Consider the following 57,671-nt stretch of genomic DNA (forward strand, 5'->3'; position numbering starts at 1 on the left):
GCCGGGGACGCGTTCGACGAAGTTGACCGTGCCGTTGGCCGACACGGTCCCGGTGCTCCGGAAGACGGCGACCGCCTTGTCGGCGTCGCTGCGCGCGGCCTCGACGAACGTGGCGATCTGCGGGTCCAGTCGGTTCTCGGTGGTAGTCACAGCAGGTCCTGTCCGGAAGTGATGGGTGATGTGCGTTGCAGCAGGGGCAGTACTTCTTCGCCGACGCGGTACGCCTCCTCGAGGTGGGGATTTCCGGCGAGGATGAAGGCGTCCACGCCGAGTTCGCGTAGTTCGTCGAGACGTTCGGCGACCTGCTCGTAACTGCCGACCAGGCCGAATGCGGGGCCACCTCGGATCAGGCTGAAGCCGCACCAGACGTTGGGCTGGACTTCGAGGTCCCGGTAGCCGGTGATGTGTTCGGGTACCCAGCCCTTGATGCGAGCCGCCCCGACGGAATCGCCCTGCGCTGCCCGGTTTGCGGCATCCTTGTCGACGAAGGCCCAGCCCTTCTCGATCTCCGCCCAGGCCGCTTCTTCTGTGTGGCGGGCCACGATGTCGATCCGCACAGCAAACTTGGGGGTGCGCCCGAGTTTCGCGGACTGCTCTCGTACGCCGTCGAATTTTTTCCGCAGGTCTGCGTACGGCTCGAGCCAGGACAGGTAGTAGTCCGAGTGCGTGCCCGCGGCGGCGACGGCGGCCGCGGACGAGCCGGAGAAGTACACCTCGGGGAACGGCTGTCCGGCCAGACCAGGAGCCAGAGCGGCACCGTCGGTGCGGAAGAACCGACCGTCGAAGTCGAATGGCTCTCCGTCCCAGACCCCTCGGAGGACGTCGAGGAACTCGGACGTGCGGGCGTAGCGGTCGTCGTGATCGACTTTGTCTCCCCACCACAGCTGAGGGGCACCACCGCCGCCGCTGATGATGTTGTAGACCAGCCGGCCTCCGGTGGCGCGTTGCAGGCTCGCGGACATCCGGGCCGCCTGCACCGGGTGCAGGAACCCGGGCTGGAAGGCGACCATGAATCGGTACGTGGTGGTCTCGGCGGCCAGCGCGGCCGCGGTTGCCCAGGGGTCTTCCGTCATCGGGAAGGACGGCAGCAGACCGCCCAGGAAGCCGGCCGACTCGGACGCCTTCGCCACCGCGGCCATGTGGTCGATGTACCCGTAGCCGTCGAGTTCCCCGCCCCGAATCGCCGGAGCGATATTGCCGGGTCGGTGCCCACCGGCGTCGCCGCGGTTGTAGCGCCGCGGTGTGCGCAACGACGCGTGATCCCCTTCCATCCCGATGCGCCAGTAGAAGTCGATGCTCATCAGTGCGCCTCCTGTGTGGCGAGGGTGCGTCCGGTGGGATCGACCAGATGCAGAAGGTGCTCACCCGTGCGGTGGAGTTCCTCGATGTGCGGGCGTCCGACCAGGACGAAGCCGTCGGCGCCGCGCTGGCGCAGCGACGACAGTTGCCGTGCGACGTCCTCGTAGCTGCCGACGAGTCCGGTGCTCTGCGGGTGGCCGAGGCGGTCGAAGCCCGCCCACCGGGACTCGCCCCGGTCGAGGGCGCGGGGATCGTCGATGCCGGGGCCGGGGTGGACTTCCCGCCACAGGCGCTCGACGCGTGCCCACGCCTCGTCGGATGTCTCCCGCGCGATGACCGGTACCCGCAGCAGCGTTCGCACCGATCGCCCGTGCTCACGTGCCAGGGCTGCCAGGGTCTGCGCGGGACCCTCGAAGCCGGATTCGGTCAGCGCGAACTGATGCACGTCACCGTGGCGGGCCGACAACGCGAGGGCGTCCTCGGAGTCCCCGGTGAGATGAACGACGGGGAACGGCAGTCCGGACAGGATGCCGCGGAAGCCGCCGTCGATCACGTCGTAGTAGTCGCCTGCGAACTCGTACCCGGTGCCTCCGAAGCCGCCGGGAAGGATCTCCTCGTCGTTCCACACCCCGCGGGCGACGGTGAGGAATTCGGCGGCGCGGGCGTAGCGGTCGCGGCCGGTGACCCGATCGCCGCGCGAGCGCGCGTCTGCGGGATCGGTCTCCACCGCGAGGCGCCACTCCAGTCGTCCACCCGACAGCCGTTGCAAAGTGGCCGACATCTTCGACGCGTAGACCGGGGTTCCGAAGCCGGGGTGGAATTCCACGGCGACCCGTGCGTGGCGTGTCTGGCGGAGTGCGGCCGCGGCCACGATCCAGGATTCCTCGCCCGACGGGTCGTATCCCGCGACCACACCGTCGACGCCCGACAGTTCCGCGGCGTGGATCACCTGGGCGAGTTCGTCGAAGGGGCCGAATCTGCCGGGGCGCAGATCGGTGGCGACGCTGTGTGGGGTCCCGACCCCGAAACCACCGCGGGTGCCGAGTTCGGTGGCGACCCTGCGTCCGTCACCGCGGGTCGGTAGTTCCCAGTAGAAGTCGGTCACTGCGCTGCCGCCGTCTCGGCGTCGAGCTGGGCGCGGGCCTGCCGGAGCGGTTCGTGCGCGACCCACGAGGCGAGGTCGAAATCGTGGGCGAGGAAGCCGTGGGCGTAGAGGAACTGCTTCTGCACCCCCAGCAGATCCACCCGTTCGTCGGACAGGCTCAGGTGAAGGCCCGTGTGAAAGTTCTCGCCGTATGCGGCGACGACGCCTTCGGGTCCGGACTGGGTTTCGGTCTGGAACACCGCACGTACCTGTTCTACGTTCGCGGCCGCCCAGTCGGCGGCGCGCAGACTCTCGGCGAGAAGCCCGATCACGATGTCAGGCCGCTGCTCGAGAAGGTCTTGGTGCACGGTGACCGGTCGCGGGGTTCCGTTGTTGACCCGGTCGCGGAGGGTGTCGGTGGAATCGAGGTCCACGGCCACCGCCAGTCCGTGCTCTCGTGCCACCTCCTGCGCCCGGGCGCCCTTGACGTAGATCGCGTCGACGTCACCGGCCAGCAACGGCTCGACGCCCCAGGTGGTGTTGCGATCGGGATTGGCGGTGCGTACCTGCGGGGCCGGCGTCGTCGGGACCTCGACGAGGTGCACGTCGGCGAAGGTGAGACCGCCGAGTCGCAGAGCGGAGGCAAGGCCGTGCAGCGCCATGGCGCGCGGGAAGCTGCGTGCACGATCGGCGGCCCAGGCGGGGATCCCGATGCGGAGTCCTCGCAGTCCGGTGGCGTCGCGGACGTCCGCTTCGCCGCGCACCACGATGGCCTGGGCCTCGTCGATCCAGGTGAGACCGATCAGCCGGGTCGGGGATCCTTCCGCCCGCGCGGCAAGAGCGGGGACGTTGCCGCCTTCACGGATCAGGCCCGGCAGCTGGTGATCGAAATGCCGTACTGCCAGTTCGGGGCCCGCGTCCTGCAGCACACCGAATTGCACCCCGGCCGTCTCCGCGGTGCGCCCCAGCCACCCGAGGTTGTTCGCGAGGCCGCTCGCGGTGGGCACCGGGCAGCGGGTGTACCAGAGCGTGTCGATGGCACTGCCAGTTGTCACCGTCATGAAATGTCCTGTCTGGTAGAGGATGGGCGACCTACGCCCAGCTGGGCGAGGAAGGTCGCTCGGTAGCGCAGCGCCTCGGGGTCGTTGCGGTCCCGCGGGCGCGGGAGGTCGATGTCGACATCCACCGCGAAGCCGCCGTTGTCGAGGATCAGGACCCGGTCGGCCAGCCGGACGGCTTCGTCCACGTCGTGGGTGACGAGCAGAACGGCGGGGCGGTGCCGGGCGACGAGGTCACCGACGAGATCTTGCATCTGCAGCCGCGTGAGGGCGTCCAGCGCCGCGAACGGCTCGTCCAGCAGCAGCAGTTCCGGTTCCCGAACGAGGGCGCGGGCGAGCGCGACCCGCTGCGCTTCGCCACCGGAGAGGGTGGCGGGCCACGCACGGTCCTTGTCCGCGAGGTTCACCTCGGCCAGCGCGCGCCGCGCGTTGTCGCGGGTGCGCTGTGCCCGCTTCTGCCCCACCGACACATTCGCCAGCACCCGCTTGGACGGGATCAGCCTCGGCTCCTGGTACACGACCGTGCGTTGCCTGGGGACCAGGACGTCGCCGCCGTCCGGCGGTTCGAGTCCCGAGAGCAGTCGCAGCAAGGTCGTCTTTCCGGTGCCGCTCGGGCCGAGCAGGACGACGAACTCGCCACGAGTGATCTCGAGGTCGATCCCGGAGAGTACGGTCTTGTCGCCGAACGACTTCCGCACTCCCGACAGCGACACCGCCAGGGGTGATCCGGTGCGTCGTTCCGCCGCGGTCGTCGCGGTGCGTTCGCGCGGCGCCAACGGTGGCAACGGTGCCTCTGCGGCGCTCATCGGGTCACCGACAGCTGCCGCCACGGCATCGCGAATTTCTCGATCACACGAACCACCGCGTCGAAGACCAGGCCGAGGATTGCGTACATGACGATGCACAGGACCATGTAGTCGGTGCGGTTGTACTCCTGCGCGAGCGTCACGAGGTAGCCGATCCCTTCCCGGGTACCCACCTGCTCTGCCGCGATCAGTCCGGTGATGCTCAGCGACAGGCAGATTCGCAGACCCATCAATACCCCCGGTAGTGCGGTCGGCAGGATTGCGCCGAAGACCAGTCGCCAGCCGGTGAGCCCGAACCCGCGGGCGGCCTCGACCATCTTGCGGTCGACCCCGCGCACTCCGAGGTAGGTGTACGCGTACATCGGGGCGAGGGTGGCGACCGTGATGAGGACAACCTTGAACGATTCGTCGATACCGAACCAGGCGATGAACAGCGGAACGAGCGCCAGGAAGGGTACGGCGCGGTTGATCTGCATCGTCGAGTCGATCAACTCCTCCCCGAGTGCGGAGAGGCCGGACAACACCCCGAGGACGAGCCCGATCAGGACACCGCACCCCACACCCAGTGCGGCCCGCTGCAGCGACGCGAGGCCGAAGTCGAGCAACTGACCCGACTGATACAGCTCCACGAACGCCTGCCACACCGCGGGCGGCCCGGCGAGGATCTCCGGGCTCAACAGCCCCGACGACGACCCGATCGACCAGGCGGCGACGAGCAGGGCGGGTACGAGGAAGCGCAGGGGGATCGAGATCCATCGAGGCCGCTCACGGGTTCGGCGATAGCGGGGTGTCTCGAGTTTCGGCGCCGCAGGCGCGTCGCCGCGCACCGAACTCGACAGGGTCACCACCGAAGTCACTTGCCCTCGGCCGAGGTGGTCTCGAGCGCCGCCGGGAGATCGAAGATCACGTCACTGCCCTTCAGGGGCTGTTGGATCACACCGTTCTCGGCGAAGAGCGCCGAGATGGATTCCAGGTCGAGGGCATCGGCTGCGGTCGGGTACCGGAAGTTCGTGATCTGGCCACCGAGCGCAATCGCGTCGTCGAGTCGCTGACCCGACAGGGCTCTGGGGCCGGTCTTCTCGAAGACGTTCTCGAATGCGGCCGGATCCTGCTGCTGCTTCTCCGTCAGCTGCTGCGTCACTTCGAGAAACTTCTCGACCACGTCAGGATGCTCCTCGAGAACCTTCGTCCGGCCGGCGATGATGGTGCTGTCCACCGAACCGATGCTCGCCTCGGTGGCGATCTCGACCGCGCCCTTCGCCTTCGCCTCCTGGTACGGGATCAAAAATGACGCCCAGGCGTCGACCTGACCGGTGGAGAACGCCGACGCGGCATCCGCCTGCTGCAGCGGCACACGCTCGACGGAGTCCACAGAAATTCCGGCCTGAGTCAAGGCCTTCAGGGTGATGTACTCACCCTTACCGGCCGGGTTGACCGCGATCCGCTTGCCGGGCAGATCCGCCACCGACGTGATCCCGGACTCCGGTCTGGCGATGATGCCCGCCTGATCCTTGTTATAGGGGTCGGACGTGGCGAAGATGCGGACACCGACATCCTTGGAGAGGGCACCGACCACGGGACTGTAAGCGCCGGTCTGGATGTCGAGTTCACCGGTGTTGAAGAGTTTCAGGTTGGAACTGAATCCCGGTGTGGTCTTGACCCATTCGATCTTCGCGCCCAGAGGCGCCAACGCCTCGTCATAGGTTCCGTCACGCTTGCCAACGGCGATCGCGCCGGAGTTGCCCGGATCGAAGACCTTCAGCGTGAACTCGGCGCCGGAACTGGCACCTGCCGGCGAATCGGAGGATCCACACGCCACCGCCAACCCGGCGAGCGGGATCAGGGCGAGCGCTGCGGCGGCTCGTGGCAGGCGGCGAATGCGGGACATGTGGGTAGCTCCTTCAACGGACGAATCGTCAGGTGTGACGACCGTTGACGCTATGTTCTCCGCGTCCGAATTCCTCCGGTTTGTTTTCTACAGATCGGAAACCTTGACAACGTACAGAAACGCAGTTCGCCGAGTTTTCCCCGACAATCCCGGTTGAACCGGGCCTTCATTTTCCAGTTAATGGAAAGTAGGGTCTCCAGCATCCGGGTATGAGAACGCCCCCGCATTCGGCCGATCGGCCCCCACAGGAAGGACTGCTCGTGACCGACTCACGTGCCACGGGAGTGCAGACGGTGACACGGGCACTGACGATGCTCACCTGCTTCGGCGGAGGTGAAGAGCTGGGCGTCTCGGAGATCGCCAAGCGTCAGGACCTGGCCGTGAGCACCACCCACCGCCTACTCCAATCGTTGGTCGATGCCGGCTTTCTCGACAAGGACAAGACGTCCAACCGCTACCGGCTCGGCAGCGCGCTGGCCGCTTACGGTCAGATCTCCTACCGCCAGCACCGCATCTATCTATCCGAGCCCTACCTCGAGCAGCTGGCCGCGACGACAGGTGCGTCCGCCTCGCTCGCCATGCGACACGGCCACGACGTCGTCCTCCTGGGATTCAGCCGCTGGAGGGAGACGGACGGACACGTACTGCAAGGGGTGCGGCTGCCGCTGCACGCCAGCGCTCTCGGCAAGGTCTTCCTCGCGTGGTCCGACACCGACGACGAAGACATCGCGTCACTGCCCCGAGTGGCGACCACACCACGCGCCATCACCGACGTGGCAGGTATCCGGGAAGAACTCGTCCGCACCCGCGAACGCGGATACGGGTTCAACGACGAGGAATTGACTCCCGACTTCCGCACGATCGGACTGCCGATCCGCGACTCCGACGGAGTTGTGCGTTTCGCGCTCGGCCTGCGCGGGCCCACCGAACTCATGATCGACGCGCGCATTCCATTCTTCGTCGACCTCGCCCGCGTCACCGCCGACGAGATCGCCGCAGTCCTGCTCTGAAGCGACCGCGCTCAGAGGGCTCGGACACGAGGCCTTCCACGGCGCCCATGGGTGACGCCGAGACTGCATCATGCACACCGACAGCCACCTCGGATTTATCCGAACTCCTCGCAACACTGTGCAGCCTGCGTCCCGAAACCACTGACATCGGAACGGATCTGCGTCGGAGCCGACTGCAGCCGATTACTCTCCCCGGTGTCTGCCGGGCATGCGCAGTTGATGCACCTCTTCATGTCAACGACGTAGTGCGTCGGCACCCCTGGGTCCGAGTACTGGCTTGATACCGGTGAGCTGCTGATTGCGGACCTGCCCCTGTGCCGGCTGTTCCAGGGATGCAGGCGCAGCCAGATCCGCTCGGACACCGACCTGGACCCTGGCCGGTGGCGAGTTCGAGTCGAAGCGCGTTGGCTGCCATCCAGAGACCACCTTGGACAGGCCGAGTGTCTTGTCGACCGCGAACCGGCTGAGAACCGAGCCGATTTTGACCCAAAGGTCCTTTCGCGGCTCGTAAAGCTGGGACGAGGGCGCGGGTGAGGTGGAGAGGCCTGGTGAGGTTGGCCTCGATCGTCTCGGCGATTGCGTCCTATTGAGCGAACAGACGGTCGCCGTATGGGAAAGTCGCCCTCGTTGTTCACGAAGACTGTTGTGTCGCCAACCCCGCCCCTAAGCCTGGATCCGTGGAGACTACGCCGGCCGTAACGGCGTGTGAATAACGAAAGCGCCTCCCGTAGTGAGACAATCAAGATTCTCACGTCACAATTGTCCACATACGGAAGGGCACTTTCAGTGCAATCATCGCACACGTTCACAGCTGGATCCGCGGTGTTCGACGAATACAATCTCGTGTCGGCGGCAGGGTTGGTCCCGGTCCTCGCACTCGCCGAACAGGCCGGCCTGTCGGAGCTGATCGACGCCCATGTCGACCTCACCTCCACGCGGGTGGCCTCGGGTGCGGCGAACCCGGTCGGGAAACTGACCTCGATCATCGCCGGGATGTGCGTCGGAGCGGACGTCATCGACGACATGAACCTGCTCCGGGCCGGTGGGATACCCGCCCTGTTCGACCAGATCTACGCACCGTCGACACTAGGGATAGTCCTGCGCGAGTTCACCTTCAGGCACTCCCTGCAGCTCGGGGCGGTGCTGCGCCGACACCTGATCGCCCTCGCCGCCCGCACACCCCTGCTGCCCGGCATCGAGGAGCGGGCGTTCCTCGACATCGACTCGCTGCTGCGCCCGGTCTATGGACACCAGAAACAAGGAGCGTCCTACGGGCACGCGAAGATCGCCGGCCGCGCCCTGCTCCGCAAGGGACTGTCGCCGCTGGTCACGACCCTGTCCACCGCGCAGGCGGCGCCGGTGATCGCTTCAGATGCGGCTGCGGGCCGGCAAGACAGGCTCCGGGCGTGGCGCCGCATCCCAGCTGCGCTCGGCGATCACCACCGCCCGCGCCTGCGGGGCGACGGGCAAGATCATGGTCCGCGGGGATTCGGCGTTCGGCAACAAGTTCGTCGTCGGTGCCGCGGTCGCCGCCGGTATCGAGTTCTCCCTGGTGATGACCCGGAATCCGCGGATCACCCGGGCGATGGAGAGCATCGACGAGCGGGAGTGGGTGCCGGTGCACTATCCCGGCGCGGTGACCGACCCCGATACCGGGGAGTTGATCTCCGACGCCGAGGTCGCCGAGACCTCGTACACCGCGTTCTCGGGCCGGCATCAGGTCACCGCCCGCCTGATCGTGCGCCGGGTCAAGGACGCGAACTACCCGGATGCGTTGTTCCCGGTCTGGCGGTATCACCCGTTCTTCACCAATTCCGACCTGCCGACTGTCGAGGCTGACATCACGCACCGTAAACACGCGATCGTGGAAACGGTGTTCGCGGACCTGATCGACGGACCGCTCGCTCACATCCCCTCCGGTCGTTTCGGCGCGAACAGCGCCTGGGTGCTCTGCGCCGCGATCACCCACAACCTGCTGCGCGCTGCCGGCACCCTCGCCGGCAGCCGTCACGCCGTGGCCCGCGGGGTCACGCTGCGCCGGCGCCTGGTCAACGTTCCCGCACGATTCGCCCGGCCTGCACGCAAACCCGTGCTCCACCTTCCAGCTCACTGGCCGCGACAAGTCGACTGGACAACCCTCTGGGACAACATCATCGACTACGAACCACCACAAGCGGCCTGACTCCGACACCCCGGCCACACGGCCCCGACCCAGGAACACGAACGTGGATAAGCTGACAACCCGGTCAGCGGATCAGCCACGCCCCGAACACAGTCGCCCATCGGCATCACCAAATAGATCGACCCGACAATCACGGAGATCACCGATCCACGGATTGAGGCTAAGAAGCCGGATACAGATTGGGGATGTCGCTTGGTGCGGAGTGTGGCCCCGTCGAGCTACCAGTGTTGCCCATTGCACCGACCGCTGCTTCAGTCGTACGCCGACGAAGAAGCCCGCGCCCGTAGTCACCCTCCGGCTAAACTATCCGCATACTGTCAGATCCACTGTGCCGCAATAACTGAAGACTCATAGGAGGGGAGATCCCATCTGCGGTGTCCGCGGTAAGTCGCCGATACAGAACTCCTAAAAGTGAGTCCGTCCCAGGAGAACATCAAACCTACGAACCTAGACTCGTATCAGCTTGAGCCTGCATTTGGAGCCGACTTCATTACGTGGTCGAGCACGTCCATGAGGTCCCCGTGCTCATGCAACTGCGTCTGCTTGAAGACCTGACCGATATTGTCGCGGACGGCTTCGGCAGTGATGTCGTGGTTCGTGTAACCCGACACTTCGCCGAGTACCCACTTGGCGACCAGGCCAGCAGTGGAGGTGAGCACTTGGCCGGTAAAATCACACGACTCGTGCGCCATGTAGACGACGGCCGGAGCGACCTTAGCGGGCTGTGCGTACTCTGCCTCGAAATTCATGAATGCTTCGATTTCGGGGCTCCAAGCCTCGTCCTCGTCGGTGTTGAGCTCGCCAGTCATTCGAGTCCAGGCGCCAGGTGCGACTGCGTTCACCGAGATTCCAGCTTCTGCGCCCTCGGCGGCCAGAGACCGGGTCAGCGAGTACACGGCGGCCTTCGCGGCAGCGTAAGCAGCGTTCTGAGCCCAGCCGAACATCGCGCCAGAGCAGACATTCACGATTCGCCCGTAACGGGCTTGGACCATATGATGCCGCGCAGCCTGCAGGACGTTGACAGGGCCGAGGAGATGAACGCCGAGTTCCTCCTGGAACCACTCGGTCGGAGTCTTGGCGAACGGAATCACCGGGTGAAGGATCCCCGCGTTGTTGACGACCACATCCAAGCGGCCGAAGTTGGCGATTGCGTCGCTGACGATGGATGCAGCCCCGTCTCGGCTGGCTACCGATGCGCCGTTGGCTACAGCCGTGCCGCCACGGGCCACAATCTCATCCGCTACCGACTTCGCAAATATGTCTGAGCTGCCAGTGCCGTCGAGTTCGCATCCGACGTCGTTCACGACAACCGATGCGCCTCGCTCAGCCAGACTCAGGGCGTACTCCCGACCAATTCCTCGGCCTGAACCCGTCACGATGGCAACGCGTCCGTCGAATCGAAGTTCGTTTGCTGAGCTCATTTCTCAATCCTTCGCTCTCAAGATCGTTGATAGGGCGTCATTCTTCGGTGCTGGTGCGACCTGAGGTAAGTAACTTGACGGTTAAGTTGCTGACCGCGCCTCTGGAAGATCCGGACACGTCCTACACCGCGCCTTTTGGGAGGACTCGATTAGGTGCTGCACTCGCGACAGCCCGTCGATGCGGCGGGGAGACATGATGCCCTTTTGCGGGCACCTAGCCGGTGGTCGTATTCCCGATATCGAATGAGAAGGCTGCTCCAAACGGCTTTGAGGGAAAATTGAGTAAGTCATTTCCCTCATTGGCTTTTCCACATTTCTTTCTGAGTGAATTTACAATAACTTTCCTCGCCAGTTCCTCGGACCTACCGGACCGTCAGTCCCCTGGCCGCCGGTTCAGTGGTGGTGCGGGGTATGCTCTCGCTAAACTGCGTATCTCGTCTTGGACACAGTTCGATTCGGGGACGACCTGCCACAATCGCTCGATGAATCGGTGCGTCGTCAGTCCGAAGTGTACAAGGATTTCCTCCTCGGTAGCGCCCCCGAAGGGTGCCCACATAATGGCGAATTCGATAATACGCTCCGCCTCGGGATCAGGATGATTGCGTTTGCGGTTGGCTTCGATCCAAGCGGCGTGACGCCTCTGACGCCACTGGCGATACTCACGAGAGTTCATGGGAATTCACACATCTAGTCGGGACTGCAGAAGCCTTGGTCGATTTTGTGGAATCGCCCGAAGCGAGGGAATACGGGGAATGTCAGTCGCGCTCGACCTGACCGTCAATTACTTATGCCACGCCGTGCTAGGCGCAGTCTTCAGCCGCGCCCAATTCAAGTCAACCCGACAACACCGAGGAATCATCCGAGCGAGGCTGAACGGCGGTGGTCCATGCGATCGCCGATATTGATTTCGGTCCGGAGTGGTCCGAGTTGCGCGATCACCTTCTCGCCGCGTCGGAATATGCAAAGACCTTCAGTCACTGGTCCTTGAGTATGCGACACAGCTGTGAGAATGAGCACGCCATCCTCGGGCACCGAGCTAGGACCTAGATCCCGCCGCACTGTCAGAGTTCGCGGCTAGGAGATCGAGTGCGATATCGACGATGAGGTCTTCCTGTCCGCCGACAAGGCCGCGGCGGCCGACCTCGAGAAGGATGGTGCGCACGTCGATGCCGTACCGCTGGGATGCGGCTTCGGCGTGCCGGAGGAAGGACGAGTACACGCCGGCGTAGCCCAGGGTGAGGGTTTCCCTGTCGACGCGAACCGGCCGGTCCTGCAGCGGCCGGACGAGGTCGTCGGCGGCATCCTGCAGAGCGAACAGGTCACTGTTGTGCTTCCAACCCTGCAGGTCCGCGACAGCGATGAACGGTTCGATCGGGCAGTTGCCGGCGCCGGCGCCGTGCCCGGCCAGCGAGGCGTCGACCCGGGTGACGCCCTCTTCTACGGCGACGACGGAATTGGCGACCGACAGCGACAGGTTCTCGTGGGCGTGGATGCCGATCTCGGTGGCCTCGTCGAGCACCTCCCGGTAGGCGCGGACCCGGTCACGGACGCCGTCCATAGTCAACCGACCACCGGAGTCGGTGACGTAGACGCAGTGCGCTCCGTAGGACTCCATGAGCTTGGCCTGGGCGGCGAGCTCGGGTGCGGTGGTCATGTGGCTCATCATGAGGAAGCCGGAGACGTCCATGCCGAGTTCCCGGGCTTTTCCGATGTGCTGGGCGGCGACGTCGGCTTCGGTGCAATGGGTCGCCACCCGCACCGACCGCACGCCGAGGACGTAGGCGTGTTCGAGTTCGGCGATGGTGCCGATGCCGGGCAACAGCAGGGTGGTCAGCCGGGCGTGGGTGAGGTTGGCGGCGGCGGCTTCGATCCATTCCCAGTCCGTGTTGGAGCCGGGGCCGTAGTTCAGCGATCCGCCGGCGAGTCCGTCGCCGTGGGCGACCTCGATGCCGTCGACACCGGCGGCGTCGAGCGCGGCCACGATCTTGCCGACGTCGTCGGGGGTGATGCGGTGGCGGACGGCGTGCATGCCGTCGCGGAGGGTGACGTCTTGGATGAACAGCTGTGTGGTCATCGGGTTGCTCCCTGTGCTGCCGTCGGGGCGGCGATCGTGTCGGCGACGGACTCGGCGTAGCGCACTGCGGCCGAGGTCATGATGTCGAGGTTTCCGGCGTAGGCCGGCAGGTAGTGGGCGGCGCCCTCGACCTCGAGGAACACCGTCACCTGGTGGGTGGGGGCCGCCGTGTCCCCGGCGGCGAGCAGAGTGTGCACGGGTTGGCCGTCCAGGACCGGGGTGATCTGGACCTGTTGCTTGAGCCGGTAACCGGGTACGTACGTCGCGACGTGGTCGACCATCGCCTGGATCGAGTCGCGCACCATGTCGTGAGTGGCCGGGTCGGGGGCGGAGATCAGGCACAGGACGGTATCGCGCATGATCAGCGGCGGGTCGGCCGGGTTGAGGATGATGATGGCCTTGCCGCGGCGGGCGCCGCCGACGGTTTCGATGGCGTGGGAGGTGGTTTCGGTGAACTCGTCGATGTTCGCGCGGGTGCCCGGTCCGGCGGATTTCGAGGCGATAGAGGCGACGATTTCGGCGTAGGCGACCGGTGTCACGCGGGAGACGGCGGCGACGATCGGGATGGTGGCCTGACCGCCGCAGGTGACCATGTTGACGTTGGTGGCGTCCCGGTGTTCGTCGAGGTTGACCGCCGGCACCACGAACGGGCCGAGGGCGGCCGGGGTGAGGTCGATCAGCCGTTTGCCGAGCGGTTCGAGCAGGGCGGCGTGGGCGGCATGTGCCTTGGCGGAGGTGGCGTCGAAGATCACGTCGATCTCGTCGAAGTTCGGCAGCTGAAGCAGGCCCTGGACGCCGTCTGAGGTGGTGGGGACGCCGAGTCGGCGGGCGCGGGCGAGCCCGTCGGAGTCGGGGTCGATGCCCACCATTGCGCCCATTTGCAGGACGTCGGAGTGGCGGATCACCTTGATCATCAGGTCGGTGCCGATGTTGCCGGATCCGATCACTGCGACGGTGACCTTGCGGGTGTTCTCGCTCATGGTTGTTACTCCTGGGTGAAGGTTGCGGTGACCGATCCGAGACCGGTGATGTCGGCGCGGACGGTGCCGGCGGTGTCGATGGCGGCCATCGGTCCGAGGGCGCCGGACAAGATCACGTGGCCGGCGAGCAATGGTTGCCCGAACTCGCGTGCGGTGCGCGCGAGCCAGGCCAGGGCTCGCAGCGGGTCACCGAGGCAGGCGGTGCCGGTTCCGGTCGACACCTCGGTGTCGTCGATGGACATCTGCATCTGCGCGGCGACCGGGTCGAAGGAGTCGAGGGTGCGCCGGTCGGCGGCGAGGACGAACAGTTCGCTGGACCCGTTGTCGGCGACGGTATCGCCGAAGGTGATGTCCCAACCGGCGATTCTGCTGTCGACGATCCAGAGGGCGGCCACCGCGTAGTCGACGGCGGCGCGGATCTGGCGTCGTCGAGCCGGCCGTTACCCAGGTCGTCCGCGAGGACGAACGCGATATCCGCCTCCACCTTCGGCTGCAGCAGACGCGACAACGGGATCGGAGTGGTCTCCTCACACCGCATGTCGTCAAACAGCACACCGAAGTCCGGTTGGTCGACACCGAGCTGCTGCTGGACCGCCGGGATGGTCAGGCCGATCTTGCGGCCGACGACGCTCGCTCCGGCAGCGATCCGGCCGGCAACGATCCGCTCCTTGACGGCGTACGCCGCCGCGACGTCGTCGGCACCGATCAAGTCGCGAACCGGAGCACACGACGTGAAAGTTGAGGCGGCGGTAATCAACCGGGCAGCGGCAACAGCCCCGGTGGCGGCAAGCGTCGGGAAAGGAAGGTCTGTGCCTTGAGGTGTGATCATCTGACTTCCAGGTGTGATCGTGGGTGACGTTGCGGCGTGGTCATGAACTCGCGGATCCGTCCAGGACTCCGCATGGTGTGGGAGCGGACGGTGGTTCCACTGTTGCCGCCGGGTCATCGGGCGCCAAGCATAGCGTTCCGCTGAGTCGAACGCACTCGGTATCGTGGACGACGACACCAGGAACAGCGGAGGTGGAAACGGCATTGTCCGACCAGACTTTCGACCGCACAACGGTGCTGGGCAAGGTCATGATGGTGCTGCACGCATTCACCATCGAAGACTCCGCCGTTTCGCTGGCCGAGTTGGGGCGCCGAACATCCATCCCGAAGGGCACGTTGCATCGCGTCCTCTCCGACATGGTGGCGGTGCGAATACTGGACCGCACCGGCGCCGGCTACCGACTCGGCGGATCCCTGTTCGAACTGGGCATGCGGGCATCGGTCGAGCGCAGCCTCCTCGAGGTAGCAACCCCGTTCATGGAGGATCTGTACGTGCGCACCCACGAGACTGTGCACCTAGGTGTCCTCGACGGGACGGAGGTCCTATACCTGTCGAAGATCGGCGGCCATCGGCAAGCAAGCGCACCATCGAGAGTCGGCGGCCGAATGCCATTGCACTGCACGGCCATAGGAAAAGTTTTGTTGGCATATGCCGACCACACACTGCAGGAGAAGGTGCTGTGCGGTGCACTCCCCCGTCACACCCCTCGCACCATCGTCGTACCCGGCCCACTACGCACTCAACTCGACCGCATCGCTACCGAGGGCATCGGCTTTGAATACGAGGAATCAGCCACCGGGATCGTGTGTGCGGCCGCACCAGTACTCGAAGGCGACGAGACCGTCGCCGCGATCAGCGTCACCGGTCCCTCCCACCGCTTCCGACCCGACGCCCACGCTGCATCTATTCGCGCGGCAGCCGAAGGGATCGGGGTCACCCTGGCTCGACGAAATCGCCTCCTAGAATACTGAATACACCTGATCCGGAGTCAGACTTCACGCCGACGATCAACCCAACTAGCGCCCATACCCACCAGAATGCCGAGCAGCTCCATCGAAGGCTGATTGCCCACGGCAACCCATGCGCAACCCCGCGGTCGTTCTTGGTCGGACCACCAGTGGCGCACCATCCCGGCGGCGAGGCGGCCGTCGATGTTCTACCAAAAATGTCGAAAATATCTTGACTTCTCAACTTTCGGCAATAGGATTGCGCCATGACGACTCTTGATGGCGTATATGAGCCACCTGTTTGGGACTGGGTTCGGAACCAAGTCGACAGGTTTGAAATATCGAATGGCCTCGACGGGAACTGCTACCAGGACAATCCACAGTGGCCGATCGTGGTCATCACATCTCTGGGAGCGAAGTCGGGCAAGATTCGAAAGAGCCCGGTGATGCGGGTCGAAAAGGACGGCGTGTACGCCGCTGTCGCTTCTCGCGGTGGCGATCCCGTGAACCCGACCTGGTACTACAACTTCCTTGCAAACCCAGAGGTCGACCTCCAAGACAAGGACGTGAAGCACCGCTATCGAGCACGTCTCGCGAACGACGAGGAGCGTGCGCTGTGGTGGGAGCGAGCGGTGAAGGTCTACGAGCCGTACTCGGAATACGCGGAAAAGACCGATCGAGTTATCCCCATCTTCCTGCTAGAGCGGGCCTGAACAACCTCAACCCGTACGCACGCAGTACCAGCACGCGCGTGATGGCACTGCGTGCGTACGGATTCACGGTCGTCGAATCAGCTCAGCAAATGGCGCGGTTTGCGCTCCCACTCTGAGGTCACCCGCGGTGTCCGCAGCGAGGCGAAGCGTCGCGGTATCCCGCCGATGCGAATCGCGCCGGGCACAGTACATAGTCTGCCTCGAATCGATCCCGCACCGGCCCGCCGAACACGGACCGTAGCCAAGCAACGAAATTGAGCGTACCTATAGTGTCCGCGGTCAAGCCGCACGAACGAGCAGAACTGGAATCAGATATGGGGCAAGTCCTTCAAGGCAAGGTCGCACTCGTCACCGGAGGTAGTGCCGGCATCGGTAAGGCTATCGCCTCGCGCTTCGTTGCCGAGGGCGCCGAGGTCGTCATCACCGGTCGGCGGCAGACCGAGCTGGACGTCGCCGTCGCCGAGTTGGGAATAGGCGCGAGCGGCATTCGAGCTGATGTCTCCAAGGTGGACGACCTCGACTCGGTGTACGACCATATCCGCACCGACCACGGCGCACTGGATATCGTCGTCGCGAATGCGGGCGGCGGAGTCGGCACTGTGGCGCTCGGCGAGATAACGCAAGAGCAGTACGCTACCGTCTTTGACACCAACGTCAAGGGAGTCGTATTCACTGTTCAGAAGGCACTGCCCCTCTTTCGCGAATCCGCCTCAATTATCCTCATCGGTTCAACGGCGTCCTTGAGCCCCGGCACGGGCATGACGCTCTACGCATCGAGCAAGGCGGCCGTGCGAAACCTTGCGCGCTGCTGGACCATCGACCTGCAAGGCACCGGAACTCGCGTCAATGTGCTCTCCCCTGGAGCGACCCTCACGCCCGGCCTGCTCACGATCAACCCCAACGATGAAGAAGGACTCTTGGATGGGCTGAAGTCGATCGTGCCGCTCGGTCGTATCGCCGACCCGGACGAGATTGCCAAAGTTGCCTTGTTCCTGGCATCCGACGCGTCGAGCTACGTCCAGGGCGCCGAGCTCTTCGCCGACGGAGGGCTCGCCCAGGTCTGATGTCACGCCAATCAGCGTCCGTGCAAACGACCAAGTCTCGTATCCCGGATCTCCCTGTTCACCGGGTCCGCCGACTTCAGTTCTCAGTAGGCAGCGATTCGCTCGCCCGTGCCGAGCGTATCGCTGCCGTGGTCTGCGCCGAGGTCGTCGAGCCGCGAAGGGAGCATCCTCCGCGCCTGATCACCGTGGCTCCTTTCGCGGCATCCCTTGCTCTCGACTCAATTTCGAGCGCCGAGTTCGATAGATAGGGTGAGTTTCCGCCGCCGCCGCTCGCGACGCACCGCAGGCGCGTGAACATTAGGAGGATAGATAGACCATGGTACGACAGTCGCTACTTCAGGTTCTGAGGCCTTACACCGGCCAGTGGGACTGGCAACTCGAAGCCCGGTGCCGCTATCTGGACCCCGACGTATTCTTCGCCCGGGACAACGAGACCAAACCCGGACGAATCCGTCGTGAACGAGTCGCGAGGAGAATTTGCCACGAGTGCCCTGTCCAAGCGGTGTGCCGTGACTATGCACTGTCTGTCGGCGAGCCCTACGGCGTCTGGGGCGGCACCTCCGAAGCGGACCGAAGGGGCTTCACACACCAGCCTGAGACTGCCGCGCAAGAGCCGTTACGGTTGACCGAGCTGTACCGCTCCCTGGCCATGGAGGCAGACACCGAATCCGTTGAGTGCGAAGCGGGATAACACTGCCGAGCGGACAGGTACTGCCGCCTATCGAGAGCCTGTCGCTCAGCGGAAAATCCTCTGTCCCGACCAGTCGTCCTGCCAGACACGATGATGCAGACTAGCGCACCCACGCATTTATACTGCATAACACCACATCTGGTCATCTTACGACGCCACACCTATCAAAAGCTCGGCGCACCCAATCTCGTTGCAGCGCCTCGACAGATGCTCGCCCGCAAACTTTTCCACTCTAGAACTTCTTTGTCGACGACTGCTTCCGCCTCGAAGTTGAGTGGATGCTTCCAGAGAGTTAACGCGCTTGGCCTGATCGATCTGCCACTTGAATCCGCGTGCCAGGTACGGTTGATCGAAGTAAGACACCCGACAGTTCCGCCTTCAGCGTGTTGCTCGGATACATACTGGCTCTTTACAAGACCTTAAACTGGCGGTCTCACATCAGTTCTGCCGAGATGGCTGGGAGAGGTAGACAGGTAGAGTCGCTCGCGTTTTGCTCGATCTCCCCTGGTCTGCGAGCTGCCAGGCGGGTTAGTGAGGATTTGGCAGACGCAGACACGGAAATTGCTTTTAGCAAATGCCTAAGTTGGTGAAGAATTCTTCGCTTGGAGGCCGCCCGTATTGCTGCCACGTCAAAGCGAATCGAATGCGCACTCGTTCCTCGTGAGTCACGAGACTGTAATTCTCATGTGACCGCACTAGTACCGTCGGTCGGCGAAATTCGCCTGGTCACCGGCTGGCCAGCTGGTATGTCGTGATGCATGCGATCGCGCTTGGTACGCAGGTATCGCACGTTGTGAGCCGTCTCAACGGTAGGAATTGCCACTCGGCTGGTGATCTCAAGTCCATATCCCTCGATGCCGCCGTACTTAGCAGGGTTGTTGGTAATCAGGCGCAGCCGGCGGATACCGAGATCGTTGAGTATCTGCGCCCCCACGCCGAAGCTGCGGGAGTCCACCGGCAGCCCCTGGGCTGTGTTGGCGTCGACGGTGTCGAGTCCTTCTTCCTGTAGTGCATAGGCTCGAATCTTGTGTCCGAGACCGATGCCCCGGCCCTCGTGTCCGCGGAGATAGACGACTGCGCCGGCTCCTTCACGTGCGATCGCGAGGAAGGCCTGCTCGAGCTGGGCTCCACAGTCGCAGCGTAGAGAGCCTACGATGTCGCCGGTGAGGCATTCCGAGTGCACTCTGACCAGTGCGCCTTCGGCGGATTGGCCAGCAGCCACGACGTCGCCCATCACCAAAGCAAGGTGCTCTGTTCCATCGATGACATTGCGATACGCCATCGCCCTGAAGTCGCCGAATTCAGTTGGCATGTGCGATGTTGCGATCAGATCGACTAGCCGCTCCGTTCCCCTTCGGTGGCGAATCAGATCTGCGATGGTAAGGAGAGGTAGGTCGTGAGTGGCTGCGAAACGTCGTAGCGAGTCGCCACGGCGCATGGAGCCGTCATCATCGACTACTTCTCCAATTACTGCGACGCCGGAGAATCCTGCCATCGTAGTAAGGTCGACGGCGGCTTCGGTGTGTCCGGCACGGGTAAGGACGCCGCCATTTCGTGCGCGAAGGGGAAAGATGTGCCCGGGTCGGTGAAGGTCGGTCGGGGAAGTGGACAGATCGGCTAGGGAGCGAACTGTCCGCGTTCGATCTTCGGCGGAAACGCCGGTACCGGTAGATATGTGATCGACGGTGACAGTAAACGCAGTCCCTTGAGCATCACTATTGTCGTTCACCATGGGAGGAAGCTGCAACGCATCGGCGCGTTCAGCAGTCATCGGTGTGCACACGATGCCGGTGGTGTGGCGGACGAGGAAGGCCATTAGGTCGGCCGTCATTGACTCGGCCGCGCAGATGAGGTCACCTTCGTTCTCTCTGTCGACGTCATCGACTACCAGGACGAACCGTCCTTGCGCTAGGGCTGTTACAGCCTGCTGTACTGATTGGGAGGCTGTTTGCCAGCTCATGGTTCTCCTCGGGTTTCCACACGTATAGCGCGCATGCGAACGTGTGTTGTTGCAGAGAGCAACGGTGCCGATCGTCGCACGGAGCGGCTACCGCGCCGCGACTGGCAATCGGGATCTTCTTGGACAACGGATCACTCACTCGGAGAGCAGACTTGACTCAGCGGCTCCAATAGTGGACACCGCATTCGCACCAGCAACTACCGAAGGACCACTCACCGGCTTAACATGCATCCGACCTCTGCTCCTTTACGAGAGACCTAGATCGACCTAGCCAGCGTTCAGGTGTCGGAAAGCGCTCCGGTGGAAAACTATTGGCTCGATGCTTGTGCTCATGGTCAGTCCGACGACCTCCATCAGGACTATCTTATGATCCCCGGCATTGATGGTGTCATATGGGGCGCACTCCAGTGACAGTGCCGCACCCTCCACGAACACGGCGCCGCTCTCGGTTGCGTGCCAATCAATGCCCGCGAAGCGGTCGTCCGCCTTCGAGGACAGCGCCCTGGCAACCGGGCCGTGATCGTCAGATAGCACGCTCAACCCGAGCCGATCGAGATCAGCAAGCTTGGGCCAGGTCGACGACGTGTGAGCCACTGACACCGATACAAGCGCGGGATCGAGCGACACAGAGGTGAAAGAGCTCGCCGCAATGCCCTCGGGCTTCCCACTGACCATGCCGCAGAACGCCGTTACTCCGCTCGGGAAGCATCCGAAAGCCTCCCGGAGAACCATCTGGTCGAGGTCACTCTTGTTTGCAGTAACCTTCATGTTGATCACTCCCATTTTATTGGTTTGTCTTTTCGCTCTGAGCGCTCGTGGCGCGGAGCGACTTCAAATCCTTGCGGTTGCTCGGACCTGAATCTGAGGCATCACCTTGTTGCCGTATGCTGCCAAGGTTTCGTCCTTGGCATCGTGCTGTAGATACACTGCGAACTGGTCCACACCCAGGGACTCAAGCTCGCGCAGCCGTTCGACGTGCCTCTCGGCGGTGCCAATGAGGCAGAAGCGCTCGACGATGTCGTCAGGGACGAACGATGCGTGGTCCTTGTCGGCGCGCCCGTGCGAGTTGTAATCGTATGCGTCCCGGTCAGCGATGTAATCCGACAGAGCGGTTGGGATCGCTGCGCCGTCGGCGCCGTAGCGCCTGACAATGTCCGCGACGTGGTTCCCGACCATGCCCCCGAACCACCGGCACTGGTCGATCGCGTGGGCGTGGCTCTGGTCGCTACCGTCGGTGATGTAGGCAGGCGCGGCAACACAGATCTTCACATCGGCCGGGTCGCGACCGACATCGGCCGCAGCCTTCCGTACAGCAGCGATCGACCAGGCGGTGATGTCCGGGTCCGCGAGCTGCAGGATGAAGCCGTCGCCGACCTCACCTGCCAAGGCCAGCGCCTTGGGTCCGTATGCAGCGACCCAGATCGGCAGCTCGGACCTAATAGCCCACGGAAATCGAAGAAGGTTCCCTTTGTACTCGACCTGCTCACCGTTGGCGAGAGGGCGGATGACCTCAATGCTCTCTCGCAGTTGCGCCAGCGTGACAGGTTTCCCGTTGATCACACGCACTGAAGAGTCCCCGCGGCCGATGCCGCAGATCGTTCTGTTGCCGAACATTTCGTTCAGAGTTGCGTACAGCGAGGCCGTGACCGTCCAGTCCCGAGTCGCCGGATTGGTGACCATCGGCCCCACGACGAGATTGCGCGTGTTTGCCAAGATCTGGCTGTAGATGACATACGGCTCCTGCCAGAGCAGGTGCGAGTCGAACGTCCACGCATGGCTGAATCCGTAAAGCTCAGCCTGGCGGGCCACCTCGACCACTCGTGCGGCGGGCGGATCCGCCTGGAGCACAACTCCGAAGTCCATGGCTACCTCTCAGGACAAATTCTGCGGAAGGCTATGTCGCCGGTGTCGGTCGTATCCGGTGCTTAGCGCCAGGGTGGTTGTCCGGCAGTCGGCCGTTGGACTCCGCACCGAAGATCCGCTGCCGGAGGGTGTCGCCCTCCCTCGCACCCCACAGACCGCGCTTAGCGAGCTCGGGAACAACGAGATCGATGAAATCACGGTAACTGTCAAGGTTTCCGAACGTCGGTTCGAGCATGAACCCGTCGAGGCCAGTGTCCTTCGCGATCTGCTCGATCCGGTCGGCAACCTCGATCGGATCGCCGGTGACTTGGTAGCCGCGCAGGCCCTGCTTGCGGAAGGAGTCGAGAATCTCGCCGGCAGTGGGTGGCTTCTGGTCCTTGAACCGATCCACATGGGTGGTGCCGCCGTCGGCGGACACCTGCGGCAGCGGCTTGTCCTGATCGTAGTCAAGGAGATTGATCCCGGTGATGATCGCGTACACGATCGCCGCTGCCTCGGGAAGGTACGCGTCCTCGAGCTGGCGCCGCTTCTCCACGGCCTCATCGTGGGTCGGTGCGACCGTGACAGTGATTCCCGAGATCAGCTTGACATCGGTCTCACGGCGGCCCGCCGCCACGGCGGCCTGGCGGATGTCAGTGACGGCCTTCGCCGCCGCCTCGACGGACCCGGGCTGCAGGAGCACGCATTCGGCCGTGCGGCCGGCGAACTCTCGTCCTCGAGGCGAAGTGCCAGCTTGGAAGAGGACTGGCGTCCGCTGCGGAGATGGGGGGACGGGAAAGTACCCGTTGAGGTTGAAGTACTTACCGTCATGCTCGATCCGTCGGACGCGCCGGGGGTCGGTGAAGACACTGCCGCGATCGACCTTGTAGGCATCGTCGGCCCACGAGCCCTCCCAGAGTGCGAGCTGCAGGTCCACGAACTCGTCGGCGATGTCGTAGCGACCATCGTGTGGTGGGATCGGGACGCCGAAGATTCGGGCAGCACTATGGGCGCCGCTGGCAGAGACGACATTCCATCCGACACGACCGTTGGAGAGGTGGTCGAGGGTGGAGAAGCGACGAGCCGCGACGATCGGCGTCTCGAACAGGGCGGACGAGGTGGTGACGAGGCCGAGCTTCTCGGTAGCACCGGCGAGGGCCGAGAGAAGGGTGTGCGTGTCGCCGCAGCCGATCTGGACGCCTTCCTCGAAGGCCGTGTCCGGCACGGCGCCGTCCACCTCAGGCGCGGCGAAGCTGTCAGCGAAGAACAGGAAGTCGAAGTCCGCGCTCTCGAGCAGCTGCGCAAGCTCCTTCCAGAACGGCAACTGCAGGTACACGTCGCCGCGACCTTTCGGGTGTCTCCAAGACGGGATGCCGTTGCCTCCCGCGAACGACTCAAACACGCCCCAGATGAGGTTGTTCACAATACTTCCTTGCTCCTAGTGATTGCTGCGGATTGCAGTCTTGTCGTGCGGAACCGGCGGTCAGCCGGCCTTGTGCAGGCCGTTCGTCTCGGACGTGGCCCACGAAAGTCGTGCGATGTTGTCCTCGGTTACCTCTGTGCCCTCGACCTGGCCGGCGACCTGGCCGTCGCGGAACACGATCACACGATGGCAGAGTTCGGCGAGGTCCTGCGCCTCGGTGGTTGAGTACAGGACGGTAACGCCGCCCTGAGCCGCCTCGACGATGCGGCTGAAAATATCGCGCCGCGCACCGATGTCGACACCCTGTGTGGGCTCGTCGAGCAACAGAATCACCGGATCAGTCTGCAACCATCGGCCAACTAGAACCTTCTGCTGATTGCCGCCGCTGAGCGATGAGTAGATCGCGTGTGGATCTGCCGGCGACACCGAATACGAGTCGATTAGATCCTTTGTCCAACTGACCTCCCGCCTCCGGCTCAGGAAGCCGAAGCGGAGGAAGCGCGTGAGGACGGGCAATGAGGCGTTCTCACGGACCGGGGACGACCCCACCGCACCATTCTTGAGCCGCTCGGATGGCACGAGGCGGATGCCCAGCTCCATCGCGCGCCGTGCATCTAGCTTACCGAGCTGGACCGATCTGCGCCCCACCTCAAGCGAGCCAGTCACCCCAGGTTCCTCGCCGTATAACGCGTAGACGACGCGATCGTAACCCATTCCGCGAAGTCCAGTGAGACCGACAATCTCGCCGGCTTTCGCTTCGAGGTTGAACTCGCGGAGCTGGCCCTCGGAGCTGCAGCTCACTCGCAGCGTGACGTCGTCGGTCGCGGGGTGCTTCTCGGGGTAGAGCCACTCGAGGGGTTCACCGACGACGTGTGAGATCAGTTCCTCCTCGGTGGTCTCACTGATCAGAGTATCTGCGACCAGGCCGCCGTTGCGGAGAACGACCGCCCGGTCGCAGATACTCCAGATCTCCTCCATACGGTGAGACACGAAGAGGACTGCGATCCCCTTGGCTGTGACTTCCCGGATGATCTCGAAGAGGGTGTCGACACCGTCCTGTGTGAGGAAGGCCGTCACCTCGTCGAGGATCAACAGCCCACCGTCGTGGATCTCGGCGATTGCTCGCGCGATCGCCACCATTGCCTGCTGGATTGGCGAAAGATTCTCGACCGTGGTGCGGGGATCGATGTCTCGAACGCCGCACCGGGCCAACATCTCGGCCGACCGCCTGTGAAGTGCCGCCCAGCGGACCGGGACGACCGGTCCGCTACCGAGCTGGTCGATCAGCATGTTCTCGGTCACCGAGGCCGCCGGCAGCAGTGCGAGGTCCTGGTGAACCGTAGCGACCTTGAACTCCGATCCCGAATGCAGCGGGAAGGGGAGCCTGCGATCTCCGACGACGACGGCGGCATCCTTGCCGGAGTCGGGTGTGTGGAAGCCGGTGAGCACCTTGATGAGAGTCGACTTGCCGCATCCATTCTGGCCCAGCAGAGCAATGACCTGTCCCGACGGGATCTCGAATCCCACGTCGTTGAGCACGGTTCGGTTGCCAAACGTTTTGCTCAGGTGCTCGATCGCTATCCGCGGTCCCACAACGCTCCGGTTGGACCCAATGGGCGCGAGGATGTTTTCCGTCGTGCTCATGAGTTCGCCACACCCCAGAGGGTTTTGTACTTGGACGCGTAGTCGTCGTTGCCGTACCAGGTGCCCTGGTCAGCGTCGAGATCGAGGTCCTTGATGTTGGTCTCGTCGAAAAGGCGGAACGGGATCTTCTCATCCGCAACCGGATCCATGCCGAGCATCGCGCGGACGGCCTGGTCGACCGAAGCCCAGCCAGCCCACGCGACCGGCGTACCGACGTCGGTCTTCTGCGGGCTTCCGTTTTGGATGGCCTGCATCTGCGCCAGGTTAGCGTTCTGGCTGATCACGTTGATTCGCGAAGCCGCGCCGGCCGCCGTGACGGGCGGGAGGACGTACGGGACCATGAGATCGAGCACCGGGAAGATGACGGTGGCCTTGGGGTCCTGCGAGGCGACCTGTGCCGCACTGGTTGTCTGCTGCGACGGGTCGCTCAGAGGAACGTGCTGGTAGGTGGTCTCGCACTCTGGGCAGTATTTCTCGGTCGTGTCCTTCCAACCCTTCACGGTGAACTCTGAGGCCGGGTAGTCCAGGAAGTCCTGGACATAGGCCTTCATGTCGGTACCGCTTCGGAGCAGCTCGGTCCCAGCGAGAAGCTCACCGATACACGAGTAGCAGATGGTTGCGTTGGCGGTGACGCCGTTCGCCTTGTCGTCAGCAGACGGCAGGGCCGGGTCTCCGGTGAATGCACCGATGGTCGGGATTCCGGCGGCCTGTGCCTCCTTGAGAGCGGAGGAAATAGTCGCGGGAGTCAGCGCGAGGAAGATGATCGCGTCGACCTTCTCATTGATCGCACCCCTGAGCGCCTGGATATCCTGGGTGGTGACGAGGTTTCCGTTCCCACGCTTGACCGTCATGCCGAGCGCCTCGCCCGCCGCCTTCACACCGCCGGCGAACGACTCGGCGAATTCGCTCGTGCCGTCTGCGAGGACGAAGATCCTCTTGCCCTTGAGGCTCGACGCGTCGAGCTCCGGGCCCGGCGCCTGCCAGGTCGAGGGTTCACGTGCGGCGTCGACCATCTTGGTCAGCGTGGATTCAGCGTCTGCCGAGAGACCCTTGCCACCATTACCGCCCGAGGACGAGGACTCGGCGGCGGAGCTGGAACATGCCGTGATTGACATGCTAGCGGCGGCTAAGATCGCGGCGGCGGTCTGCCAGCGAACGCGGGACCTGTTGATTTGACGGGAATTCATCAGATCTTCTTTCAGACTGTGGCTTGTTGATGTGTCGCACCGAGGCCCTCGGCGAAGGTGTTGCGGCGTAGTGGATCCAGCGCTGTTGCAATCCGAGGGAGGTACTACTGAGGGTTGAACGAGGGGGCGCCGCCGCCAGTGCGGCGGGCCGCGAGTGTCGCGACCGCGGCGGCGACGACCAGCGCACCCCCGTAGAAGACCTGTTGAACCCATCCGCTCAGGCCAAGCTGGAGCAGGCCCGTGTAACCGGTCACCAGGAAGTAGACGGCGACCAGAGTTCCGATCGGGTTGGGTCGACCGGGCCAGATACACGTCGTTCCGAGCAGCGCCGCCGAGACCATCGGGAGCAAGAAGTTCTGGCCTACAGCGGGATCAGTGCTGTTGAGGTAGCCGGCCGTTGCGATCGATGCCACGCCGGCGAGCACGCTGCCGCCGATGAGAGACGCAATACGCAGCCGAGTCACGTGAATACCCGCCAGACGCGCGACGTCCTTGTTCGCTCCGACGAAAAAGAGTTGGCGACCGAGCGGCGTGTAACCGTACAAGTACCAGAGCAGTAGCGTTACAACGATCCCGATCCAAAACACGGACTGAATGCCGAGGAACTTGTCGGACATGAAGGCTGCGTAGTTCTCATCGACGCCGAACCGGGTGTTGTTGTCGATGGCGGCCGCTACTCCGAGGAACGCCGTCCCTGAGCCGAGAGTCACGATGAAGGAGCTCAGGTTGAGGCCCACGATGAGAAGTGCTTGCAGTGCCCCGACCACGGCACTGACCAGGATGACGATCAGCCAGGTGGTGAGGAACGGAACCTCATGCACGATGTGGAGCTGTCCGATCAGCACGACGTTGATGCTGAGAAGGCCTGCGAGGGAGAAGTCGAAATCTCCCGAGGTCATCGAGACGATGAGGGCGAGGCTGAGCAGCAGGAGGAGAGACTGCGCAGACAGAAGTGTCTGAAAGTTGGTGAGCGTCAAGAAGGTGTCGGGCTTGAGCGCGCCGAAAACTGCAATCAAAATCGCCCAGACGACCAGGATTCCGAAGCGGCTCATGAGTGAGCCGGTAAGGCGGCTCCTACGCAGAGACTGCTCCGCCGCAGTCTCTGTAACCTTCGGGGGAAGGACGTTCGTCATCGCACAGCCTCCGACTCCATCGACGCCACGTAGAAACGGTGCCGCATCTCCCCAATCCCCTCCACGTAGCTGACGAGCTCGTCACCGTCCTGGAGCCACCTCTGGGGCTCGCGTCCCATTCCAACGCCGGCCGGGGTACCGGTGAAGATCGCGTCTCCCGGCATTAGTGGAAGAACCTCTGAGAGCTGCTCGATCAGCTGACCGACAGTGAAGATCAGATCGCGGGTGCGACCCTTCTGCACGGTTTCGCCGTTGATCGAGCAGCCCAGCTCGAGATTGTCCGGGTCAGCGAACTCGTCAGGCGTGACGAGCCACGGACCGATCGGTCCGAAACCGGGGTACGACTTGGCGAGGCTGAACTGGGGCGGGCTGGCCGCGAGCTGGAGCCGTCGCTCGGAGATGTCTTGTCCGACCGACAAGCCTGCAATGTAAGACCAGGCATCCGCGGCGGATACCTTTTCAGCACGGCGGCCGATGACGGCAACGAGCTCGACCTCCCAGTCGATGTGACCATCGGCCGGGAGCTTGATTGATCCGACTGGTCCAGTGATGCAACTGTTGAACTTGGTAAAAATGGGCGGATGGGCAGTCGGAGTGTCCATCCTGGACTCTGCCGCGTGCTCGTCGTAGTTGAGTCCGATTGCGAAGATTTGGCCGGGCGCCGGCACCGGCGAGCCCAGTTCGGCGGCGCCGACTTCGCGGGCGACAGCGTCGGCGGGGACATCCTGAGCCCACTCGCAGAATTCATCCCAACGCGCGTACACAGCCTGGGGGTCGACCGAGAATCGGTCAGAGCTCGCGGAGTTGACGTCGACCCAGCCGGACTCTGTCCTGATGGCTAGTCGGCCTTGAACGTTGGCAATACGCATTGACTCTTCTCTCTCGTGAGGCCGTCTGGCTGCAACGGGCTCACATCACGTGACGTGCGTCACTCGACTTTCGACGATGAGTAATCATGCAGCCCAAAATTCGAGACGTCAATAGATTCTCGACATTTTCTACAACCTAGTAATACGTGATAGGAAGTAGGCGTTCGGCATCGCAAGCAATCCCAAGGAGAAGCATGATTTCGGTCGTCGTAGGCAACCCGAAGCCACGGTCGCGGACTCGTGATGCCGCAGTTCAGCTCGCCGAGGCAGTCATGGGCAGCGCGCCAGACGTCATCGTCGACGTCGCCGATCTCGGCTCCGGTCTGCTCGGTTGGGGCAACCCCGCGGTCGCGGAGGCGGTCGAAGCGACGTGCTCGAGCACCGTCTGCGTGGTGGCCTCGCCGACATTCAAGGCGACCTACACCGGCTTACTGAAGCTCTTCCTTGATCAGATACCTACCGGCGGACTGGATGGCGTCACGGCCCTGCCGTTAATGCTTGGCGCAGGCCACGGCCACGCAATGGCACCTGACCTGCTGCTCAAACCGGTCCTGGTCGAGCTCGGCGCGACCTGCCCGGTACCGGGCCCGTACCTGCTCGACTCCGACTACGGGCCCGGGCAGGCACGCGACGCGTGGGTGAAGAAGGCACAACGCTTCTTCGCGTAGCGAATGGGCAGAAACGCCAGGGATCGTCGCGAGTGGGAGCTAGCTCTGCGCGATGCCGAGCTCGGGCGAGTGCTCAAGCAGCACGTCGGACGTGTGGCGGATGTGCATATCAAGCACCTCGCACGCCTTATCCACCGCGCCCGCAAGAGCGTAGTCGAGGAGCGCCTTGTGCTCTCCGCGAATGTCGCGGTTGGGGTCATTCGGAATCGACCATCGCTGGTAGAGCTCGGCCGCGTCCCGCAGATCGCCCGCTATTCCACGCAGGCGCTTGTTGGGACAGGCGTCGAGCAGAGCCGCATGGAAGGCGCGATGTGCGACCGTCCATTCGTCAGCGACGCGGCGCGGATCATCCTTTGCCATCTGCGGCGTGCGATCCAGCGTGTGGTGAGCGGACATCAGCTCACTCTCCCAAGGTAGGCCGCCAGCTTCGATCGACTGCCGGAAGACCAGAACCTCGATCTCACACCGCGCCTCGGTCAAGTGCATCAGATCTTCGACCGAGATCGGCGAAACCCGAAAACCCTGCTGAGGCTCGCTGTTCACGAGGCCCTGCGAGACCAATCGCGAGAGTGCTTCACGGACGACCCCCATGCTCGCCTCATGCTTCGCCACCAGCGGGGCGAGCGCCAGCCGAGCACCAGGAAGCTCTCGCCCGGCGAGGATGTCCGCGCGAATAGATGCGGACACGACGTCAACACGCGTGGATGGGGACACCCTCGAAAGTTAGCATAATGTCCGAGTAAGCCGTTAATTTCAACATTTCAATTGTGACTCGACTTCGCTAAGTAGTGTTAGATCCCCATCTTTACCCTCTGCCGGGGGTGCGACCTCCGGGGCCTGGCCGACGCTACCGGATGTTGACGGCCTCCATTAGTGGTCTGCGGTGCTTGTCAGATGATGACCCCGGGATTCAGGATGCGATCGGGGTCCAGGGCGTCCTTGATACGGCCGGTGAGCGCGATTACATCGTCGCCCAGCTGGTCCGGGAGCCACTGGGTCTTGAGGCGTCCGACGCCATGCTCCCCGGTGATTGTCCCACCGAGCGCCACGGCCAGGTCCATGATCTCTCCGAATGCAATGCGCGCACGCCTCTCGCCGTCGGGATCGTCGGGCGAGTAGGCGATGATCGGATGCGCGTTCCCGTCGCCAGCGTGGGCGACGCAGACGATCGTCGTGCTCGTTCGTTCTGCGATCTTCTCGATGCCGTGGACGAGCTCGGGGAGCTTGGGGACGGCGACTCCGACATCTTCTAGCAGCAGGGAGCCGACCCGCTCCATCGCGATGAGCGTCGAACGACGAACGACAGCGAACTGTTCGCCCTCTTGCTGATCGTCCGTGGTGAAGATGTCGAAGCCGCCGTGCTCCTCGCACGCTGCCCTGACAATCTCGATCTCGTCGGCGGCCGCGTCCCCGGGGGCATCCGATCGGGCGAGAAGGAGGGCGCCGACGCTCCGGTCGAGGCCCATTCTCAGCAGGTCCTCGACCGCGTTGATGCTTCCGCCGTCCATCAGTTCAAGCATCGACGGCCGTGTCTTGCCGGTGATCGCCACGACTGCGCGCGCCGCGGACTCGATGCTGTCGAAGGTCGCAACCAACGTGGAGAACGGAGATGGCGCCGGAAGCAGGCGAAGCGTCAGCTCGGTGATAACGCCCAGGGTGCCCTCGGACCCGATGAACAGTTTCGTCAGCGAGAGTCCTGCTACGTCCTTCAGCTGAGGTCCCCCGAGCCGGATCGCCGTACCGTCGGCGAGGACGACCTCCATGCCGAGGACGTAGTCGGTGGTCACGCCATACTTGACGCAGCACAAGCCACCGGCGTTGGTTGCGGCATTGCCGCCGATCGAGCAGATTTCGTAAGAGGACGGGTCTGGCGGGTACCAGTAACCCAGCGCGGCCGCGGCTTGCTTGACCTCGACGTTCAATGCTCCCGGCTGGCACACCGCGACGCGCGCGACTGGGTCGACGTCTACGTTGGTCATGCGTTCAAGGCTGAGCGTGATGCCGCCTTCAACACCGCTCGAACCGCCGGACAGCGACGTCCCTGCACCTCGCGGTACCACAGGCACGGCATGGATACTCGCCCACCGCAGTGTCGCCTGGACATCGGCGGTGCTGTTGGCGCGCACGACTGCCTGCGGCATCCCTGCGTTCGGGTCGAGCGCGTGATCCTGGCGGTAGCTATCGACGATGCCGGCATCGGTGATGACCGTGTTCGGCGGCAGGGCGTCGATGAGCTTCTGCAGGACGTCCGGGTGGACGGTCATGAGGCTCCTCCGATCGGCCTGCGATGGGCCCGCTGGGTGCAACCGTTGATCATGGTGATTCCTGGGGGTGAGATTCGATGGAAGCGCCCGGGTGAAATTCCTCGACGGAACGCGGCGGTGTGGGTTGGGTCAGGTTCCGGCGACCTGTGACCGGCTGCCGCAGGCAGCCACAGGTCACCAAGAGCAAGTAGACATGCCGAGAGGCCAGGAAACGGAAGGTCCTGGAAAGGCACGACGTCCTGCTGTCCGTCGAGGCAGTGCCGAGCTGCGCACGGGTACGCCTACATACTCGTGCGCACTGGGGTTCAGGACCAGTGTGACATTGGGAGGCCGGCGACCGGCGACTGGAACGACGGCACAGACGTGCCGCCGAGAGAGCCGAGGTAGACCGTCTTGAGATCGGGACCACCGAAGGTGATGCTGGTCATGTAGGGCGCGATCGTGCCGCCGACGCCGGTCGCCTCGAGCTGCTCACCGGTGACGCCGCCGCCGCGGGCAACCTCGGCCGCGAGTGCTGCGTTGCCGGCGTCATTTCCATCGTTGATCAGCTCGACGACATCCTGCTCCGGAGTGATCGCGATGAGGCGGTCGGCGAAGACCATCGTGACCCAGAGATTGCCGTAGCTGTCGAACGCGATTCCGTCGGGGTACCCCGGGCCCAGGTCCTCTGGCCCGTAGGTTTGCCGATCGCTCAGGCTGCCGTCCTCCGCGACCCGCAGCCGGGTGATCTTGCGGCCGACGGTCTCGGCAACGTAGAGCCACTCCTCGTTCGCGTCGAGACGGACCTCGTTCGTGAAGGCGAAGCCCTCCGCGACGATCCGGAGAGCGTCGCCGTCGAGTAGCATGACGTATCCGTCCGCGACCTCATTGTCGAACGCGTGACCCCACGTAGGAAGCTTGGTGGACACGGTGATCCAGGTACGACCCTTGGAGTCGACCATCACGAAGTTGACAAGTCCGAGCGGGTGACCGTCAACCTTGTCGAAGAGGGTGGCGAGCTTTCCGCTGCTGGGGTCGAGTCGGTCAATGGTTCCGACCCCGATATCGCCGATCATGATCTGCTCGTCTCTGGTGAGTGCGAGACCGTTCGGCGTGCGGGCGTCCCACGACTCGTCGACCTGGTCGAGGCTCGGGATGATCGTCTGCGTTCCATCCGGGAGCAGTCGCTGCACGGCTGTGCGGGGGTCCGAGATGTAGAGGGTGCCGTCCTTCTGAGCGAGGATGCACTCTGGGCGATGAAGGTTCTGACCCACCCGGACGATAGTGCTGGTGTCGACCTTCCATCCCTTGAGCGGGTTGTCGTCCGAGATGCGCGAGTTGTCGGTCATGCTCATCTTTCCTGTGGGATTGGTTATGGCTAGAAGGCAGTGGCGCTGGCAGGTCAGCTCATCCAGATTCCACCGTTGACATCGATGACCTGGCCGTGGATGTAGCCCGCGGCCGGGCTGGCCAGAAACGCGACCGCCGGCGCGATCTCGTTAGGTTGTGCAATACGGCCGGCCGGGATTCGAGACGTATCCGCGGGGGGACGACCAGCGATCATCGGCGTGTCGGTGACACCCGGCGCCAGGCAGTTCACGTTCACGCCGCGAGGTGCTGCGCGGAGCGAGAGCCAACGGGTAAAGGTGTGCACTGCCCCCTTGCTACTGGCGTAGAGGGCACCGGAGAGCAGGCCACCCATGCGGCCTGCAACCGAACCGAGGATCACGATCCGACCCCCTCCTCGCGCCGCCATGGCAGCGACCGCTAGCTGCGAAAGTCGCATCGTGGCACCGATATTGACGTCCATCACTCGACGAAAAGTGGTGAACCACTCGTCACTCATCAGCTCGAGCGCCGGCTCATCCGGGAAGTACGCACTGGTAATGATGAGCGCGTCCGCGTCCTCAAGCAATTCGCCGATCCGGAGTTGGCTGGCCGTCTCAGTGACATCCATCTTCAGCCAGCTGTGCCGGTCGGCGTCGACGAGGTTCGCCCGAGGTGTCTCAGATTTGTCGGCGATGTCAATGATCGAGAGGCGGGCACCGTTCGCGGCACAGATCCGAGCTGTCTCGTAGCCGATTCCGCCGGCTCCGATGATGACCACGTGCTGCCCGGTGAAGTCCAGCCCCATGTGCGGGGGCCTGTTCGGCATGTCGTTCATCTCCAACGCGGCCCGCCTCGCGCCAGTCAGCCCAGTTTCCGGTACTGAGCCGCCGGATGGGTTTCGTCGAGTCGAGGATTGCCATGGCCGAATACCCGCTCGCGCAAGGTAGGGCCGTCCGGGGATTCGGGCACCATCCCGCGCTCCTTCAGGATCGGCATGAGCAGACGCGCGAAGTCCTGGTGAGTGCCCGGGACGATGTACGGCTGGATAAGGAAGCCGTCCGCCCCGGTCTCTGCGATGACCTGCTCGACCTGATCGGCCACGGCCACAGGCGTCCCGACGAACTTCTTCGCGTTGTGGCCGTTGGAGCGCCACTCCTCGAGGATCTCGCCGACCGTCTTCTGATCGGCCGCAGGAGCCTTCTTGTATCGGTCAAGGCTGGAGCGACCCAGGTTGGTCTGCTGGACCGGGATCGGCTTGTCCTGGTCATACTTCAGCAGGTCGATGCCTGTGATAAACGCATACACGGCTGCGGCATACTCCCGTGTCGCATAGCTCAGCATCTCCTCTTCAGCGGCTTGCGCGGCCTCATCCGTCTCGGCGACGATAAAGGTCGCACCGAGCATGAATTTGATGGCACCGGGCTTGCGTCCGAAGGACTCCGCACGGCGGTTGATGTCGTCGATCGCGTCCTTGGTCTGCTGGCTGCTGCCACCTCCAAGGAAAACTACCTCCGCGTTCTGCGCGGCGAAGTCCCGGCCCTCATTGGAGGTACCCGCCTGCATGACGAGAGGTGTGCGCTGCGGCGACGGCGGGACATTGAGGATGCCATCGGACTTGAAGTGCTTGCCCGAGTACGAGACCTGGTGAACTTTCTTCGGGTCTGCGTAGATGCCCGCCTCCCGGTCCACGAGAAGCGCGTCCTCCTCCCACGAGCCCTCCCACAGGCCGTAGGTCACATTGAGGTGCTCGGACGCGTGCGCGTAGCGGTCGTTGTGCGGGATCTGCTCCTGGCCGAACAGTCGCGACGAGGCCGCGTAACCGACGCCGGTCACGACGTTCCAGCCGACGCGACCCTTGGTGAAGTGGTCGAGCGTGGAGAATCGGCGTGCGAGAGCCGGCGGCGGCTCGAAGAGCGTGGAGCCAGTAACGACAACGCCCAGGTTATTGGTCACCGCAGCGATAGCGGCGATGACAGGGAACGGGTCGGCCATCGGAATGTTGACCGCGTTCCTCAGTGCCGCATCGACGACTTCGCCGTCAATACTGGGATATCCAAAAGAGTCGGCGAAGAAGAGGAAGTCGAAACCGGCCTCGTCGAGCTCCTTGGCCATGTCGGTCCAGTAGTCGAGGTCGAGGTAGTCCACCGACGCGTTGTCGGGGTTCCGCCACGCGGCGCCGATGAAGCCGTACGGCGACATGGTCTGCAGGATGCCCAACGTCAGTTTCTTCGTCACTTCAGCTCTATCCCTTTCAATGATGCGCCGCTGTCGATCTCGGGATCCCGAGCCCACCGGCGTCTTTGTCTCGTCGACACAGCCCACCGCGGCCCGGGAGTGGCGCACGTGACTTCGCAACGTGTGACGCACGCTACTGACAGCGAAATCAACATGTCAATAGATACTCGACATTTATCGATGTGGTTGACAACTGGGACAGAAGTTTGCAATTGTGGACTCACTCATAACCCGCGTCGACGTGGTGAATCCCCGGGTCGGGCCGACATCTGCGCCGGGCGCATGGTCCGGGCTGTCTCGCATACGCGACCCTCGTCGAGAACCACGACGCCAACACGGACTGACCGATAGCGCCCCGGCTTCCTGACTGCTCCGATCTCCAGCAACTGATCCACCCGACTACCGAGGCCGGGTCCAGAGTGCTCCGTCGCGCTACCGAAGCACCCTGCCGTGGGAGTTCGAGCGGATCTCCGTTCACCACACAGCCGCGCACACCACGCATGGCCGAGCGTGATCCGGACCCGATCTCCCAACTGGACGACGGCGCGTTCCGGTCAACCCCTCAAGGCGGTGATGCATACTCCACGACTTGCCTCACACTCGGCTCGACCGCCTGCCCGGCACACTCCAGGTTACCGCGGGCGCGCGGACCCGCGGCGGATAATTCCGCCGACCCGGAGTGGGCCGACGCCAGCGCCTCGGCGGGGCGATCAGCACAGTCTGCGGGTTCCCCGTCGTTAACCTTCGGTAGCGTCGACAAGAAGCCTTTCAACATCTGACATTCCCAGGCATGCCACTCGCGGACCATGTTCTCGTGGTTTACGTTTCATGGACCACGTTGACACTCTACGGCCGACAGTCGCCGCAGTTGGCAATCTCGCTGGCCTTCTTCGCCGCAGCGCCAACGACACCACTGGTGACTTTCAGACGAGTTCAGACTCGCAACACTTGTTCTGCAATCGAGGCCCAATCGTCGTCGCCGTGCCCGTCACGAATCGCCTGGTCGAATACCCCGCGGAGGAGTTCGCCGAGAGGGAGAGTCTGATTCTGCTCCGCGGCGGCATCAAGTGCCAGGTGCAGATCCTTCCGTCCCATGATGGTGGTGAGGCCTGCCGGTTGATATTGCCGCTGAGCAATCAGCGAGCCGTAGGACGAGTAGACGACTCCGGGAAACAGCGTCGACGTCAAGAGATCAATCAACTGTAGGGGCTCAACTCCTGTACTCTCCGCGAGACTGACAGCTTCGCCCAGCGACTGTAGCGCGCATGCGATAAGGTAGTTGCCAAGAATCTTGACGATGTTTGCCTGTTCCTGTTTGGTCCCCAAAATCCATGTGCGCGCGCCGATTACATCGAAGAACGGCTGGACACGATCGAGCGATTCCTCTGGGCCCGCCGCCAAGATATTGAGGTTTCCAGCCTCAGCCACCGGAACCCGACCGAAAACAGGTGCGGCAATGTATCCCGCCCCATGTTCTGCATGTAGCGCGGCGGCGCGCCGAGCAAGGTCGGTGCTGACGGTTGACAGGTTGACGTGTACGGAGTCTTTCGGAGCCGCACTGAGGAATCCGGGGTTGAGCAATGTGTCAGTTACTGCTTCATCATTGGAAAGCAGCGAGAAGACCACCCCACTTTGGAAAGCCTCGGCGGGAGACTGCGCTGCTTGCGCGCCCGCTTGTACCAACTCCGCGACCGGCTCTGGCGAGCGATTCCAGACGGTGACGTCGTGGCCGGCAGCCAGCAGATTGCGCGCGATGGGTCGCCCCATCGCGCCAAGCCCGATGATAGAAATACTGCTCATGATGGATGTCCCTTTCTCGAAGAGCTATGTGGCTTGAGCCTGCGGGCTCAGGGTCGTGGGCTCGTCTCTGCCAGGAGTCTGACCGCGGCGTTTGCTCCGCCCGAACGGTCGTGGAGGCGACTCTGGAAGGATCCGCCTGAATCAGCTTTCCGCTGTGGCCATCAGAGTGGCGCGACCGAGGATGTGCGAGGCCATGTTGAAACCAAGGAACGCGGGTGTCGCGTCCTGCGGTATCCCGATGTCTTCAATATCGAGTGCGTGCACGGTGATGAAGTAGCGATGCTCACCGTGCCCCGCGGGCGGAGCGCCTCCGATGAACCGGGCGACACGCGCATCGCCCGCGAGTTGGAATGCGTCGGCAGGGATGTCCAAGCCCGATTCGTCGCCGGCTCCTTCGGGCAGGGAGTTGACGGTGGCAGGAATGTTGACGACGGCCCAGTGCCAGAAGCCGGAACCAGTCGGCGCGTCGGGATCGTACATCGTCACCGCATAGCTCTTGGTGCCCTCGGGTGCACCGCTCCAGGACAGCTGCGGAGAGATATCCTGGCCGCCCGGGACTCCGAATGCACCGGAGCGCTGCGCTATGGGGAGCGGCTGTCCATCGGCGATGGTCGTGCTTGTCACGAAGAAGCTCGGCACCTCGGGCAGACGTGCAAATGGATTGTTCTGCTCTTTCATTTCATTCCTCTTCTAGAAGGAGTTTCGTCCCGGCGTTCCGGACGTGTGGTGCCGAGGATGGCCAGCGCTATGAGCGGGATCAGGCCGAAGCCGACCATGATCGCGCCGACTGCGTCGGGTCCGGTGACACCGAGGGAGGACTCGAGTGCGTATCCCGCAATCCACGAACCGAGAGCTACGCCACCGTTGTAGGCGGCCACGGCTGAAGCGGCAGCGAGGGTAGGTGCGGCGCTGGCGAGTCGGATCGACAGTCCAGTGGCAAGCGGTGGGATGCAGAGTCCCGCAGCGCCGACAAGGAAGATCAGGACGAAGGTTGCAACGGTGTTGGTCGAGAACGGGACGAGCAGGGCGAGGACGATTGTGCCGAGAACCGTGGCACCAATGAACGTGATGACAGCGTGCTTGTCACCCAGACGACCGGCCAGGTTGGTTCCAAGCAGGCAGCCGATTCCGAAAACGACCAGCGCGATCGGCACGGTCCACTGCGGCAGTCCTGTCCGGTACGTGAGCAGCGGCTGAATGTAGCTGAACGCGGCCATGACACCGCCGCTGACTACGGCGGTTGCCGCGAGAACCAGCCAGATCTTCACCTGGCGGAAGGAGCGAAGCTCCGCAACGATCGAGGCTGGATCGGTTGCGCTGTGTGATGGGGCGATGCGACCGATGATCGCGGCAGCGATAACGGTGAGGATCGTCAGCATCCAGAACGTACCCCGCCAGCCGACCAGCTGGCCGAGGAAGGCGCCTAGAGGAACGCCCGCGACCGTCGCAAGACCGACCCCGCTCATCATGAGACCAAGGGCGCGGGACGCCAGCACGGGGCCAGCCGCAGCCGTCGCTGCGACGGCTGCGACCGACCAGAACGCACCCGTCGCGACTGCCGAGATGAACCGTGCGACGAGGCTGGCCTCGAAGCTGCTACTGAGTGCGGTGAAGGCGTGCCCGACAGCGAAGACCATAAGTGCCCCGACCAAGGACACGCGCGGCGACAGCCGGCGAGTCGCGATCGCCATTAGCGGGGCCCCGACGGCCATCCCGATTGCAAAGATCGTGATCAAGAGACCCGCACGCGCCTCGGTTATCTGAAGATCCGTGGAAATCTGAGAAAGGAGACCGGCGACGATGTTCTCCGTGGTGCACATGAGGAAGGCACCGATCATGAGCAGCGGAACTACAAGGGGCATCCGCTGCTTGGGGCGCCGGCCGCTGTTCCGTTTACTGGTGAGGCCCGGTGAACTTTCGATTGTGCGGATGGTGGTCACGTGTAGTCCTGTCTGTGAGCGCTGGAGGGCGAGCCACTCTGGCACCGCGGCCGCCGCATTTCGGAGGTGATGGGGTGGAGGAGGATCCCGGGTCTGCAGGAGGGCTCACCGGGACCTATCTAGAAAACCGTGAATTCCTTTCACACGGAACGCCCGCTTGAACCACGTTCCGACGCACCCAGGGTCTGACAGGGCACCCCAGGGCGAGGTAGTGCGGCCTAGAATGTCGATGTGGAAAGACGAGCGGAGATCAAGGACTTCCTCGCGTCACGCCGAGCACGAGTCTCGCCGGAGGACGCGGGGGTCCCGACGTTCGGCGGGGTCCGTCGCGTTTCCGGGCTCCGTCGGGAAGAAGTAGCGCACCTGGCAGGAGTTAGCGTCGACTATTACGCACGCATTGAGCGCGGCCAGACCCGTGGGGTCTCGATGGAGGTCCTTGATGCGATCGCGACCGCTCTCCGGCTGGATGACGCTGAACGCGAGCATCTATTGGATCTGGTTCGAGCAACCAGACCTGAGAGCACAGTTCGTCGACAGGCTCGCCGGACGTCCAGAGCGCGGGTCTCGACCGGTGTTCAGCTCGTCCTGGATTCGATCACCGTCCCGGCAATCGTGCAGAACATCTGCGGAGACCACTTGGCGTCCAACGCCATTGGCAGGGCACTCTACGGTAACGCGACCGACCCCGCCGAACCGTTCAACTACGCCCGGTTCGTCTTCCTCGACCCGCGTGCCCGCGAGTTCTACCGCGACTATCGCCTGATGCAGCGCAACAACGTAGCACTCCTTCGCCAAGCCGTTGGTCGCGAGCCCCACGATGAGGGGCTCATCCGCCTCATCGGCGAACTCTCCACATCCAGCCCGGAGTTTACGGAGCTCTGGGCCTCGCATGACGTGCTCCGCTACAGGTCCGGGATCAAGCGCTACCACCACCAACTCGTAGGCGACGTGGAGTTCGGCTATGAGTCGTTCGAACTCACAACCGACCCGGGACTGCTCATGCTTGTGTACACGGTAGAGCCGGGTTCACCGACCGCGCAGGCCATGCAACTGCTCGCGAATTGGACACTCCCTCATCCCTCGATTGATGAACAGACTCCCGACGAATTGCGTGGTGAGGATCTTTTCGTTGGAAGAGACGCTGAACGCACGGACATATGCGAGAGCGACGTTACGGACGGGAACCGTAGGAATCCTGAGAAGTAAAATGGTTGGCGACTGCCTAATTCGGTCGGCACCGACGGGCTCACAGTGAGGTTGTCTCTGTACGTCTCCCTCAAGCGCGGCCGTCGTCACGAGTGTGGCGGGGCAGGTGTGACTGTTCTCATGGTCTTGCGAATAGCGAATACAGGCGAGGCGGCGCGCGCAGCTTCGCCGCGGCGACTTTGACGCGAGGGCCCAAGGTGAAGGTCAAATTCGGTCGGACAGCGATCTTGATGGAACCGCCGCCGCGCAGGTCTAGATGGCACAACCATTCAATGTCGGCCCGCAGGCATACCTTCCGGATGGTAGGCGCCATAAGGCACGAAAGCGAAGATCGTCCACCGCCATCATGTCTGTACCCAATCCTGGTGCCGAAAGGCCGAGTGCCCACCCAGGGTAGTCACTCATCCTTTTGATGCTCGGCGCCGGCGGACGTACAGGACTATTGAGGAAGAGCACGCGCGGGCGGGCCGCCTCTAGGACCGCGTTAAGATCTCGCCATTCCCCGCACCGAGTGGCGGCCCCTGACAAGCTCAGCCACCTGGGTATTCGGTCTCATTAGCCACCTATCCCTCCCGGGGACGCCTCGCAGGCGTGAAAATGGGGTCGGGTCGCCTGCCGACGCCGAGTCCCCCTTGGGCCTGAGCTCGTTCATTAGCCTGGCGCCGGGGCCCCGACCTGGAAGGGTCACGCATTGTTGCTTCGAGCACGCCGGTCAGAATTTCGGTTCCCTTGACCGAGGCCCCAGGCGGCCCGCCGTTGTGATTGCGTGCGGAATGTGGAAGGAGGACAACAGAATGAATTCACTACCCGAACAGATTCCCGATGCAGAGCACGAACTGGTGGTCGAGCGGGTGTGTGCCATCGACGTGGCCAAGGCCTCGGGAAAGGTGTGTACCCGGACACCGGATCCGAAACGACCAGGCCGGCGGGCCAGCACGGTGTGGAACGTCCCGGCCACAACCGCCGCGATTACGGACCTCGGCGAGCAACTGGTGGCGGCAGGCATCGAGAAGATCACCGTTGAATCGACGTCGGACTACTGGCGGATCTGGTTCTATCTGCTCGAATCGGCAGGGTTGACGATGCAGCTGGTCAACGCCCGCGATGTGAAGAACGTGCCGGGGCGCCCGAAAACGGACAAGCTCGACGCCGTGTGGCTCGCCAAACTCACCGAGAAAGGTCTACTGCGTCCGAGTTTCGTCCCGCCGCAACCGATCCGACAGCTGCGCGACTACACCCGGCTGCGGATCGATCTGACCCGCGAACGCACCCGCTATTGGCAACGGCTTGAGAAACTGCTCGAGGACGCGCTGATAAAGGTGTCGTCGGTGGCTTCCCGTATGGACACCTTGTCGGTGCGCGACATGCTGGAGGCACTGATCGCGGGCGAACGTAACCCGCGGCGGCTTGCCGGTCTGGCCCGCGGCGCGATGAAGGCCAAGCACACCGCCCTCGTCGAGGCGCTCACCGGCCGGTTCGACGATCATCACGCCGAGCTGGCCCGGATGCTGCTCGACCAGATCGACACCCTCAACGCACAGATCGCCAGGCTCACCACCCGCATCGACGACCTGCTGGTCACCATCATCGACGAGCACAGTGACCCGGTGACGTCCGACGACCAGGACGCCGCGCGCGACGGGTCAGGGCTCACCACGATCGAGCGGCTCGACGAAATTCCCGGCATCGGGCGTGCCGCTGCGCAGATCATTCTCGCCGAGGTCGGGCTGGACATGACAGTATTCCCCACCGCCGCGCACCTGGTGTCGTGGGCGAAACTGTGCCCGCGCACCATCCAGTCCGGGCCGATCCAGCGCGGCGGCCGAACCGGCAAGGGCAACCCCTACCTCAAGGGGGTGCTCGGCGAGGCCGCCACCGCAGCCGCCAAGACAAACACCTTCCTCGGCGAACGCTACCGGCGAATAGTCAAACGTCGAGGCAAGCTCAAAGCCCTCGTCGCCGTCGCCCGCTCCATCCTCGTCGTGGTCTGGCATCTGCTGATCGACGCAAACGCCCGGTTCCACGACCTCGGCGCCGACTACCACACCCGCTACATCGACACCGAACGCAAGCTTCGCAGCCACCTCGCCCAGCTCGCCGCCCTCGGCTACCGCGTCACCGTCACGCCCGCCGCCTAGCCCAAACCCATACCTTCACAACCTGATCCGGCTCCGCAAGCTACGCCGGATGCTATCGCCTGCCACTCACCTTCAGCACTTTCCGGTCAGGTGTGCTGGACACAGCTGAGTCCCGCCAGCAGGCCTCCTTGGAATCCGCGATTTGCCGATATCGTTCGTCGGATTCATTCCAGACTGCCAAACTTCGATTCGATACGAACTGAAGGCAGAATATGCGCTCTCACGGGAACCCCCTACTGGGACCCGTCGCGTCAATACAGTTTTGGCATCTGCGCCAACCAAGACGTTCGCGAACCAGTCACTCGGCCCGCCGGAGCGTCGCGTTGAAGTAACAGTTCTCTGACACCTTGTAAGAAATCCAGTCAAATTCATGCCGATGTGAAGGTTACCTGTATGTACCGGCGCGACCCATAGTGGACACAGTTGCCGCGGAAATCCGCGCACAAGAAGGGAAGAATCCGTGCCAAACACGAATACGATCAGTCATTGGCTCGACGGCAAGCCGTTCATGGGCTCTAGCGAAAATGTCGCTCCTGTTACAAATCCTGCAACGGGCGAGGTCACCGGCCAGCTCGTACTCGCAAACATTTCCGATGCCCGCGCCGTCATCGACTCCGCCGCCGCCGCGTTCCCCGCCTGGCGCGACACCTCCCTCGCCAAGCGCACCCAGATCATCTTCAAATTCCGGGAACTGCTCAACGCCCGCAAAGGCGAGTTGGCCGAGATCATCACCTCCGAACACGGCAAGGTCGTCTCCGACGCCCTCGGCGAGGTGAGCCGCGGCCAGGAAGTCGTCGAATTCGCCTGCGGCATCGCGCACCTGCTCAAGGGCGGCATGACGGAGAACGCGTCCACCAACGTCGACGTCTCCTCCCTCCGCCAGCCCGTCGGCCCGGTCGGGATCATCTCCCCCTTCAACTTCCCCGCCATGGTCCCGATGTGGTTCTTCCCCATCGCCATCGCCGCCGGCAACACCGTCGTCCTCAAGCCGTCCGAGAAGGACCCCACCGCCGCGATCTGGATGGCCGAACTCTGGGCCGAAGCCGGACTCCCGGCCGGCGTGTTCAACGTCCTCCAGGGCGACAAGACCTCCGTCGACGAACTCCTCACCCACCCCGCGATCAAGGCGATCAGCTTCGTCGGGTCCACCCCCATCGCCCAGTACGTCTACGCCACCGGCACCGCCCACGGCAAACGCGTCCAAGCCCTCGGCGGGGCGAAGAACCACGCCATCGTCCTGCCCGACGCCGACCTCGACCTCGCCGCCGACGCCATGGTCAACGCCGGCTTCGGCTCCGCCGGCGAACGCTGCATGGCCATCTCCGCCCTCGTCGCCGTCGGGGACATCGCCGACGAACTCGTCGCGAAGATCAAGACGCGCACCGACACGTTGAAGATCGGCGACGGCACCAAAGACTCCGACATGGGACCGCTGGTGACGAAGGTGCACCGCGACAAGGTCGCCTCCTACATCGACGCCGGCGAAAACGACGGCGCGACCATCGTGGTGGACGGCCGGCAGGTGCAGCCCGACGGCGGTGCCGACGGGTTCTGGCTCGGACCCACCCTGATCGACCACGTCACCACCGACATGTCCGTCTACACCGACGAAATCTTCGGACCCGTCCTCTCCGTCATCCGCGTCGACTCCTACGACGAAGCCCTCGAACTGGTGAACTCCAGCCAATTCGGCAACGGCACCGCCATCTTCACCAACGACGGCGGCGCCGCCCGCCGATTCCAGAACGAGGTCGAGGTCGGGATGGTCGGCATCAACGTCCCGATTCCGGTCCCGACCGCGTACTACTCCTTCGGGGGCTGGAAGAACTCCCTGTTCGGCGACACCCACGCCCACGGAACCGAAGGTGTGCACTTCTTCACCCGCGGCAAGGTCGTCACCAGCCGCTGGCTCGACCCCAGCCACGGCGGCCTCAACCTCGGCTTCCCCCAGAACAACTAAGGAACCTCTCCCATGACCGCACAGCTTGACAACCAGATCCTGCCCAACGGTCTTTCTCTTGAGAGTGCCCGCGAGCAGGGCAAGCGCGCGTACGAACTCGACCGCGCGCACGTGTTCCACTCATGGTCGGCACAAGCGAAACTAACGCCCATGACTGTCAGTGCAACGCGAGGGTCGTACATCTGGGATGGCGACGGAAATCGTCTGCTCGACTTCTCCTCCCAGCTGGTCAATACCAACATCGGGCACCAACACCCGGCCGTGGTCGCAGCGATCCAGGAGCAAGCTGCCAAGCTCTGCACCATCGCTCCCCAGCATGTGAATGATGCCCGTTCTGAGGCCGCGCGGCTGATCGCCGAGCGGACCCCGGGTGACCTGAACAAGGTGTTCTTCACCAACGGCGGCGCCGACGCCAACGAGCACGCCGTGCGCATGGCCCGCCTGCACACCGGCCGCTACAAAGTGCTGACGCGGTATCGCTCGTACCACGGTGGCACGGACACCGCGATCAACCTCACCGGCGACCCGCGCCGGTGGCCCAACGACTACGGCAACAGCGGCACTGTCCATTTCTTCGGGCCGTTCCTGTACCGGTCGCCCTTCCATTCGGCGAACGAGCACGAGGAGTCAGAGCGAGCTCTCGAGCACCTCCACAATCTCATCAGGTTTGAGGGACCGTCCTCGATCGCGGCGATCGTACTCGAGTCGATTCCCGGCACTGCCGGGATCATGATCCCGCCGCCGGGCTACATGGCCGGCGTACGTGAATTGTGCGATAAGTACGGCATTATCTTCATTGCCGATGAGGTCATGGCAGGGTTCGGTCGGTCCGGCCGGTGGTTTTCAATCGACCACTTCGACGTGACTCCCGACCTGATCACTTTCGCCAAGGGCGTCAACTCCGGTTACGTGCCGCTGGGCGGCGTTGCGATTAACTCACGCATCGCCGAGACCTTCGACGAGCGTCCCTACCCCGGCGGATTGACCTATTCCGGCCACCCGCTAGCAACAGCCGCTGCAGTAGCGACCATTACCGCTATGGAAGACGAGCACATGGTCGAGAACGCCCGTGCCATCGGAGAGGCGGTGCTCGGACCTGGGTTACGAGGCCTCGCCGAGCGTCATCCGAGTATCGGCGAAGTCCGAGGAGCAGGCGTGTTCTGGGCCGTGGAGCTGGTCTCTGACAGAACGACCAAGGCCCCGCTCGCCCCCTACGGCGGAACAAGCCCCGCAATGACAGCGCTCCTCGGAGAATGCAAATCCCGTGGTCTTCTGCCGTTCGCCAATTTCAACCGGATTCATATCGTTCCTCCGTGCAACGTCAGCGAGAGCGAAGCACATGAAGGCCTCGCAATTCTCGACGAGGCATTGAACATCGCGGACAGTTTCACATCTGTGGGCCGAACCGACTAAGTCCGAATTCAGTTAGCCAGGTTAGAGGCGCACCGGTCCGCCTGATCAACGGGCCGGTGGGCGCTACCCGATCTCATCGACACCGACCTTGCACGACAACTCGAAGCATTTGGAGAAGACAACGATGTCCTCTACTTTGTCCAGGGTCGACTCGGCTGGTCTCCCTGATGGATATCAGGCGGACCAGCCGCGCCCACCAGCGCCATTGAACCGCACGCTCCTCGATTCATTGCAGTCCGGCGGCCTCGAGGTCGAGCTCCGCACGTCCGAACACGACCAACCTTTCGACTTACGGATCGTGCTCTACAGCGGTGAAACCGAGCTTTCCCTGGACGACGTGGTGCCCATTCTGCACAGTCTGGGAATCGGTGTGGTTGACGAACGTCCCACTGCGGTGCAGCGATCGGACGGATTAATCTGCCGGATCTACGATTTCGGAATAACAACTGCCGCGAGTCCCGAAGCTCAGTCCGTCGATGCGCAGGTAGCTGACCGGCTGCTTGACGCTTTCCACGCAGGCTGGGACGGTAGTATCGAACTCGATTCATTTAACAAGTTGATCTTGAGCGCTGGGTTGGATTGGCGACAGTGCGCTGTACTGCGGACATACGCAAAGTATCTCCAACAGGCAACCTTCCCTTATCCACAGCAGCGGATCGCCGCCGTATTGCTCGACAACCCATGCTCGACCAAGGCTCTTGTCGAGCTCTTCGAGTCAAAGTTCGACCCGAGCAACTTCCCCGATCCTTTGTTGCGGCCCCCGAACCAACCTGACGCCAGCGTTGCCGCGCAGGAGATCAGCAAGGTCCTCAGCCTCGACGCCGATCGCATTCTGCGTGCCTATCTATCGCTGATCGAAGCGACAACGCGCACCAACCACTACTCCAAGCCAACCCGGAACCGTCCTCTTGCATTGAAGATTGCAGCCGGACGCGTCACCGAACTTCCAGAGCCTCGGCCTCAGTTCGAAGCCTTCGTGTGCTCACCTCGCGTAGAGGGAACGCACCTTCGGTTCGGAGTCGTCGCGCGCGGAGGCCTACGCTGGTCAGATCGCATCGATGACTACCGTACAGAGGTTCTCGGCCTGGTAAAAGCCCAAGCCGTGAAGAACTCCGTCATCGTTCCTCTCGGCGCCAAAGGTGTGTTCGTCGTCCGGAAACAAACCCAGCTCACCGGAAGCGAGCGTTCCGACCAGGAATCGTTGCACGCCGAGGCGGTATACTGCTACCGCGAATTTATCTCGAGCCTAATCGATTTGACAGACAACCGAAACGCCGTTACAGGAGAAATTGAGACTCCAGATCGTGTGGTTCGGTACGACGAAGACGACGCCTACCTGGTCGTCGCGGCGGACAAAGGCACCGCGCGGTTCTCCGATATCGCCAACGCTATCGCCCAGGATCGAGGATTCTGGCTCGGTGATGCGTTCGCCTCCGGCGGCTCTCTGGGATACGACCACAAGCAGATGGGTATCACCGCCAGGGGCGCATGGGCGAGCGTTCAACGCCACCTCCGCGAAATCGACATCGATGATCAGCTCGATGACTACACTGTCGCCGGCATCGGTGACATGAGTGGCGATGTCTTCGGAAATGGGATGATGCTCAGTGAAAGCTTGCGGTTGATCGCCGCATTCGACCACCGGCACATCTTCGTCGACCCCAACCCAGAACCGGGGCAATCCTTCCGAGAGCGCAAGCGACTGTTTGAGCTCCCCCAATCATCCTGGGCTGACTACAATCCGGATCTGATCAGCGACGGCGGCGGAGTCTGGTCACGCACAAGTAAGTCAATCACGTTGAGCGAGCAGGTTCGTACTGCACTTGGAATCTCCGGCACGGTGTCCTCGCTAACTCCTCCCCAGCTGATTCAGGCCATCCTGCGAGCTCCGGTCGACCTCCTCTGGAACGCAGGCGTCGGAACCTATGTCAAGGCCAGCAACGAAACACACCTCGATGCCAGCGACAAGGCAAATGACAGTGTCCGTGTCGATGCGTCCGACGTTCGCGCGCGCATAGTCGGCGAAGGAGGAAACCTCGGCTTCACTCAGCGAGGGCGAATCGAGTTCGCCCAGTCCGGAGGCGCGATCAACACCGACGCCCTCGACAACTCCGCAGGTGTGAGCTGCTCTGACCACGAGGTCAACATCAAAATTCTTCTCGACGGACTCGTCCGTTCGGAAGACATCTCGAGTGATGAGCGAGCCACTATGCTGGGCGAGATGACGGGACAGGTCGCCTCGTTAGTTCTGGCTGAGAACACCAGCCAGAATGAGCTAATCGGTGAGGCTCGCTTCAGCGCCGCTCCCTTCACTAAGGCATATGCCCGACTCACGGCCGATCTCGAAGACAACCACCAGCTGAATCGCGCATTGGAGGCACTACCGACGCCCATCGGGTTTGAGGCGCTTACCCAGGCGGAGCAAGGGCTCACTTCGCCGGAGTTGGCGACGCTAGCGGCTCATACGAAGCTGGCGCTCAAGGCGGACCTTCAACGATCGGACTTCCTGGACCACCATGATCTATTCGACAACCTGTTGTGCGCCTACTTTCCAACCCCGATTTCCAACCGCTTTCCGGATGCGATCCGCAATCACCCACTTCGCCGGGAAATCATCGCCACCCAGCTCGTCAACAAGGTGGTCGACCGCGGTGGTATCACCTATGCGCTCAGGCTGTCCGAGGAGACAGGCGCAAGTACGACGGATGTAGTCCGTGCCTACGCCACGGCTTCGTCGATCTTCGGATTCGATGGACTGTGGACGCGAATCCATAACCGCACCCACTCCGCCGAGGTCACATATGCGTTGACCACCGAAGTGCGACGTCTGCTCGATCGTGCGTCTCGATGGTTGCTCGCGAACCGACCTCAGCCACTCGCTGTCGGTGCGGAGATTCGCCGATTCGGGCCGCTTATATCGCAGCTGTCCACGCCCATCGGCGCCTGGCTGCGGGGCACGGAACATGCAAGCGTGCAGAGTACGACTGCCCAGTGGGTCGAGCGTGGCCTACACCCCACTTTGGCACGCGACGTGAGCGAGCTGCTATTCCGATACTCCCTGCTCGATATTATCGAAGCCGCGGACGTCACGACACGAGACCCATTCGAAGTTGCCGAGCTGTATTTCTCTCTGTCCGACCATCTTCAGATCGACAAGCTGTTGATCGCCGTTTCGTCCCTGCCTCGTGAGGAACGTTGGAACGCGCTCGCGCGCCTTGCGCTTCGCGATGATCTCTATCGTTCGCTACGCACACTCACGCAGGATGTCTGCACCTCAACATGCCTCCACGACAACTCAAGTCAGAAGCTGATGCGTTGGGAGAGCGTGAACGCAGCCCGCCTCGCACGCTCGCGAACGACTCTTCGCGAAATCGCAAATCAAGGTGTGTACACCCTCGCCACCCTGTCGGTTGCGGCACGAGAGATCCGGACGATGGCTCAGACTCAGATTTAATTAGGATAGCCGCAGCAGCAACTGCTACTGATGTGATTCGCGTTCGTTGTCACGTATAGGTGGAGAGGGCTGCTTCGTGATGGAGTCGATGGTTGAATGGTGAGCGTGTCGGTGGCGGTGGCGGATCGCCATGGATAGTCTGAGTGCGCACCGGGTCGACTCCCTACTCGACCCTCTGGTGTAGAAGTCCCACCGAACCCCATCCATAGACCGGTGGGGCTTCGCCCGGCGCATCGATGAGGGATGCGGCACGGGACCCCGCCGACAGCGCCTCACATGGCCTGTCGGTGGGTTCTCTAGTGACTCCGTTTCGGCTGTCCGCGACAGAAGGGGATAGCCGATTCGGGTTGCCGAACTCGGCGGCGGGCCAACCGAGAGGCCCGCTCAGTCGGGCCGATGATGCCGGGGGCGGATCGGGTGCAGTCGGTACTGCGGCGTGGTCGTTCTTGCGGTGTGATCATATGGGGGCCAGCCGCACCCACGCAGCTAGTTTCGCGTGGGTGTCGAGGGCGTTCATGCGAGTTGGCCGAGTGATTCTTCAGTGGTGACTCCCACCATGGTCCACATGGCTCCGTTCCCGCGTGACTTTGCCCCACAATGTCGGCATTCGTCGACGCTGATTGGGACATAGAATTTTCCCAAACGGGCGCAGCCAGTCGTGGACCGATGCGGTGGTCCATGACATATCTACGGGCCGATGGTGATCATCGCTTGGTTGCTGGAGCCTTCGGCACCGCGAATACGTGTAAGGACAGTCGGCTTCGCCACGGCTCTTCGGAGAGAACGGAACCCGCCATCCACACTATGGACAGCGGGTTCCCATCGGCGGTCCCGAGTCGGGTAAGTCGGACCGCCGAAGCATCGGAGACTCGGCCAGCCGGGGTTTGGCTGGCGGGATCAAGCGTTGCTCTACGGAGGAGGGCACCCCAGCGATTGTATGAGGCATGGAACTCGGTCAAAGTACTGTGACGCAGCAAATCACAAGACTTTCTCGTGGCACGCTTGTACCACAAGAGATGTCGGTAGTGTGCGACCTCTAATACGTCACACTCGTCCAATGCGACTCTGCGGGGCTGAGCGCAAGCCCGCAGGGTTTCGGTCTCTTGTCCGGGAACGATGTTGGTCCAGTTGAACAACCGCCTACCATCAGCATCACGCGAAGCGCACGATGTCCTGGATCCTCCAGTCAGCCGGCCAGGCTCCACCGACTTCGGGAGGAACTCCGGCGGTTCCAACTACATCATGGCTTTCCGGTCGACGAGGATGTCCCTCCTAATGTAGAGGCTATAACCGGCGACCAGACACAGAGGGACGCGGGGCTCAGGCGTTCCACTCCAAGCGCGGGGGAAGCTTCCCCTGGAACTGACCAATGCCGCGAACTGCTGCCGATCCGAGTTCACGAGGCTAAGAACCTGTTGACCGGGTCCGTGCTGGTGACGTTCACTGGGATCGGCGGTGCCGGCAAAACGCGCCTGCGTGCGATATGGGTCTCGGTCGCCGTGCAGCGCGAACATTGCCAGCGGTGATCGGCTCATCATGTCGTCGCTAGCCGACGCAGTGGCCGGCCTACCGAAGTTACGAGACCACTCGACGAGTCCGCCACAGGATTTGCCGATCCGGTTTCTTGCACAGCGAGAGGTGATATTACCCAAGTACGACGCGGTGTCGTTGTTCGTCGAGCGAGGTGCTTCCGCGGCTCCGGGGTTGGCGCTCGCCGAGGGAACGCGGTGACGGGGATTTGTCACCGGCCGACGGATTGCTGCTGTCGATCGAATTGGCCGCGGCTCAGTTGCGGACGATGTCGCCCGAGAAGATCCTGCACCGGCTGATCGATCGTTTCCCGCTGCTGACCCGCGGCAGCCGGGGTGCGCCAATACGGCGCCAGGCTTTGCGGTTGTGCATCGAGTTGTCTTCCGCCCGCGAATTTACTGGCGGGGGTGGCGATCTTCGCGGGACGCGTCGCACTCGATGCAGCGGAGCCTGACCAACCGCGGGAAGCAGGCTTCCCGTTATGACGGGCCAGGTCGGTGCTATGCGGATCCCATCTACCAGCGAAGATCGCACAGTGAGGGGATCGATTCGACGGGTGGTTTGCCCGGAGCTGCGCTGAGCTCATTGTCCTTAGCAATGAGCCCAGCGCAGCTTGGATCTGGCAGTCCCTGGTGTCCTCAAACCTCCCAGTAAGGAAGCTTTTCCTTCGCCGCACCCGGATGCGTGACCGCACCGCGCATCGCGGGACCGACCTGGTCAGCGTATTTCCAGAGCGCACCGCTGGCATAGTCGTTCTCACGCGGCTTCCACAAAGACCGACGCCTCGACAGTTCTTCCTCGGTGAGCTCAACCGAGAGCGTTCCCGCGTCAACATCAACGCTGACGACATCACCGTCTTCGAGCAGGGCGATAGGACCACCTTCCGCAGCCTCGGGACCTACGTGACCGATGCAGAAGCCGCGCGTTGCGCCCGAGAATCGCCCATCAGTGATGATGGCAACCTTGGTTCCCATTCCCTGTCCTGCCAATGCTGCTGTAGTGGCGAGCATCTCGCGCATTCCAGGTCCGCCCTTTGGTCCTTCGTAACGGATGACGAGGACATCACCTGGCTCGTAGTTACGTGTCAGCACAGCTTCGTGACATAGTTCTTCACTGTCGAAGACACGCGCCGGCCCCGTGAACGTGCGGATCTTCATCCCGGCCACCTTGACGATGGCACCGTCGGGGGCAAGATTGCCGCGCAAACCCGCTACACCACCGGACGCGGTGATGGGTGCATCCGCGGGGTAGACGACGTCTTGCTGTGAATTCCATTTCACATCAGCAAGGTTTTCGGCAATTGTGCGTCCCGTAACTGTCAGCGCGTCGCCATGGATGAATCCGTGGTCGAGAAGCGTCTTCAGAACCAACGGGAAACCCCCTGCCGCGAAGAGGTCCGTTGCAACGTACCTGCCTCCCGGCTTGAGATCCGTCAGGTATGGCGTTCGACGGAAGACTTCCACCACATCGAACAAATCGAAGTCGATGCCGCACTCATGGGCAAGTGCAGGTAGGTGGAGCGCCGCATTTGTCGAGCCGCCGGTTGCTGCCACAACAGCGGCGGCATTCTCGAGCGCCTCTCTAGTGACGATGTCACGCGGGCGAATAGACGCATCCAACAGATCGAGGACAGTCTCCCCGGCGCGTCGATTCGATTCCTGGCGACTCTCGTAAACCGCGGGAGTACCCGCAGAGTACGGCAGCGCCAGCCCGATCGCTTCTGACACTGCAGCCATTGTGTTCGCGGTGGCCTGGGCGCCACAGGCTCCAGCTCCTGGGCAGGCCACCCGCTCGATCTGATCGAGTTCCTGATCTGACATATCGCCGACTGAGTGCATGCCGACTGACTCGAACATATCTTGGCTAGTGACATCTCGGTTCTGAAACACACCCGGCAATGTCGACCCACCGTAAATGAAGAGGGACGGAATGTTCAGCCGCAACATTGCCATCATCATTCCGGGAATGGTCTTGTCGCAGGCCCCGAGCGCTACCAATCCATCGTAGGAGTGCCCGCGCATCACGAGTTCCACTGAGTCGGCGATTACCTCGCGTGATGGCAAGGAGGCGCGCATGCCCGCGTGACCCATTGCGATGACGTCGGTAACGCTGATTGTGTTGAACTCGCGCGGTGTTCCGCCCGCCGCGGACACACCAGCCTTGACATCTTGCGCCTGCTTGTCCAGGTTGATGTTGCACGGCGCAACCTCGCTCCAGCAGGTTGCCACCCCAATCAGTGGTTGATGGATCTGATCTTCAGTCAAACCCATCGAGTACAGGAAGGAGCGGTGCGGAGCACTCTGCGGCCCCTCGGTGACGTGGCGGCTGCGGAGGTTCTCCTTTAGTCGCTGATCGGAACCCACGATTATCCCTTCTTCCTGCTCGGAGCTACTTGAACTCGGCTCGCTGCGCGCGACCTTGCCCGAATGAGATGTTCGTACGGGCTACCTCGATGATGTTGATGAGCGCGTCGTCCGCGCGGAGCCCAGCCGTACTCACCAGGTTGGCGTTGATGTCACGCAGGATCCCCCTCTTCACCTCGTCGCCGCGACCCTCGATGAAGGTGATCTCAATGATCAGTAGTTCTCGCGAGTACTCAAGCCCGAGGTATCCGTCGGTGTGACGGAAGTCGGTGTCGTCGTACTCCTGGAACAGCTGGTAACGATCCTCGTCGGGGATTCCGAGATTCTCTACCAAGGCCTTCTGGATCGAAGTGGCGATCGCATCCTTCTGCTCGGGCGTGCGACCCTTACGGAGATGAACCTTCACAGTGGGCATAACAAGAGCTCCTTTACTTTGTAACGAGGGGTTCAGTGATGGATCCAACATCAGAGCTGGCGACGCAAACCTGTCGTTGCGAGCCAAGCTTGGAGATAGCGAGTGTGACGACATCACCCTCACTCAGGTATACCGGTTCCGGCTTCAGACCCATTCCGACTCCTGCCGGCGTCCCTGTCGCAACAATGTCACCGGGATGCAGGGTCATGAACTGGCTGATGTAAGACACGAGAGTTGCAACATCGAAGATCATGTCTCGAGTGGACCCGTCCTGCCGACGAACACCGTTGACTTCGAGAGTCAAAGCGAGATCTTGGGGATCGCCAACTTCGTCGGCGGTGACAAGCCAGGGCCCGAGCGGACCGAAGCTGTCATATCCCTTCCCCTTGTCCCACGACCCTCCGCGGGCGAGCTGATACTCGCGTTCGGACACATCGTTCACGATGAGGTAACCGGCGACGTGCGAGAGAGCGTCACGTTCTGTGACATGCTTCGCCGTTTTACCGATGACGACGCCGAGTTCAACTTCCCAGTCAGTCTTTACACTTCCCGGCGGGATAACGATGTCATCGTTTGGACCGGCTATCGATGACGTGGATTTCAGGAATACGATCGGCTCAGTCGGAGGGGTCATGTTGGACTCATCCGCGTGGGCAAAGTAGTTAAGCCCCACCGCGACCAGCTTCCCAACGTTCGCAATCGGCGGACCCAACCTCGGGACGCCCTCGACGGGAGTAAGGTTTGCCAGGTCTACTCCGACGATCGTTTCCAGCTGCTCGCCAATCACCTCAGGGGTAATGTCAGCGACGAGACTGCCAGCGTCCCAAAGCCTGCCGTCGTCATCAATGATGGCCGGGCGCTCACGCCCAATTTCACCGTATCGCGCAAGGCGCATGTTCTCTCCTGCGAAAAAATTTGGCCCCGCACAGGGCTATTAAACATCTGGAGGATCCCCAGAAACTGTGGGGCGATTCCATGACTACACACCGCGGTATGCATGTGTGATTCGAACTACAACCTAAGTTATATGTATGCCGTCATACTTGTCAAGATCCGCTCGACAGAATCCACGTGGTGGCTCCATGACACTCACGAATATGCAGCAATCGGAGGCCGGGCACTCACCGAGGACAGCTGGCTCCCTGTCGCACCGAGGTATGCGGACGAGTGAACATTTCAGCAGGTCAGCGAGGTGCACGGTGCCACTGTCTAGTGAGCATTCAGATCGGCCGATCGCCAACCTCACTAGGCACACGGGCCTGTCCCAGCTCATCGGTTGCACTTGCGGCCACCGACGCCCAGGGGGGTCCCGGTATGCGGCCATCCCCGGGAACAAGGACGCAAGCACACCGCCGGTACATCGGCTCAACGTCACGTCGCAGAAGACCGCGTTTGATCTCCGGTCTCTCACGCCGTGGCCGACTCTCTACCCCCGCTTCGTTGCCACTCAACAGATACCGATCGGTATCTACGGAGTTGCTAGCCGGAAGAGGCACCCGTCGTCGAAGTGGTAGCGGATCTGCGAGCAGACGGTGCGTGGCGCGCCATCAGGCCAGGCTTTGAGGACTTTTCGGAGGTCAGTGTTTCGAGATTCGCCCGCACCCCCGAGGCGCTTGCAGGAAATCGAGGGAGCGCTAATCGTCGCGAGTGTGGCACCCTCAGCAGTTTCGTTTGAGGCATCCTGCCGGGTGCTCTGCCATCCAACTGACTAGTCCGCTTCATCACTGTTGCCCTCGCTTAGATAGGGGTGGCGTTGGACCAATCTCAGTAAGGCCGCCCGACCCAACTGCACGCGTGCGAGTCGTCGCAGTTCATGCGGGATGACAAGCCAGTAGTTTCTGCGCACAGAGACGCCAGTCCTGAGTATCCGTACCAACCGACGGTCCCGCTCCGCAACGAACTCAGGGAGGATTGCAACGCCGTGCCCGCCAACAGCCGAGAGCCATTGACTGGTAATGCTTGTCGCCCGAACCATCGGCTGAACACCGTCAAGTGTCTCACGCATGTTACGAAGCGCAGGGATATCCAAGAGTGAGTCGATGTACCCAATCACCGTATGCCTTCGCAAATCACTCAGAGAGGTGATGACCGGGTTCCATCGCAGGTAGTCTGCTGTGGCGTACAAGCCTAGGGTGTATGAGGCAAGCGACTCGACGTCGACACCGCGTGGACGCGGCTTCTCAAGGGATACACCGATATCGAATTCCCTTGTCGCCAGCATGTCGACGCCTGACGCTGTCACCATCTCGATAGCCAACCTGGGATGCCGGCGCCGCACTTCCGGTAGAGCCTCAGCAAGGACGAACGAACCAAACGCATCTGGAGCAACGATCCTCAAGCTTCCCGACAGTCTGCCCCCGGCGCTGCCAAGATCCTCCGCGGCCGCAAGTAGGCGAGACTCAATGGCCTCAGCGTGGGTGACCAACTGCCCTCCCGCGTCAGTGAGCACCCATCCGCTGGAAAAGCGGTCGAACAGTCTTCTGCCGACGGCACGTTCGAGATTCGAGACCCGCCGGCTCACAGTAGTATGGTCCACCCCAAGATTCCGTGCGGCCGAGACCAGCCTCCTCGTCCGGGCGACCTCAAGAAAGAAACGTAGATCATCCGCAGAAAGCATTGGAACTCCTCTAAGCACCAGGTGTGCAGATATACACACTTCTGTTCAATCTTGGGCATTGCGCTGGAAGATGCATGGGTAATACTGTGACGCACAGCGATAAACTATTGCTGCCTGCCAGCCTCTCTCGTCCTGCACCAGATCAAGTAGGATCTCCACCGACAGTCAGTAGTTTCCAAAATCGCAAAATCACACTTAGAACCTTGGAATCATGCTTAACCTGATCTCGGTCACCGCCTAGCGAAGCCTCGTCATTCCATCCCCTGATGACCCGCGTTGTAGTCGACTTCGCGCTCCGCGCCGATCTCCCTGCAGCGATCGCCAACGACAATTCCAAGGCCCTCCACAGGACCGAAACGATGTGTTAAGTAACATGAATTCTTACGGAACCCGCCGATTGCGCCAGCGGCGACGCGCCGCGTGGATCGAAATGAACCGCAAAGGAAAACACCCTGACCACGAGTCGGATCTGCTCATCGAGTTCGCCAGTATGTGGGCACCATATGGGGGCGCAGCTGCGGAGGAGATCCTTGTCCGGTTCGGAATGACAACGCGACGGTTCATTGAGCGTCTATGGCAAGTCATTCCTGAATCGTCTTGCACTCAGGAAGACATACGTAGTCTAGCGAGCGCGTACCCGTACCACCGGCGAATGACGGTACCTAACCGCGGCGCTTCATAGATCGCACGGCGTTCGGTTGCGAGGACGGACTCCGGTGACTAACTAACGGTCCAACGGATACGGTTGCGGAACTGCAACGAATTGGACCGACGGTATGCAGCACCGGCAGCCGCATCGCGGCGGAGCCAATGGGTCCCGCAACACCTCACCGAGCCGATTCCGGATCAGCACCGGGAACGTGGCGGACGAACCCGTGGCCGCTTTTGTGGCGTGGAGCCTACTGCTCCAGAAAGCGATAAGGCAGACCGAGAAAGCAATTTGAGTAGATTTCGCAACGCGTCATAATGACCGACGCCCCCACCGCGGCGCCGGTCATTATGCGCTCGCGCGTATTGAATGCGTTTCTGGGCTCGCCTGGCATCCCGGGCAACAGTACGCGAATCGTTTGACCGAACACAGCCCAGGCCGATCGAGGCAGGACTTCACCACTGGAATCACGTTTGACGAGCGGTTTCCGCAGGGTGGACTTGCGGGAACACGCTTCTGAAATCTCCACGCCACGAACCAGCCGCCGCGGATCGCCTGCCTCACCGGCCGCCTGCCCATTTCGCTATGAACGTCCAACGAATACTTCGCCGGACTTTAGAGGACTATGTCACGTATTCACTTTCAATCGGGACGCCCACCAGGGATCCGTATTCAGTCCAAGATCCATCGTAATTCTTCACGTTCCGGTGCCCAAGTAGTTCATGCAGAGCGAACCAGGAGTGGCTAGAGCGCTCGCCTATGCGGCAGTACGCGATCGTGTCTTTCCCGAAGTCGATACCTGCTTCTATGTAAATGTCCGCGATCTCGCTATCTGACCTGAAGGTTCCATCCTCGTGCACCGTCCTGGACCACGGCACATTCACCGCACCGGGAATGTGACCTCGGCGCTGCGCCTGCTCTTGAGGAAGGTGCGCTGGAGCGAGTAGTGCACCAGTGAACTCTCCCGGGGTACGTATATCCAAGTAGTTCTTCGTTCCGAGACCTGCGATCACCTCGTCTCGGAAGGCACGGATTGCACTATTCTGCTCATCCGCAACGTATCTTGACGAAGTCCGTTCAACCGAATCGGTCGAGAGAGTTCGGCCCTCTAGTTCCCACTTTTTCCGCCCACCATCCATCAGTTTGACGTCATCGTGCCCGTAGAGTTTGAAGTACCAGTAGGCGTACGCAGCAAACCAATTGTTGTTTCCTCCGTAAAGGATAATGGTATCGCTGTTTCTGATTCCTTTGTCGGAAAGCAGTGACTCGAACTGATCCCTACCCAAGAGATCACGATTAACCCGTTCTTGCAGATCCGTCTTCCAATCCAACTTCACCGCGCCGGGTACGTGCCCATCTGCGTAAGCGGCAGTATCTTCGTCTACCTCAATCACCACAACCGAATCTGAATTCGCGTTGTTCGCCACCCATTCTGTCGAGACTAGGACGTCACTACGACTCATACTCGAAATCCTCCTGTGTGTGGTTGCTTTCTTGAGTTCATATTCTGCGCTACTGGGCTGGCGGTGGCCTCGAATTCAGTTGGCCACTAAATGACACGGTCGCCCTCCGAAAAGCTGGTGCGCCTATGCCCACCACGTCAGCAT

General features: G+C 62.6%; 42 protein-coding genes and 2 pseudogenes (1 of these 44 cut by a window edge). 12 read left to right on the forward strand and 32 right to left on the reverse strand.

The genetic code is table 11. The features are described 5' to 3' along the window. The 7 genes in view from ACFU5V_RS28620 to ACFU5V_RS28650 are tightly spaced (each overlapping or abutting the next) and all read right to left on the reverse strand, a layout consistent with a single transcriptional unit that may run on beyond the window. A protein-coding gene (locus tag ACFU5V_RS28620) for a class II aldolase/adducin family protein (protein WP_378703267.1) crosses the window boundary here: on the reverse strand, positions 1–150 show its 5' end (the start). It extends 558 nt beyond the left edge of the window; 150 of the gene's 708 nt are visible here — the first part of the coding sequence; it begins with the start codon at positions 148–150; its stop codon lies off the left edge, out of view. Continuing rightward, the gene (locus ACFU5V_RS28625; RefSeq protein ID WP_378703268.1) at positions 147–1,301 is read right to left on the reverse strand and encodes an LLM class flavin-dependent oxidoreductase; all 1,155 of its coding nucleotides are present in this window, start codon (positions 1,299–1,301) and stop codon (positions 147–149) included. Before ACFU5V_RS28625 ends, ACFU5V_RS28620 begins: the two co-directional genes overlap by 4 nt. Further along, positions 1,301–2,404 carry an LLM class flavin-dependent oxidoreductase gene (locus tag ACFU5V_RS28630; RefSeq protein WP_378703269.1) on the reverse strand — a complete coding sequence of 368 codons (1,104 nt, stop codon included), beginning with the start codon at positions 2,402–2,404 and terminating at the stop codon, positions 1,301–1,303. The genes ACFU5V_RS28625 and ACFU5V_RS28630 overlap by 1 nt, the downstream gene beginning before the upstream one ends. Then, a complete protein-coding gene (locus ACFU5V_RS28635; protein ID WP_378703270.1) occupies positions 2,401–3,444 on the reverse strand; it encodes an ABC transporter substrate-binding protein in 1,044 nt (347 codons plus the stop codon). The genes ACFU5V_RS28630 and ACFU5V_RS28635 overlap by 4 nt, the downstream gene beginning before the upstream one ends. After that, the gene (locus ACFU5V_RS28640) at positions 3,441–4,247 is read right to left on the reverse strand and encodes an ABC transporter ATP-binding protein (RefSeq protein WP_378703271.1); all 807 of its coding nucleotides are present in this window, start codon (positions 4,245–4,247) and stop codon (positions 3,441–3,443) included. The genes ACFU5V_RS28635 and ACFU5V_RS28640 overlap by 4 nt, the downstream gene beginning before the upstream one ends. After that, positions 4,244–5,104 carry an ABC transporter permease gene (locus ACFU5V_RS28645; protein ID WP_378703272.1) on the reverse strand — a complete coding sequence of 287 codons (861 nt, stop codon included), beginning with the start codon at positions 5,102–5,104 and terminating at the stop codon, positions 4,244–4,246. Before ACFU5V_RS28645 ends, ACFU5V_RS28640 begins: the two co-directional genes overlap by 4 nt. Further along, the gene (locus ACFU5V_RS28650) at positions 5,101–6,135 is read right to left on the reverse strand and encodes an NrtA/SsuA/CpmA family ABC transporter substrate-binding protein (RefSeq protein ID WP_378703273.1); all 1,035 of its coding nucleotides are present in this window, start codon (positions 6,133–6,135) and stop codon (positions 5,101–5,103) included. Before ACFU5V_RS28650 ends, ACFU5V_RS28645 begins: the two co-directional genes overlap by 4 nt. Positions 6,136–6,395: 260 nt before the next feature. Between ACFU5V_RS28650 and ACFU5V_RS28655 the strand changes: the two genes are divergently transcribed. Beyond that, the gene (locus ACFU5V_RS28655) at positions 6,396–7,145 is read left to right on the forward strand and encodes an IclR family transcriptional regulator (protein WP_378703274.1); all 750 of its coding nucleotides are present in this window, start codon (positions 6,396–6,398) and stop codon (positions 7,143–7,145) included. 786 nt (positions 7,146–7,931) lie between these two features. Then, positions 7,932–9,327, forward strand: a pseudogene (locus ACFU5V_RS28660) (IS1380 family transposase). A gap of 458 nt (positions 9,328–9,785) precedes the next feature. Here the strand turns inward: ACFU5V_RS28660 and ACFU5V_RS28665 are convergent. The 4 genes and pseudogenes from ACFU5V_RS28665 to ACFU5V_RS28680 all read right to left on the reverse strand — a co-directional run bounded on the left by ACFU5V_RS28665 (position 9,786) and on the right by ACFU5V_RS28680 (position 14,631). Continuing rightward, on the reverse strand, positions 9,786–10,748 hold the full coding sequence (locus ACFU5V_RS28665) for an SDR family NAD(P)-dependent oxidoreductase (protein WP_378703275.1): 963 nt from the start codon (positions 10,746–10,748) through the stop codon (positions 9,786–9,788). A 1,036-nt stretch (positions 10,749–11,784) separates the two neighbouring features. After that, entirely contained in the window at positions 11,785–12,822 is a 1,038-nt protein-coding gene (gene dmpG, locus ACFU5V_RS28670) for a 4-hydroxy-2-oxovalerate aldolase (protein ID WP_378703276.1), read from the reverse strand. Then, positions 12,819–13,802: an acetaldehyde dehydrogenase (acetylating) gene (locus ACFU5V_RS28675; protein ID WP_378703277.1), complete on the reverse strand. Its 984-nt coding sequence runs from the start codon at positions 13,800–13,802 to the stop codon at positions 12,819–12,821. The genes dmpG and ACFU5V_RS28675 overlap by 4 nt, the downstream gene beginning before the upstream one ends. Before the next feature lie 5 nt (positions 13,803–13,807). Further along, positions 13,808–14,631, reverse strand: a pseudogene (locus ACFU5V_RS28680) (2-keto-4-pentenoate hydratase). Positions 14,632–14,834: 203 nt separating this feature from the next. Between ACFU5V_RS28680 and ACFU5V_RS28685 the strand changes: the two are divergent. The 4 genes from ACFU5V_RS28685 to ACFU5V_RS28700 all read left to right on the forward strand — a co-directional run bounded on the left by ACFU5V_RS28685 (position 14,835) and on the right by ACFU5V_RS28700 (position 18,046). Continuing rightward, positions 14,835–15,602 carry an IclR family transcriptional regulator gene (locus tag ACFU5V_RS28685; protein WP_378703278.1) on the forward strand — a complete coding sequence of 256 codons (768 nt, stop codon included), beginning with the start codon at positions 14,835–14,837 and terminating at the stop codon, positions 15,600–15,602. Between the two features lie 242 nt (positions 15,603–15,844). Continuing rightward, the gene (locus tag ACFU5V_RS28690) at positions 15,845–16,291 is read left to right on the forward strand and encodes a nitroreductase family deazaflavin-dependent oxidoreductase (protein WP_378703279.1); all 447 of its coding nucleotides are present in this window, start codon (positions 15,845–15,847) and stop codon (positions 16,289–16,291) included. 269 nt (positions 16,292–16,560) lie between these two features. Further along, entirely contained in the window at positions 16,561–17,355 is a 795-nt protein-coding gene (locus ACFU5V_RS28695) for an SDR family NAD(P)-dependent oxidoreductase (RefSeq protein WP_378703280.1), read from the forward strand. A 316-nt stretch (positions 17,356–17,671) separates the two neighbouring features. Beyond that, positions 17,672–18,046: a WhiB family transcriptional regulator gene (locus ACFU5V_RS28700; RefSeq protein WP_378703281.1), complete on the forward strand. Its 375-nt coding sequence runs from the start codon at positions 17,672–17,674 to the stop codon at positions 18,044–18,046. Positions 18,047–18,728: 682 nt separating this feature from the next. Here the strand turns inward: ACFU5V_RS28700 and ACFU5V_RS28705 are convergent. From ACFU5V_RS28705 to ACFU5V_RS28740, 8 genes are all read right to left on the reverse strand, one after another. Continuing rightward, the gene (locus ACFU5V_RS28705; RefSeq protein WP_378703282.1) at positions 18,729–20,006 is read right to left on the reverse strand and encodes a bifunctional 3,4-dihydroxy-2-butanone-4-phosphate synthase/GTP cyclohydrolase II; all 1,278 of its coding nucleotides are present in this window, start codon (positions 20,004–20,006) and stop codon (positions 18,729–18,731) included. 267 nt (positions 20,007–20,273) lie between these two features. Further along, on the reverse strand, positions 20,274–20,774 hold the full coding sequence (locus ACFU5V_RS28710; protein WP_378703334.1) for a flavin reductase family protein: 501 nt from the start codon (positions 20,772–20,774) through the stop codon (positions 20,274–20,276). Between the two features lie 63 nt (positions 20,775–20,837). Continuing rightward, on the reverse strand, positions 20,838–21,869 hold the full coding sequence (locus ACFU5V_RS28715; RefSeq protein WP_378703283.1) for a TIGR03842 family LLM class F420-dependent oxidoreductase: 1,032 nt from the start codon (positions 21,867–21,869) through the stop codon (positions 20,838–20,840). Between the two features lie 31 nt (positions 21,870–21,900). Beyond that, on the reverse strand, positions 21,901–23,271 hold the full coding sequence (locus ACFU5V_RS28720) for an NtaA/DmoA family FMN-dependent monooxygenase (protein WP_378703284.1): 1,371 nt from the start codon (positions 23,269–23,271) through the stop codon (positions 21,901–21,903). A gap of 60 nt (positions 23,272–23,331) precedes the next feature. Further along, positions 23,332–24,915, reverse strand: coding sequence for a sugar ABC transporter ATP-binding protein (locus ACFU5V_RS28725; protein WP_378703285.1), 1,584 nt, complete (start codon positions 24,913–24,915; stop codon positions 23,332–23,334). Then, entirely contained in the window at positions 24,912–25,928 is a 1,017-nt protein-coding gene (locus ACFU5V_RS28730) for a sugar ABC transporter substrate-binding protein (protein WP_378703286.1), read from the reverse strand. The genes ACFU5V_RS28725 and ACFU5V_RS28730 overlap by 4 nt, the downstream gene beginning before the upstream one ends. Before the next feature lie 278 nt (positions 25,929–26,206). Then, positions 26,207–27,154, reverse strand: a complete 948-nt coding sequence (locus ACFU5V_RS28735; protein ID WP_378703287.1) for an ABC transporter permease — start codon at positions 27,152–27,154, stop codon at positions 26,207–26,209. A 77-nt stretch (positions 27,155–27,231) separates the two neighbouring features. After that, the gene (locus ACFU5V_RS28740) at positions 27,232–28,104 is read right to left on the reverse strand and encodes a fumarylacetoacetate hydrolase family protein (RefSeq protein ID WP_378703288.1); all 873 of its coding nucleotides are present in this window, start codon (positions 28,102–28,104) and stop codon (positions 27,232–27,234) included. Between the two features lie 194 nt (positions 28,105–28,298). Here ACFU5V_RS28740 and ACFU5V_RS28745 point away from each other — a divergent pair, with 194 nt between their 5' ends. Beyond that, entirely contained in the window at positions 28,299–28,772 is a 474-nt protein-coding gene (locus tag ACFU5V_RS28745; protein WP_378703289.1) for an NADPH-dependent FMN reductase, read from the forward strand. Positions 28,773–28,811: 39 nt separating this feature from the next. Here the strand turns inward: ACFU5V_RS28745 and ACFU5V_RS28750 are convergent, their stop codons facing one another. The 8 genes from ACFU5V_RS28750 to ACFU5V_RS28785 all read right to left on the reverse strand — a co-directional run bounded on the left by ACFU5V_RS28750 (position 28,812) and on the right by ACFU5V_RS28785 (position 38,319). Beyond that, positions 28,812–29,486 (reverse strand): GntR family transcriptional regulator, encoded by a 675-nt coding sequence (locus tag ACFU5V_RS28750; RefSeq protein WP_378703290.1) that lies wholly within the window; start codon positions 29,484–29,486, stop codon positions 28,812–28,814. A gap of 176 nt (positions 29,487–29,662) precedes the next feature. After that, on the reverse strand, positions 29,663–31,036 hold the full coding sequence (locus ACFU5V_RS28755; RefSeq protein WP_378703291.1) for an FAD-binding oxidoreductase: 1,374 nt from the start codon (positions 31,034–31,036) through the stop codon (positions 29,663–29,665). Positions 31,037–31,341: 305 nt separating this feature from the next. Beyond that, on the reverse strand, positions 31,342–32,364 hold the full coding sequence (locus tag ACFU5V_RS28760; protein WP_378703292.1) for an SMP-30/gluconolactonase/LRE family protein: 1,023 nt from the start codon (positions 32,362–32,364) through the stop codon (positions 31,342–31,344). A 53-nt stretch (positions 32,365–32,417) separates the two neighbouring features. After that, complete coding sequence (locus ACFU5V_RS28765; RefSeq protein WP_378703335.1) at positions 32,418–33,179, reverse strand: SDR family NAD(P)-dependent oxidoreductase; 762 nt, start codon at positions 33,177–33,179, stop codon at positions 32,418–32,420. Between the two features lie 26 nt (positions 33,180–33,205). Continuing rightward, positions 33,206–34,579 (reverse strand): NtaA/DmoA family FMN-dependent monooxygenase, encoded by a 1,374-nt coding sequence (locus ACFU5V_RS28770; RefSeq protein ID WP_378703293.1) that lies wholly within the window; start codon positions 34,577–34,579, stop codon positions 33,206–33,208. A gap of 933 nt (positions 34,580–35,512) precedes the next feature. Beyond that, positions 35,513–36,379, reverse strand: coding sequence for an NAD(P)-dependent oxidoreductase (locus ACFU5V_RS28775; RefSeq protein WP_378703294.1), 867 nt, complete (start codon positions 36,377–36,379; stop codon positions 35,513–35,515). 141 nt (positions 36,380–36,520) lie between these two features. Next, on the reverse strand, positions 36,521–37,057 hold the full coding sequence (locus tag ACFU5V_RS28780; protein WP_378703295.1) for a YbhB/YbcL family Raf kinase inhibitor-like protein: 537 nt from the start codon (positions 37,055–37,057) through the stop codon (positions 36,521–36,523). After that, positions 37,054–38,319: an MFS transporter gene (locus ACFU5V_RS28785; protein WP_378703296.1), complete on the reverse strand. Its 1,266-nt coding sequence runs from the start codon at positions 38,317–38,319 to the stop codon at positions 37,054–37,056. Before ACFU5V_RS28785 ends, ACFU5V_RS28780 begins: the two co-directional genes overlap by 4 nt. 231 nt (positions 38,320–38,550) lie before the next feature. Here ACFU5V_RS28785 and ACFU5V_RS28790 point away from each other — a divergent pair, with 231 nt between their 5' ends. The 5 genes from ACFU5V_RS28790 to ACFU5V_RS28810 all read left to right on the forward strand — a co-directional run bounded on the left by ACFU5V_RS28790 (position 38,551) and on the right by ACFU5V_RS28810 (position 48,490). Further along, complete coding sequence (locus ACFU5V_RS28790; protein ID WP_378703297.1) at positions 38,551–39,525, forward strand: helix-turn-helix transcriptional regulator; 975 nt, start codon at positions 38,551–38,553, stop codon at positions 39,523–39,525. A 794-nt stretch (positions 39,526–40,319) separates the two neighbouring features. After that, the gene (locus tag ACFU5V_RS28795) at positions 40,320–41,663 is read left to right on the forward strand and encodes an IS110 family transposase (RefSeq protein WP_378703298.1); all 1,344 of its coding nucleotides are present in this window, start codon (positions 40,320–40,322) and stop codon (positions 41,661–41,663) included. 460 nt (positions 41,664–42,123) lie between these two features. Continuing rightward, entirely contained in the window at positions 42,124–43,623 is a 1,500-nt protein-coding gene (locus ACFU5V_RS28800; RefSeq protein ID WP_378703299.1) for a CoA-acylating methylmalonate-semialdehyde dehydrogenase, read from the forward strand. A gap of 12 nt (positions 43,624–43,635) precedes the next feature. Continuing rightward, a complete protein-coding gene (locus tag ACFU5V_RS28805) occupies positions 43,636–45,036 on the forward strand; it encodes an aspartate aminotransferase family protein (protein WP_378703300.1) in 1,401 nt (466 codons plus the stop codon). 124 nt (positions 45,037–45,160) lie between these two features. After that, positions 45,161–48,490 (forward strand): NAD-glutamate dehydrogenase domain-containing protein, encoded by a 3,330-nt coding sequence (locus ACFU5V_RS28810; protein ID WP_378703301.1) that lies wholly within the window; start codon positions 45,161–45,163, stop codon positions 48,488–48,490. Between the two features lie 2,168 nt (positions 48,491–50,658). Here the strand turns inward: ACFU5V_RS28810 and ilvD are convergent. From ilvD to ACFU5V_RS28835, 5 genes are all read right to left on the reverse strand, one after another. Then, positions 50,659–52,383, reverse strand: coding sequence for a dihydroxy-acid dehydratase (gene ilvD / locus ACFU5V_RS28815; RefSeq protein WP_378703302.1), 1,725 nt, complete (start codon positions 52,381–52,383; stop codon positions 50,659–50,661). Positions 52,384–52,408: 25 nt separating this feature from the next. Continuing rightward, positions 52,409–52,798, reverse strand: a complete 390-nt coding sequence (locus tag ACFU5V_RS28820) for a tautomerase family protein (protein ID WP_378703303.1) — start codon at positions 52,796–52,798, stop codon at positions 52,409–52,411. Between the two features lie 13 nt (positions 52,799–52,811). Further along, on the reverse strand, positions 52,812–53,693 hold the full coding sequence (locus ACFU5V_RS28825; RefSeq protein WP_378703304.1) for a fumarylacetoacetate hydrolase family protein: 882 nt from the start codon (positions 53,691–53,693) through the stop codon (positions 52,812–52,814). Positions 53,694–54,506: 813 nt separating this feature from the next. After that, positions 54,507–55,415, reverse strand: coding sequence for a LysR family transcriptional regulator (locus tag ACFU5V_RS28830; RefSeq protein WP_378703305.1), 909 nt, complete (start codon positions 55,413–55,415; stop codon positions 54,507–54,509). 1,272 nt (positions 55,416–56,687) lie between these two features. Beyond that, positions 56,688–57,527 (reverse strand): sulfurtransferase, encoded by an 840-nt coding sequence (locus tag ACFU5V_RS28835; RefSeq protein WP_378703306.1) that lies wholly within the window; start codon positions 57,525–57,527, stop codon positions 56,688–56,690. Positions 57,528–57,671: the final 144 nt, after the last annotated feature.

The sequence above is a fragment of the Rhodococcus sp. NPDC057529 genome, from assembly GCF_042802055.1.
GTDB lineage: Bacteria > Actinomycetota > Actinomycetes > Mycobacteriales > Mycobacteriaceae > Rhodococcus_F.

Bases quoted from the DNA above. Each gene is read 5' to 3' on its own strand.
- ACFU5V_RS28625 (WP_378703268.1), bottom strand. From the start codon at position 1,301: ATGAGCATCGACTTCTACTGGCGCATCGGGATGGAAGGGGATCACGCG.
- ACFU5V_RS28635 (WP_378703270.1), bottom strand. From the start codon at position 3,444: ATGACGGTGACAACTGGCAGTGCCATCGACACGCTCTGGTACACCCGC.
- ACFU5V_RS28640 (WP_378703271.1), bottom strand. From the start codon at position 4,247: ATGAGCGCCGCAGAGGCACCGTTGCCACCGTTGGCGCCGCGCGAACGC.
- ACFU5V_RS28650 (WP_378703273.1), bottom strand. From the start codon at position 6,135: ATGTCCCGCATTCGCCGCCTGCCACGAGCCGCCGCAGCGCTCGCCCTG.
- ACFU5V_RS28665 (WP_378703275.1), bottom strand. From the start codon at position 10,748: ATGAGCTCAGCAAACGAACTTCGATTCGACGGACGCGTTGCCATCGTG.
- dmpG (WP_378703276.1), bottom strand. From the start codon at position 12,822: ATGACCACACAGCTGTTCATCCAAGACGTCACCCTCCGCGACGGCATG.
- ACFU5V_RS28675 (WP_378703277.1), bottom strand. From the start codon at position 13,802: ATGAGCGAGAACACCCGCAAGGTCACCGTCGCAGTGATCGGATCCGGC.
- ACFU5V_RS28690 (WP_378703279.1), top strand. From the start codon at position 15,845: ATGACGACTCTTGATGGCGTATATGAGCCACCTGTTTGGGACTGGGTT.
- ACFU5V_RS28700 (WP_378703281.1), top strand. From the start codon at position 17,672: ATGGTACGACAGTCGCTACTTCAGGTTCTGAGGCCTTACACCGGCCAG.
- ACFU5V_RS28705 (WP_378703282.1), bottom strand. From the start codon at position 20,006: ATGAGCTGGCAAACAGCCTCCCAATCAGTACAGCAGGCTGTAACAGCC.
- ACFU5V_RS28710 (WP_378703334.1), bottom strand. From the start codon at position 20,774: ATGAAGGTTACTGCAAACAAGAGTGACCTCGACCAGATGGTTCTCCGG.
- ACFU5V_RS28715 (WP_378703283.1), bottom strand. From the start codon at position 21,869: ATGGACTTCGGAGTTGTGCTCCAGGCGGATCCGCCCGCCGCACGAGTG.
- ACFU5V_RS28725 (WP_378703285.1), bottom strand. From the start codon at position 24,915: ATGAGCACGACGGAAAACATCCTCGCGCCCATTGGGTCCAACCGGAGC.
- ACFU5V_RS28730 (WP_378703286.1), bottom strand. From the start codon at position 25,928: ATGGTCGACGCCGCACGTGAACCCTCGACCTGGCAGGCGCCGGGCCCG.
- ACFU5V_RS28735 (WP_378703287.1), bottom strand. From the start codon at position 27,154: ATGAGCCGCTTCGGAATCCTGGTCGTCTGGGCGATTTTGATTGCAGTT.
- ACFU5V_RS28740 (WP_378703288.1), bottom strand. From the start codon at position 28,104: ATGCGTATTGCCAACGTTCAAGGCCGACTAGCCATCAGGACAGAGTCC.
- ACFU5V_RS28745 (WP_378703289.1), top strand. From the start codon at position 28,299: ATGATTTCGGTCGTCGTAGGCAACCCGAAGCCACGGTCGCGGACTCGT.
- ACFU5V_RS28755 (WP_378703291.1), bottom strand. From the start codon at position 31,036: ATGACCGTCCACCCGGACGTCCTGCAGAAGCTCATCGACGCCCTGCCG.
- ACFU5V_RS28760 (WP_378703292.1), bottom strand. From the start codon at position 32,364: ATGACCGACAACTCGCGCATCTCGGACGACAACCCGCTCAAGGGATGG.
- ACFU5V_RS28765 (WP_378703335.1), bottom strand. From the start codon at position 33,179: ATGAACGACATGCCGAACAGGCCCCCGCACATGGGGCTGGACTTCACC.
- ACFU5V_RS28775 (WP_378703294.1), bottom strand. From the start codon at position 36,379: ATGAGCAGTATTTCTATCATCGGGCTTGGCGCGATGGGGCGACCCATC.
- ACFU5V_RS28780 (WP_378703295.1), bottom strand. From the start codon at position 37,057: ATGAAAGAGCAGAACAATCCATTTGCACGTCTGCCCGAGGTGCCGAGC.
- ACFU5V_RS28795 (WP_378703298.1), top strand. From the start codon at position 40,320: ATGAATTCACTACCCGAACAGATTCCCGATGCAGAGCACGAACTGGTG.
- ACFU5V_RS28805 (WP_378703300.1), top strand. From the start codon at position 43,636: ATGACCGCACAGCTTGACAACCAGATCCTGCCCAACGGTCTTTCTCTT.
- ACFU5V_RS28810 (WP_378703301.1), top strand. From the start codon at position 45,161: ATGTCCTCTACTTTGTCCAGGGTCGACTCGGCTGGTCTCCCTGATGGA.
- ACFU5V_RS28820 (WP_378703303.1), bottom strand. From the start codon at position 52,798: ATGCCCACTGTGAAGGTTCATCTCCGTAAGGGTCGCACGCCCGAGCAG.
- ACFU5V_RS28825 (WP_378703304.1), bottom strand. From the start codon at position 53,693: ATGCGCCTTGCGCGATACGGTGAAATTGGGCGTGAGCGCCCGGCCATC.
- ACFU5V_RS28830 (WP_378703305.1), bottom strand. From the start codon at position 55,415: ATGCTTTCTGCGGATGATCTACGTTTCTTTCTTGAGGTCGCCCGGACG.
- ACFU5V_RS28835 (WP_378703306.1), bottom strand. From the start codon at position 57,527: ATGAGTCGTAGTGACGTCCTAGTCTCGACAGAATGGGTGGCGAACAAC.